Genomic DNA, 54,434 nt, shown 5'->3' on the forward strand with positions numbered 1-54,434 from the left:
ACGGGGTGACCAAGGCCTGGGCGAATATCGACGTGCTGCTGCGCCAGCGCCACGACGAATTGCCCAAGCTGGTGGAAACCTGCAAGCAGTACATGCTGCACGAGCGCTCCACCCTGGAAGCCGTCGTGCGCGGCCGCAACGCCGTGGCCAGTGCCCGGGAAAGCGGCGACATCGCTGCCCTCGGCCAGGCGGAAAGCGGCCTGCGGGCCGGCCTCGGGCAGCTGTTCGCGCTGTCCGAGAACTACCCGCAGCTGCAGGCCAACGAAAGCTTCCGCCACCTGCAGCAGCGCATCAGCGGCCTGGAGAACGGCATCGCCGACCGCCGCGAGCTGTACAACGAGGCGGTCAACCTGAACAACGTGCGCATCGAGCAATTCCCCGACGTGCTGATCGCCCGCCGCTACGGCTTCGGGCCGGCGCAGCCGCTGGAATTCAGCGAGGCGGAAAAGACCGATCCCGACCTGAAGGCACTGTTCAGCTGATGGACGGGCAGCAGCTGGCCTTCGGCCTGTGCGTCAGCGTGACCGCATGCCTCGGCGGCGGCTGGTGGTGCCTGCGGCGGCTGCACCAGGCACGCCTGCTGGCGGACACGCCCACCTCGAAGATTCGCTCCGCCGCCCAGGGCTACGTGGAGCTCAGCGGGCGCCTGCTGGAGCAGCCGGAAGCGGTGATCGTCGCCCCCCTCAGCGGGCGGTCGTGCCTGTGGTGGCGTTTCCGTGTCGAGAAATACAGCGGCAACGGCGAGAGCCGTCGCTACCGGGTGGTGGAAAGCGGCTGCAGCGAGGCCTGGCTGCGGCTGGCCGATGCCACCGGCGAATGCCTGATCGACCCCCGCGGCGCGGATGTACGCCCGGCCAGCCGCGATGTCTGGTACGGCGACACCCCACGCCCGCTGTGGAACCGTCGCGCGCCCACCGGCTTCTCGCTGCTGACGATGCTCGGCGGGGGCGGAAACTTCCGCTACACCGAGGAGCGTTTCCAGGCCGGTGAGTCCCTCTACGCCATCGGCGACTTCCGCACCCTCGGCGGTGGTGGCCAGGCCTTCGACCCCGCCGTCGCCCAGGGGGCGGTGATCCGCGAATGGAAGCGGGATTATCGTGGCCTGCTGCAGCGCTTCGATGCCGATCGCAACGGCGAGCTGGATACCGAGGAATGGGAGCAGGTACGCCGCGCCGCGGAGGTCGAGGCGCACCAGCGGCAGCGGCAAGCCGTGGCCTCGCCAGCGCTCAACCAGATGGGCAGGCCCCGGGAGGCCCACCCGTTCATCCTCTCCAGCCTCGGCAAGACTCACCTGATCCCGCACTTTCGCTGGCAGGCCCTGGGTGGCGCGGCGCTCTGCGTGGCGGGGGCGCTGGCGACCGCCTGGCTACTCAACGGCTACCTGCATCCCCTGGCTCGCTGAGGGCGAGTGGCGGGCCGCTTCGGCGCGTGACGAGATCCGCGCCCGCCTCACCGCCTCATAGCGCGGCGGGGTTGGCCGCGGAGTTCAGGCGCCGGGCCTGCTTGAGGAACAGGGTCAGGTCGCGGGCCGGCAGGGGCTTGCTGTAGAGGTAGCCCTGACCCTCGTTGCAGCCCTGGGTGATGATGTAGTTCTCCTGCTCGACGGTTTCCACGCCCTCGGCGATCACCTGCATGCCCAGGCTTTTGCCCAACTGGATGATGGCCCGGACGATGGTGGCGTCGTCCTCGTCTTCGAGAAGGTCCTGGACGAAGCTCTTGTCGATCTTGATCTTGTCCAGCGGCAGGCTCTTCAGGTAGCTGAGGGAGGAATAGCCGGTGCCGAAGTCGTCGATGGCGATCAGTGCGCCGGAGCGGCGCAGGCTCAGCAGGTGCTGGGCGGCGGTGCTGATGTCTTCCATCAGGCCGGTCTCGGTGACTTCCAGCTCCAGGCTGCGCGGCGGCAGGCGATAGACCTGGAGCAGGTTGTTGACCATGCGTGGCAGCTCGGCGTGGTGCAGCTGCACGGTAGACAGGTTCACCGCCATGCGCAGCTCGGTGAAGCCCTGGTCGTGCCACTCCCGCAGTTGCCGGCAGGCCTGGTCGAGAATCCATTCGCCGATGGCGATGATGCTGCCGTTCTGCTCCGCCAGGGGGATGAACAGGTCCGGCGGCACCAGGCCGTGCTGCGGGTGCTGCCAGCGCAGCAAGGCCTCGACCCCCACCACCCGGTGGTCCCGATAGGCGACCTGGGGCTGGTAGACCAGTTGCAGCTCGCCCCGGGGCAGGGCTTCCCGCAGGTCCTTCTCCAGCACCCGGCGCCGGCGCATCTCGCTGTCCACGCTGGCGATGTAGAACTGGTAGCGGTTGCGCGAGCGGCTCTTGGCCAGGGTCATGGTCTGCTCGGCCTTCTGCAGCAGCTTCTCGGTGCTGTCGCCATCCTCCGGGAATAGGGTGATGCCGATGGTGGCGCGCAGGCGCACCTCGTGCTGCTCCAGGGCGAAAGGCGCCTCCAGGTCGTCCAGCACGCTCTGGGCCAGTTCCGCCGCCTCGTAGGGCTGCTCGATGTCCGCCTGCACCAGGGCGAACTGGTCGCCACCCAGGCGCGCCAGGGCGCCGAGGCGACCGCTGTGGGCGCGCAGGCGGTCGGAGAGGGCGATCAGCAACTGGTCGCCGGTCTGGTAGCTGAACTGTTCGTTGATGCCCTTGAAGTCGTCGAGGCCGACGCACAGCACCGCCACCCGCCGTTGCAGGCGTCCGGCGCTCTCGATGATCTGGTCCAGCTGCTGCTGCAGCTGCTGACGGTTGGGCAGGCCGGTGAGGAAGTCGTACTGGGACATGCGTAGCAGGCTGTTCTCGGCCTCGCGTCGCAGGTGGGTGTTGCGCTCGATGGAGGCCAGCAGCTCGTTGGCGGTGTTGATCCACAGGCCCAGCTCGTTCTTCTCGTGGCCGGCCAGCATCGGCAGCTTGTGCTCGCTGGGGCGGTCCGGGTTGATGCTGGTGAGGTGGTCGATGATCTTCGACAGCGGCTTGGTCAGCAGCCAGTGGTAGACCAGGTACAGCACCAGGCCCATGGCCAGGGCCCGCAGCACGCCGGAGACGAAGATGATCACCGAACTGGTGACGAAGTCCTCGCCGTAGGGCGCGGTGTCCAGGGTGATGCTGAGGTCGCCGTAGTACTCGCTATAGGGGCCCTTGCCCACCAGGCGGGTACTGAACATCTGTTCCTGGCCGAGGATCGGGTCGGTGAGCCAGCGGGTGGGCAGGTTGGACAGCGGTCGTTCCTTCTCCGCCAGCATCGGCTCGTTGGGGTGGCCGATGGAGGCGACGCGCACCGACTCGTGCTGGAACAGCCCCTCGATGACCTGCATCCCCATCTCTCGGTCCAGGCTGTAAACCGCCTGGGTGGAGGGGTCGCGGAACATGCCGAGGATGCGGTGGGCATCGCTGGCCACGGCCTGGCGGGTCTTGTACACGTCGAGGACGATCTGCGCGCAGCTCAGCACCACCCCCACCGCGAAGGCGGACAGCAGCACGACGCGCAGCAGCTTGAGCGACAGGCTGTGTTTGAGTTCCAGCTTCAAGTGGAAATCCTTGTTCGATGCCGCAGGGCGCCAGACCGAGTGAGTATTGGCAAACACGCGGTGGCCGTCAAAGGGCCATTATGGCGATGGCCCTCCCGGCCGGTCCGTGACTGTGCTGAGCATACCGCGCTTCGGCGCGCTGTCATCTGTCGCTGAAAAATACGAGCCGCGTCCGGGGCAGGGAACCGGGACGGGCGCGACGGCCGTTCCTGACGGGTAGTCGGGCAGGGCGGTGCGGAGAATCGCTGCCGGAGAAACGAAAAACCCGGCGCCAGGGCCGGGTTTTTCGAGGAAGCGGGTACCAGGATCAGCCAGCGAAATTCTTCGCCACGAAGTCCCAGTTGACCAGGTTCCAGAACGCCTCGACGTACTTCGGACGCAGGTTGCGGTAGTCGATGTAGTAGGCGTGTTCCCAGACGTCGCAGGTCAGCAGCGGGGTGTCGCCGCTGGTCATCGGGTTGCCTGCGCCGATGGTGCTGGCCAGGGCCAGGGTGCCGTCGGCCTTCTTCACCAGCCAGCCCCAGCCGGAACCGAAGGTGCCGATGGAGACCTTGCTGAACTCTTCCTTGAACTTGTCGAAGGAGCCGAAGGCCTGGTTGATGGCATCGGCCAGGGCGCCGCTGGGCTGGCCACCGCCGTTGGGGGACAGGCAGTTCCAGTAGAAGGTGTGGTTCCACACCTGGGCGGCGTTGTTGAAGATGCCGCCGGAAGAGGACTTGATGATCTCTTCCAGGCTCTTGCCTTCGAATTCGGTACCCGGGATCAGGTTGTTCAGGTTCACCACGTAGGTGTTGTGGTGCTTGTCGTGGTGGTATTCCAGGGTTTCGGCGGAGAGGTGCGGCTCGAGGGCGTTCTTTTCGTAAGGCAGCGGCGGCAATTCGAAAGCCATGGTCTATCTCCTTGTCAGGTGGGGAATGTGCGCCGGGCGCACGGCCGTTCACGGGCGGCCAGGGGCGGTCGGCGGGTTTGTACCCTGCCTGACCGCGAACGCCGGATCATAACACCCGACCCAGGGCATAACCACGCGACAACTGTACGGGAAAGGCGGTTCCCAGAGCCCTCGCTGGGTCAGCCGCCGAGGTACAGCTGAACCGCCACGTAGGCCATCATCAGCGCCACCGCCAGGTCGATCAGCCGCCACGTGAAGGGGCGTGCCAGCCACGGGGCGAGGCGCGCGGCACCCACCGCCAGGGCGAAGAACCACAGCAGCGATGCGCTGGAGGCGCCGGCCGCAAAGGCCATGGGTGACGCCTGGCGGGCACCCAGGGAGCCGATCAGCAGCACGGTGTCCAGGTAGACGTGGGGGTTCAGCAGGGTGATCGCCAGGGTCGCCAGGATCACCGCGGGCCTCGAGCGACCCGCCTCGGCGCCAGCCCGCTGCAATGCTCCGGGATGCACCGCGCGCAGCAGGGCGCGGGCGCCGTATAGCAGCAGGAAAGCGATGCCCACGGCCCGCAGCAGCTCCAGCAGCAGCGGGCTGTCGGTGATCAGCCGGGTCAGGCCGAGCACTCCGGCGGTGATCAGCAGGGCGTCGCACAGGACGCAGATGCCGGCCACCAGCAGGGGGTATTCGCGGCGCAGGCTCTGCCCGAGGACGAAGGCGTTCTGGGCGCCGATGGCGATGATCAGGCTGGCGCTGAGCATCAGGCCGTTCAAGTAGCTGGGCCACATGATCAGCAGGTCTCCCGGACGGTAGCCGAAGGGTGGGGCGAACGGAGGCGATTCATGAAGGGTACTCGTGAGGGGGGAGCCATTACCCTCGCAGGTCACGAGTCATCAGAAAAACGAATCCTGTAGATTGGGCATTAGCTGAATTGATGGAGCTGGACGCGCATGTTCGATTACAAGTTACTGGCCGCACTGGCGGCAGTGGTGGAGCAGGGCGGCTTCGAGCGGGCCGCCCTGCGCCTGGGCCTGTCCCAGTCCGCGGTTTCCCAGCGCATCAAGCTGCTGGAAGCGCGGGTCGGCCAGCCGGTGCTGGTGCGCGCCAGCCCACCGGCACCCACCGACATCGGGCGGCGGCTGCTCAACCACGTGCAGCAGGTGCGCCTGCTGGAGCACGACCTGCAGGCCCAGGTCCCGGCCCTGGACGACGGCCTGCCGCCGGAGCGCCTGCGCATCGCCCTCAACGCCGACAGCTTGGCCACTTGGTGGGCCGAGGCGACGGCACCGTTCTGCGCCGAGCAGCGGGTGCTGCTGGACCTGGTGGTGGAAGACCAGGACGTGGGCCTGCGGCGGATGCGTGCCGGCGAGGTGGCCGGTTGCCTGTGCGGCGCGGAGCGCCCGGTAGCCGGCGCCCGAAGCCAGTTGCTCGGTGCCATGCGTTACCGCGGCGTGGCCAGCCCGGCCTTCGTCGCCCGGCACTTCGCCGACGGGGTGACCGCCGCCGCCCTGGCGCGTGCGCCAGGCATTGTCTTCGGCAACGACGACCTGCTGCAGCACCGCTACCTGGCGACCCTGGGCTTCGAGGAGGACTTCCGCCACCACCTGTGCCCTTCCTCGGATGGCTTCGTCCGGCTGACCCTGGCCGGCGTCGGCTGGGGCATGGTGCCGGAGCTGCAGGCCGGCCAGGCCCTGGCGGAAGGACGCCTGGTGGACCTGATGCCGGGGCGCGGGGTGGACGTGCCCCTCTACTGGCATCACTGGCGCAACGGCGGCGAGCTGCTCGCCAGCCTGACCGACCACCTGCGTCGCCGCGCGCCGGACTGGCTGGCCGTGGCGGACTGAGCGACCGCCACGGCCGCTGCATTGGCCGCCGGCGCCACATCGCCGGTCGGGGGCGGGCTGCTACAGTCGCCGCTGGCAGCCTCGGGGAGACGGCGATGACGATTCTGGTAACCGGTGCGAGCGGCTTCATCGGCGGCGAATTCGCCCGTTTCGCCTTGCAGCAGGGCCTCTCGGTGCGCATCAACGGGCGGCGCGCCGAGGCGGTGGCCGGCCTGCGCGTCCTGGGTGCGGAGTACGTGGAAGGCGACCTGGGTGACGCGGCGTTCGTGCGCGAACTCTGCCAGGGGGTGGATGCGGTGGTGCATTGCGCGGGCGCGGTGGGGGTGTGGGGGCCCTACGCCCACTTCCACCACGGCAACGTCACGGTCACCGAGCACGTGGTGGACGCCTGCCTGGCGCAGGGCGTGCGGCGCCTGCTGCACCTGTCGTCGCCCTCGGTGTACTTCGACGGGCGCAGCCATGTCGGGATTCGCGAGGACCAGTTGCCGCAGCGCTTTTCCGATCACTACGGGCGAACCAAGTACCTGGCCGAGCAGCGGGTGTTCGCCGCCCAGGCGGCCGGCCTGGAGGTGCTGGCGTTCCGTCCGCGCTTCGTCACCGGCGCCGGCGACACCAGCATCTTTCCCCGGTTGATCGACATGCAGCGGCGGGGTCGCCTGGCGATCATCGGCGAGGGGCGCAACCAGGTGGATTTCACCAGCGTGGAAAACCTCAACCAGGCGCTGTTCCTCGGCTTGCAGGCCGAGGAACAGGCCCTCGGGCGGGTCTACAACATCAGCGACGGCCAGCCGCAGCCGCTGTGGGACGTGGTGGACTACGTGATGCGCCGGCTCGACCTGCCGCCGGTCACCCGGCGCGTGCCTTATGCCCTGGCCTACGCCGCGGCGAGCCTGGGCGAGACCGTCTGCCGCTGGTTGCCCGGTCAGCCGGAGCCACCGCTGCTGCGCCTGGGGGTGGCGGTGATGGCGCGCTCCTTCAGCCTAGACATCAGCCAGGCGCGGCTCCGTCTCGGCTACCAGCCGCGGGACGCCCTGCGGGATTCCCTGGACGCGTTCTGCGCGGCCTGGCGTGCCCGCGGCGACGCCTGATTAGCCCCGCAGCGGCCCGGCGTACTGGGTGTAGCGGCGGATCAGCTCCTCCTCACTGGGCACCGGGGCCGGCAGGCGCTCCCCGCTGAGTTCCGCGAGCCGTTCGCCCAACTGGCGGATCTCCGGGTGCTCCGCGGCATGGCTGGCCTGCAGCAAGGCCTGCACCGCGTCCGGCTGGCTCAGGCGGATATCCAGCGCCTGTTCGTCCCGCAACAGGCGTCGCAGCCGTTGCATGCAATCCAGTACCGCCTTGTTCAGTTCCATGGGCATGGTTCCTCGGGCTGGAAGGGAAGCCGGCGCATCGCGCGGCCCGGCTCGCTGGAAAAGCAAGCGGCGTACCAGTCCGTTACGCGGCAGACCGGCGCGGCTGGACGAACGAGTCGGATGTGACGGGGCCGGCGGCTGCCGGAACGGCCGACGGCCCCGGCGTGCGCTGCCTCCCGGCTTCTGCCGGGTGCCACCTCCACGGCCTGGCGCGTGAGCGCCTCGGCGCGGCGCAGGCAGCCATGAAGGCCGGCGCGCGGGGCCGAACGGTGCATCGTCGGAGCCGGGCGCACCGCGCTGGCGCGACGTGAGCGCCGCGACGCGACCCGGTATACTCCCGCCCCACCGCGGTTCCGGACCTCCGAAGGTTTCCCCAATGCGCAACGATGCTCTCGACGAAGTGGACGACGTGCCCAGCCTGACCACCGACGTTCACGACCATGACTACGGGCCTGTCCGGGACGGCCGCGAGCCCTACGCGCCGGCGGCGCGCCCGGCCAAGGCTCGCCGCTCCGGCGGCCTCGGCACCGGCCCGCTGTGGGCGCTGGTGGGTGCCCTGGTGATCGCCCTGGGCGGCCTGGGCGCGTGGAGCTTCCAGCAGATCTCGCTGATGGAGCAGCAACTGGTGGCGACCCAGGAGAGCTTCGCCCGTATCAGCGAAGAAGCGGCCGGGCGCATCCAGGCCATCAGCGGCAAGGTGGTGGCCACCGAGTCCAGCGTCACCAGCGGCAGTGAGGCCCTGCGGTTGCGGGTCAAGCAGCTGGAAACCCGCCTGGCCGAGCTGGACAAGCAGCAACAGGGGGCCACTGGCGCCCAGGACGGCCTGGACAAGCGCCTCGCCCAGCTCGGTACGGACCTCAAGGCCCTGCAGGACGCCGGCGTGTCCCTGGCGGAGCGACTGAAGGCGGTGGACGAGCTGCAGGCCAAGGTCCAGGCCGACCAGGCGGCCCAGGCCCAGCTGGACACCCAGCTCAAGGCCCTGGCGAACGACGTCGCGGCGCTGAAGAAGCAGGGCGACCCGACCCCGAACATCGCCCGCCTGGAACAGGACCTGCTGGTCCTGCGCAGCGAACTGGACGCCCGCGCCGCCGCGGCCACCAGCAACGCCGGGAACACTGCGGAATTCGATGCCTTCCGTGGCCAGGTCACGCGCAACATCAGCGCGCTGCAGAGCCAGGTGCAGAACCTGCAGCACCAGTTGAACGCCCGCTGAACGCCCGGCCGCCCATAAAAAAACCCGCCGAAGCGGGTTTTTTTTGGGGCCGGTTACAGCCGGGGGTAGTCGATGTAGCCGACCGGGCCGTGGCTGTAGAAGGTGTCCGGGTGGGCTTCGTTGAGCGCCGCGTCCTGGGCCAGCCGGGCCGGCAGGTCCGGGTTGGCGATGAACGGCACGCCGAAGGCCACCGCATCCGCCTTGCCGTTGGCCAGCCACTGGTTGGCGCTGTCCTTGGTGAAGCCCTCGTTGGCGATGAACACGCCGCCGAAAGCGTCCTTCAGAGCCGGGGTCAGGCTGTCGTCGGCGGCATGCTCGCGGGCGCAGATGAACGCCACGCCGCGCTTGCCCAGTTCCCGGGCCACGTAGCCGAAGGTTTCCGCCCGGTTGGAGTCGCCCATGTCATGGGCATCGGCCCGCGGCGCCAGGTGCACGCCGACCCGGCCGGCGCCCCACACGCCGATTACTGCATCGGTCACTTCCAGCAGCAGACGCGCCCGGTTCTCCAGGGAGCCGCCGTAGCCGTCGGTGCGTGTGTTGGTGGTGTCCTGGAGGAACTGGTCCAGCAGGTAGCCGTTGGCGCCGTGGATCTCCACGCCATCGAAGCCGGCGCGCTTGGCGTTCTCCGCCCCTGCGCGGTAGGCCTCGACGATGGCCGGGATCTCTTCGCTGTCCAGGGCCCGCGGGGTGACGAAGTCACGCTTGGGGCGGACCAGGCTGACGTGGCCCTTGGCGGCGATGGCGCTGGGCGCCACCGGCAGCTCGCCGTCCAGGTACAGCGGGTCGGAGATGCGGCCCACGTGCCAGAGCTGCAGGAAGATGCGCCCGCCGTTGGCGTGTACGGCCTTGGTCACCTGGGTCCAGCCCTGCACCTGATCGTCCGACCAGATGCCGGGGGTGTCCGGGTAGCCGACGCCCATGGGCGTGACCGAGGTGGCCTCGCTGATGATCAGGCCGGCGGACGCGCGCTGGGTGTAGTACTCGCTCATCAGCGCGTTGGGCACGCGGCCCTCGTCGGCGCGGCAGCGGGTCAGGGGCGCCATGATGATGCGGTTGGGCAGTTCCAGGTCGCCGATCGTGATCGGGTCGAAAAGCGTGGGCATGGTGCGGTCTCCGTGGATTAGTCGAGAGCCGGGGCCGGCTCGGGCTTGCGTTGGCTGAAGGTCGCCAGGGTGGCGATGAGGGCGAGCAGGGCCAGGGAAGCGGCGGCCAGCGGGACTCGGGTGAGGCCGAGGCCTTCACTGAGGACCAGCCCGCCGACCCAGGCGCCGAGGGCGTTGCCGACGTTGAAGGCGCCGATGTTCAGGGTCGATACCAGGTTCGGGGCGGCGTGGCCGTAGGCGACCACGTTGACCTGCAGGGCCGGCACTGCGGCGAAGGCGGCGATTGCCCAGAGGAACAGGGTGACCTCGGTGGCCACGAGGCCGTGGCTGGTCCAGCTCAGGACGGCCGATACCAGGGCCATGGCGATGAAGACCCCCACCAGGGTGTGCATCAGGCTGCGATCGGCCAGGCGCCCGCCGATCACGTTGCCCAGGGTCAGGCCCAGGCCGATCAGCAGCAGGGTCCAGGTCACGCCGCGGGGCGATACGCCGGTGACGTCTCCCAGCAGCGGGGCGACGTAGGTGAACAGGCAGAACATCGCCGCCGAGAACAGGACCGTGGTGGTCAGCGCCAGCCACAGGCCGGCGCCCCCCAGGGCCGCCAGTTCGCTGCGCAGGTCGGTGGTTTCCGCCTCGCGGGCCTTGGGCAGGACGCGCCAGAGACCGATCAGGGCCACCACTCCCAGCACGGTCACCGCCCAGAAGGTGGAACGCCAGCCGGCGGCCTGGCCGAGGGCGGTGCCCAGGGGCACGCCGAGCACGTTGGCAAGGGTCAGGCCGGTGAACATCAGGGCCACCGCCGAGGCGCGCCGATTGGGGGCGACCACGCTGGCGGCGACTACCGAGCCGATGCCGAAGAATGCCCCGTGGCAGAGGGCAGTAACCACCCGGGCGGCCATCAGCAGGCCGTAGTCCGCGGCCAGGGCGCAGAACAGGTTGCCGCCGATGAAAATCGTCATCAGCGTCAGCAGCGAGGTCTTGCGGGACAGGCGGGCAGTGGCCATGGCCATGAACGGGGCGCCGATGGCTACCCCCAGGGCATAGCCGGTGACCAGCCAGCCGGCGCCGGGAATCGACACGCCGAGGTCGGTGGCGACGTCGGGCAGCAGGCCCATGATGACGAATTCCGTGGTGCCGATGGCGAACGCGGACAGAGCGAGAACGAGAAGCGAGGAAGGCATGTGCCGGCTCCTGTGACTGCGGGAGGGTTCGGATCGCTGCATGCGGCCGGCGCTAGAGTTCTTCGCCCAGGCGACGGACGAGTTCATCGATCGCCGCCTGATTGCGCTTGAAGAAATTCCATTGCCCGACCCGCCGGCTGGTGACCAGGCAGGCCCGCTGGAGCGTGGCCAGGTGGGCCGAGACCGTGGACTGCGACAACCCGGTGCGCTGGTCGAACTGGCCGGCGCACACACCGATTTCCAGGGGGTGCTCCTGGTCGGGGAAATGGCGCTGCGGGTCTTTCAGCCAACTCAGCATGTCGCGGCGCACGGGGTGGGCGATGGCTTTGAGGGCTTCGTCGAGGTCGATGGGCATGGCGGCTGGGCTCTGCATATCGCGATGGGGCGAACCTTATATCGGACGTTGACGATATGCAGATCGTTCCGCCCGATAGTCGTCATCGACCCTGCTGATGCGACGCGCTAAGCTCCCGCCATGAATTACCTCGCACACCTCCATCTGGGCGGCCCGGCGCCGGCGCAACTGCTCGGCAGCCTGTATGGCGACTTCGTCAAGGGGCCGCTGGACGGCCGCTACCCCGCCGATGTCGAAGCCGCGATCCTGCTGCACCGGCGCATCGACATCTTCACCGACAGCCATCCGGTCACCGCCCGCGCCCGGGCGCGCTTCCCCGCGGAGCGACGGCGAATCGCCGGCATCCTGCTGGACCTGTTCTTCGATCATCGCCTGGCGCTGAACTGGCACGACTACGCCAGCGAACCCCTGGAGCGCTTCACATCCCGGGTCTATGGCGTATTGCAGACCGAGCCGGCGCTGCCGGAGCGGCTGGGCCTCATCGTGCCGCACATGGCGGCCCAAGACTGGCTGGGGGGCTACCGGGCGTTCGAGGCCCTGGACCGGGTGATCGTCGGCATGCGCACGCGGCTGTCACGGCCGAGCCTGATGGACGGTGCCTACGAGGAGGTGGCCGAGCGCTACGACCGGCTCAGCGAGGACTTCGACGCGTTCTACCCGGAGCTGATGGCCTTCGCCCAGCGCGCCCTGGAGGACGCGTTGAGAACGGTGCGGCGCTGAGGGTCACCCACGGCGTGGCGGCAACAGGCGGCTCAGGCGGGCCTCCAGGCGACGCTTGAGCTCGGCCTCGATCTGCGGCACGAAATCGTCGATCACGTCCTGCAGGATCAGCTGCGCGGCGGCGCGCAACTCGCTGTCCAGGCTTGCCGGGTCGGTGTTGCGCAAGGGTGCCTCGGGCGTCGGCGCTTCCGGCGCCGCGTGAGCCTGGGGCGAACGCAGCGGCTCCGGGGCATGCAGCGGGCGGGCGTCCGACGGCGGCGGGGCGACCACTTCCGACAGCAGCGGAATGGCATCCGGGTCGAAGGTATCGGTGAGCAGTGGAGGCTCGAGACCGTCTTCCAAGAGTTCGCGGATCGATTCGAGATCGTTCAGCAGGTGGGCGGGCGGCGGTGGGGTATGGGAATTGTCCATCGTACGGATCGGCAGCGTTAGAGGCGCGGCAGGCGGTGGTCCTGCAGAGGATAGCCGCGCTCGCGGTAGAAACGGAAATTCTCCCGACCGGCCTGGCGGATCGCGGGGTCCTCCACCACCAGCTCGGCGATCCGCGCGAAGCGCTCGTGGAAGGCCGGGACCGCCAGGGCCAGGTTGATCAACAGCTCGCGGTGGCTGCCGGGGTCGTCGCCCAGGCCCAGGGCCACCGGTGCGTCGTCATCCGATTCCGCGTCGCCATGGGGGATGAAGGCTTCGCCCTTGAAACGCCACAGCCGCTCGTCCAGACGCTCGCGCTGGGCGCCGTCCTGGCAGTGCAGGTAGACCCGCAGTCCCTGGCGCCAGGCCTTTTCGGCCAGGCGGCAGGCGACCGTCAGGCGAGCGTCGGGGTCGTCGGTAGGCAGGATGTAGAAATCGATACGGGGCATGGGTCCGGCTCGTGGTTCGGCAGGGTGCCTGGCCGCCTCCGGCAGGTGCGCGGGGGCGGCGTAGCCGTCAGGCCTGTTGCAGGCGGTCCAGCAGGTACTGGGTCAGCAGGGGAACCGGACGCCCGGTGGCGCCTTTCTCCTTGCCGCCGCTGACCCAGGCGGTGCCGGCCACGTCCAGGTGCGCCCACTGGAACTGCTTGGCAAAACGCGAAAGGAAGCAGGCCGCGGTGATGGTGCCGGCCTTCGGCCCGCCGATGTTGGCGATGTCGGCGAAGGGGCTGTCCAGCTGCTCTTGGTACTCGTCGAACAGCGGCAGTTGCCAGGCGCGGTCGTCGGCCGCGACGCCGGCGTCCAGCAACTGGCGGATCAGCGTGTCGTCGTTGCCCAGCAGGCCCGAGGTGTGGCTGCCCAGGGCCACCAGGCAGGCGCCGGTAAGGGTGGCGATGTCGATCACCGCGCGGGGCTTGAAGCGCTCGGCGTAGGTGAGGGTGTCGCACAGCACCAGGCGGCCCTCGGCATCGGTGTTGAGGATCTCCACCGTCTGCCCGCTCATGGTGGTGACGATGTCGCCCGGGCGGGTGGCGTGGCCGCTGGGCATGTTCTCGGCACAAGCCAGCAGGCCCACCAGGTTGATCGGCAGGCGCATCTCCAGCACCGCACGGAAGGTCCCCAGCACACTGGCGGCGCCGCACATGTCGTACTTCATCTCGTCCATGCTCAGGCCGGGCTTGATGCTGATGCCGCCGCTGTCGAAGGTGATGCCCTTGCCCACCAGCACGTAAGGCTGCTCGCCCTTGCCGCCGCCCTGGTAGTTCATTACCACCAGGCGCGGGGGTTCTTCGCTGCCACGGCCCACGGCGAGGAACGAACCCATGCCCAGCTCGCGGAGCTTCTTGTCGTCATGCACTTCGACCGTGAGGTTGTCGTGGGCCTTGGCCATGGCCTGGGCCTGTTCGCCCAGGTAGGTAGGGGTGCAGACGTTGGGCGGCAGGTTGCCCAGGTCGCGGGTCAGGGCCATGCCGGCGGTGATGGCGCGGGCATGGGTCGCGGCGCGCTCCACCTCGGCCTGCTCGGTCTTGGCGGTGACCAGGGTGATCTTCTTCAGGGCATACGGTTCGGCTTTCTTGCTCTTGTACTGATCGAACTGGTAGACGCCATCGGCCAGGCTTTCCAGGAGCAGGCGGGCCACGCCGTAGACGTCGCGGTTCTTCACCGGGACATCGAAGAGGGCCAGGGCCGCGTCGCCGCCGCCGAGGCCCTTGAGGGTGCCGAAGGCACTGGCGGCCATCTTGCGGAACTGCCGGTCGGAGAGGGTTTCCTTGCCGCGGCCCACCAGCAGCACGCGTTCCGCCTTGAGGCCCGACAGGCCGTGGAGCAGCAGGCTCTGGCCGAGCTTGCCAGCCAGGTCGCCACGTTTCAGCGCGGCGCCGATCGCACCGCCGCTGGCGGCGTCCACCGCCTGGGCGAGGCTGCCGAGCTGGCGGTCTTCGCCGACGGCGACCACCAGGGTGGCGGTCTTCAGGGTTTCCGGGCGGGCGCTTTTGACGAGGAATTCCATGGGTGAGGTGTCCTTCAGCGGGCGGGGCCGGGGTGTCGGCTCCCGAAAGTGATCGGTCGTGTGGTTCGTTCGGTCTCCGCGGCGGTGGCCGAGAGTACGCGGTGGGCGCGAGTGGGCGCCTCGTCGCTCCGACCCGAATGCGTCCGGCACGGTCGCCGAAGGGCGGCCGCCGTCTGGGTGGCGCGGTTGCATCGCCAGGCAGACGGTCGGACCGCCTGCGCGTGTCGCGTATCCTACTGCCGGTAGCGGCGGATGCCCAGCGTCCGGCGCACCGCGAACGCCGGCCCTTCCGCGCGGTCTACGAGCTCCACGGCACAGCCAATTCCGTGACACACACTTCGAATCGCTGGATAATGCGGCCTATTTTTCCAGGCGCCGCCCATTGCCGGGCGGGCGCGGATGCGGTCGGACACGACCGGCCAGCGAGCCTGACAACCCCTGGAGTGTTTCTGGTTTGATCGTCTTCCGTTACCTCTGCCGCGAGGTTCTGCTGACCCTCAGCGCGGTCACGGCCGTGCTGCTGGTGATCATCATGAGCGGCCGCTTCATCAAGTACCTGGCCCAGGCCGCCCAGGGCGCCCTCGATCCGGGTGTGCTGCTGCTGATCATGGGCTACCGGATTCCCGGCTTCCTGCAGCTGATCCTGCCCCTCGGGCTGTTCCTCGGTATCCTCCTGGCCTATGGCCGGCTCTACCTGGACAGCGAGATCACCGTCCTCACCGCCACCGGCATGAGCCAGCAGCGGCTGATGGCCTACACCCTGGCGCCGGCGACCCTGATCGCGCTGCTGGTGGCCTGGCTGGCGTTCGGCCTGGCGCCCCAGGGGGTCACCAGCGTGGCGCGCATCCTCAACCAGCAGGATGCCCTGACTGAATTCGATACCCTGGTGCCGGGTCGCTTCCAGACCATGAAGAACGGCGTGCGGGTGACCTACACCGAGACCCTTTCCGAAGACCGCAGTCAGTTGGGCGGGGTGTTCATCTCCGAGAAGCGGGTGTCCGGTGATGGCAAGGACCGCGGCATCGGCGTCTTGCTGGCCGAGCGCGGCCGGCAGGTGATCCAGCCGGACGGCAGCCGCTACCTGATCCTGGAGAACGGCTTCCGTTACGACGGCAACCCCGGCAGCGCCGACTACCGCGCCGTGCAGTACGACACCTACGGCCTGCTGCTGCCCAAGCCCGAGGTCAGCTCGGAGATCGGCGAGCGCGAGGCGGTGCCGACCCACGAACTCATCGGCAGCGATAACCCGCGCTACCAGGCCGAGCTGCAGTGGCGCATGTCGATTCCGCTGCTGGTCTTCATCGTCACCCTGCTGGCGGTTCCCCTGGCCCGGGTCAATCCGCGCCAGGGTCGTTTCCTCAAGCTGCTGCCGGCGGTGCTGCTGTACATGGGCTATCTCGCCCTGTTGATCGCCGCCCGCGGCCAGCTGGACAAGGGCAAGCTGCCCATGGCCCTCGGCCTGTGGTGGGTGCACGTGCTGTTCCTGCTGATCGGCCTGCTGTTGCTCTACTGGGAGCCCTTGCGGCTGAAATGGGCGGCTCGCCGCGCGCGGGAGGTGGCCCATGGCTAAGCTCGACCGATACATCGGCACCAACGTCTTCTTCAGCATCCTCGCCGTGCTGGGGGTGATCCTCGGCCTTGCGCTGCTGTTCGCCTTCATCGACGAACTGGGCGACATCTCCGAATCCTATGGCCTGAAACAGGTGATTTGGTACGTAGTGCTCACTGCGCCGCGCCGCGCCTACGACATGTTGCCGATGGCGGCTCTCATCGGCGCCCTGATCGGCCTCGGCAGCCTGGCCAGCAGCAGCGAACTCACCGTCATGCGCGCTGCCGGCGTGTCTGTCGGGCGGATCGTCTGGGCGGTGATGAAGCCCCTGCTGGTATTGATGCTGGCCGGCGTGATGGTGGGCGAGTACCTGGCGCCTTGGAGCGAGAACATCGCCCAGGCCGACCGCGCCCTGGCCCAAGGTAGCGGCGACGCCCAGAGCTCCAAGCATGGCCTCTGGCACCGCCAGGGCCACGAGTACGTGCACATCAATGCCGTGCAGCCCAGCGGGCTGTTGTTCGGCGTCACCCGCTACACCTTCGACGATCAGCGCCACATGCTGTCCGCCAGTTTCGCCCGCAAGGCCACTTACCAGGCCGATCACTGGCAACTGGACGACGTCACCACGACCTTCTTCCGCGAGCGCCGTACCGAAGTGGTCAACGCGCCCAGCGAGCGCTGGGACATCGAGCTGCAGCCGCAGCTGCTCAGCACCGTGGTAATGGAGCCCGAGGCCCTATCCATCACTGGACTGTGGCGCTATATCCACTACCTCGCCGACCAGGGCCTGCACAACGGCCGCTATTGGCTGGCGTTCTGGGCGAAGCTGCTGCAGCCGCTGGTCACCGGGGCCCTGGTGCTGATGGCGATTTCCTTCATCTTCGGGCCGCTGCGCTCGGTGACCCTGGGGCAGCGGGTCTTCACCGGCGTGGTGATCGGCTTCGTGGTGCGCATCAGCCAGGACCTGCTGGGCCCCTCCAGCCTGGTGTTCGGCTTCTCGCCCCTGCTGGCGGTGCTGATCCCTGCGACGGTCTGCGCGCTGGCCGGCGTCTGGCTGCTACGACGCGCCGGCTGAGATGAAAAAGCCGTCCCGAAGGACGGCTTTTTTCATTTCTTGTGGATGTTCTTCGGCAACTGCACCACGACGCTGTCCGAATAGCGATCGTGCCAGGTGCGTCGATGGCGATCCCATAGCATCCAGAGTAATCCCAGCCCCAGGCAGGCCCAGGACGCCATGGCCACCAGGAAGCGCAGCAGCGCCTGCCAGAGATCGATGGCCGTGCCGTCGGCGTTCTGGAGACGGATGCCCCACACCTGCATGCCCAGGGTCTGGCCGTTCTTGGTCCAGAACAGAGTGAAGAAGCCAAACACGCTGAACAGCAGCAGGCTGGCGAGCAGCGGGTCGTGGTCCAGCGCGCCGGCGTCCGCCAGCGCCTTGAGCTGGTCGCTGCCATAGATCAGGCGCAGCAGGAACTGCTGGTAGAACAGGGTGACCACCATCATCAGGGCGACGCACAACAGGCCGTCGTAGAACATCGCCGCCAGGCGACGGGGGAGAAGGGCGGGGGGAAATTCGCCCTGGGGGTGCAACCGGTACTTCGACATGGCGGGCTCGCAGCCGGGAAAGGCGCATTCTACGAAAACGCGGGCAAAAAAAAGCCCCTGATGTCGCCATCAGGGGCTTTCGTGGCAGAGGCTATTAGCCCAGGATTTGAACCTGGTCAGCCTGCATGCCTTTTTGACCTTGCACTGCAACGAAGCTAACGCGCTGGCCTTCTTTCAGGCTCTTGAAGCCGTTACCTTCGATAGCGCGGAAGTGCACGAACAGATCCGGACCGCTCTCAGGGGTAATGAAACCAAAACCCTTCTCGTCGTTAAACCATTTAACGGTGCCGTTTTGACGATTCGACATGTCTTATTTCCTTGAAACTAGAGTTGATGACAGCCTCTGTGACGCAACGCATAGAGGGCTGGAACTGGTTGCAGAGAGTAAGAGAAGTCGAGCGGGATGTAGCGGATCTGTAGGATCTACTGCACCAGGTCACGATTCAACAGCGACCCATGCAAACACAGTGGGCACACTCTACGCTAACTCTCTGGCAAATGCCAACCCCCGAAAAGCGACGCTTGACAGGGGGTGCGGGGAAGAAAATACACCCGAATGTGTTGCGTTTGTATGGGGTCGACGAGGTTTGTTCGACAGGGTGTGTGCCGAACCCGCGCCTGCTTTGCGCAAAGGTGCGTGCTAGAGCCGTTTCCGGGCTGACCCGAACAGGAGCAACCGCTCGATTCGAAGGCGAAAAATCAGGGGGCGCCGGCCCGGTATTCGGTCATTTGCCGGACACTTCCAGAGGCAAGGCCCGACGAGCGTCCACAATACGATGGAATCTTTCCCTGAAAGCGCGTGGTCCATTGGTCAGGTAACTGACAATGGAGAGCCCCATGGCCCGTAAGCATTTCAAAGAATTCGAGGCGATTTCTTCGGCCTATCCCGACGGAGTCGGTTTCAGGGCCGTGATCGGCGTGAAGCGGCGTGATGCGGATGAAAAGCCGCAATTCCACCGGGTGGCCAACGACCAGTCCTACGCGCTGGCCAGCGAGGCGGACGAAGCGGCCGAGGCGGCGTTGACCAAGGTGGTAGAAATCTCGCCGGAAGGCGGGCTGATCTGGGAAGAGCACGCCGTCTGACCGGGCCGATTCGTCAATAGGCGATTCAGGGTCGAATGCTGCGTCGTAGGCATGAATCGATGTGTCGAGACATTGCCAGCCCGTGGCCAGGATCCAGCCAATAAAAAAACCGGCCTTTCAGCCGGTTTTTTATTGCTCGATGCATGGAGCATCGAGTGTTCGTATCGTGGTGCCCCGGGGGAGACTCGAACTCCCACTCCTTTCGAAAACGGATTTTGAATCCGCCGCGTCTACCGATTCCGCCACCGGGGCACGATGGCGGCGAAGTATAGGGAGGCGCCCGAGGCAGGTCAATCCGCCCTGCGTGGCCAGGGGCAGTGGTTTCCGGTAAGATTCGCGACCCTGCGAAACGACCTGCCCGCCATGCGTGTTGCCGACTTCCATTTCGACCTGCCCGACGACCTGATTGCCCGCCACCCTCTGGCGCAGCGCAGTGCCAGTCGTCTGCTGGTGCTGGACGGGCCGAGCGGCGAACTGGCGCACCGGCAATTTTCCGACCTGTTGGAATACCTCCGGCCTGGTGACCTGATGGTGTTCAACAACACCCGGGTGATCCCGGCCCGGTTGTTTGGCCAGAAGGCTTCTGGCGGAAAGCTGGAAATCTTGGTGGAGCGGGTGCTGGACACCCATCGGGTACTGGCCCATGTGCGCTCCAGCAAGTCACCGAAGCCGGGCACGACCTTGCTGCTGGATGGCGGCGGTGAAGCGGAGATGCTCGCCCGCCACGATGGGTTGTTCGAACTGCGTTTCGCCGAACCGGTGCTGCCGCTGCTGGAGCGCATCGGCCACATGCCGTTGCCTCCTTATATAGACAGGGCGGACGAGGCGGACGACCGCGAGCGCTACCAGACGGTCTATGCCCGGCATGCCGGGGCGGTCGCTGCGCCCACCGCGGGCCTGCATTTCGATGAGTCGCTGCTGGAGGCGATCCGCGCCAAGGGCGTGGAGATGGCGTTCGTCACGCTCCATGTGGGGGCGGGGACCTTCCAGCCGGTGCGCGTGGAGCGGATCGAGGACCACCACATGCACCGTGAATGGCTGGAGGTCGGCGCCGACGTGGTGGACGCCGTGGCGGCCTGTCGCGCGCGGGACGGCCGGGTGATCGCCGTGGGCACTACCAGCGTGCGCTCCCTGGAGAGCGCGGCCCGGGACGGGACCCTTCGCCCGTTCAGCGGCGACACCGACATCTTTCTCTACCCGGGCAAGCCGTTCCACGTGGTGGATGCCCTGGTCACCAACTTCCACCTTCCCGAATCCACCCTGCTGATGCTGGTGTCCGCCTTCGCTGGCTATGCGCAGACCCTGCAGGCCTATGCCGTCGCGGTGGAGCAGCGCTATCGCTTCTTCAGCTACGGTGACGCCATGTTCGTCACCCGCAACCCCGCCGCGCGCGGCCCCGAGGTTTCCCCATGACGCGCACCTGTCGCATGTCCTTCGAATTGCTGGCCACCGACGGCAAGGCCCGTCGGGGTCGGCTGACCTTCCCGCGTGGCGTGGTGGAAACGCCGGCCTTCATGCCGGTGGGCACCTACGGCACGGTGAAGGGCATGCTGCCCCGGGACATCGAGGCCATCGGCGCGCAGATCATCCTGGGCAACACCTTTCACCTGTGGCTGCGTCCGGGTACCGAGGTAATCAAGCGCCACGGCGACCTGCATGACTTCATGCAGTGGCAGGGGCCGATCCTCACCGACTCCGGCGGTTTCCAGGTGTTCAGCCTGGGGGCCATGCGCAAGATCAAGGAGGAGGGCGTCACCTTCGCCTCGCCGGTGGACGGCGCCAAGGTATTCATGGGGCCGGAGGAATCCATGCAGGTCCAGCGCGACCTGGGCTCCGACATCGTGATGATCTTCGACGAATGCACGCCATACCCCGCCGACCACGACGTGGCCCGCCGTTCCATGGAGCTGTCGTTGCGCTGGGCCCAGCGCTCGAAAAATGCCCACGGCGACAGCAGCGCGGCGCTGTTCGGCATCGTCCAGGGAGGCATGCACGAGGACCTGCGCATGCGGTCCCTGGATGCCCTCAGCGAGATCGGCTTCGACGGCCTGGCCATCGGCGGTCTGTCGGTGGGCGAGCCGAAGGACGAGATGATCCGCGTCCTGGACTTCCTGCCGCCCCGCATGCCTGCGGACAAGCCGCGCTACCTGATGGGCGTCGGCAAGCCCGAGGACCTGGTGGAGGGCGTGCGTCGCGGTGTGGACATGTTCGATTGCGTGATGCCCACCCGCAATGCCCGCAACGGTCACCTGTTCATCGACAGCGGGGTGTTGAAGTTGCGCAATGCCACCCACCGGCACGACGACTCGCCCCTCGACCCGAACTGCGACTGCTACACCTGCCAACACTTTTCCCGCTCCTACCTGCACCACTTGGACAAATGCGGCGAAATGCTGGGCAGCATGCTCAATACCATTCACAACTTGCGTCATTACCAGCGCCTGATGGCTGGTTTGCGCGAGGCAATTCAACAGGGTAAATTGGCCGCCTTTGTCGATGCCTTCTATGCCCGGCGCGGTCTGTCAACACCGCCGCTGGACTGAAAAAAACACGTGATTTCGAGAACTTATCAACAGGAGTGATCCATGAGCTTTCTGATTCCCGCCGCCTTCGCTGATGCAGCCGCACCAGCGGCGGCCGGTCCCGCCGGTACCGGCTTCGAGTGGGTCTTCCTGGTCGGCTTCCTGGTCATCTTCTACCTGATGATCTGGCGCCCGCAGGCCAAGCGCTCCAAGGAGCACAAGAACCTGCTCGGCGGGTTGCAGAAGGGTGACGAAGTCGTCACCTCCGGCGGCATCGCCGGCAAGGTGGTGAAGGTGACCGACGACTTCGTGGTCATCGAAGTCTCCTCCACCGTCGAGCTGAAGATTCAGAAAGCGGCGATCGCCGCGACGCTGCCCAAAGGCACGCTGAAAGCCATCTAACGAATCGTTCTTCACCCATGACGGGGCGCCACTAGGCGCCCCGCGTCATAACGGGCGGTGTCATGCTCAACAAATATCCTCTGTGGAAGTACCTGCTGATCCTGGTGGTTCTCGCCGTCGGCTTCATCTATTCCGCGCCCAACCTCTACCCGGACGACCCGGCCATCCAGATCAGTGGCGCCAGCACGGCGCTGAAGGTCGACCAGGGCACCCTGGACCGCGCCAGCCAGGCGTTGTCCCAGGCCGGCATCACCGTGAAGGCCTCGAGCCTGAGCGCCCAGGGCGGGCTGCTGCGGCTGACCTCGCTGGGTGACCAGCTGCCGGCCAAGGATGCCATCGGTCGCGCCCTCGGCGACGACTACGTGGTCGCCCTGAACCTGGCGCCCACCACGCCCGGTTGGCTGCGCAGCCTCGGTGCCTCGCCGATGAAGCTGGGCCTCGACCTGTCCGGTGGCGTGCACTTCCTGCTGGCCGTGGACATGGAAAAGGCCGTCAGCGCCCGGATGAAGGTTTACGAAGGCGACGTGAAGAGCACCCTGCGCAAGGAGCGCGTGCGCTACCGCAGCCTGCCGCCCCAGGATGCCGCGATCCAGCTCGGCTTCGCCGACGAGGAAAGCCTGGAGAAAGCCCAGGCCCTGGTACGCAAGAGCTTCAACGATTTCGAGATCACCACCAGCGAACGCAACGGCCAGCGCATCCTGCGCCTCGCTCTGACTCAGGCGAAGCTGGCGGAAATCCGCGAGTACTCCATCAAGCAGAACCTCACCACCGTCCGCAACCGGGTGAACGAGCTGGGCGTGGCCGAGCCCCTGGTTCAGCGCCAGGGCGCCAACCGCATCGTGGTGGAACTGCCGGGCGTGCAGGACACCGCTGAAGCCAAGCGCGTGCTGGGCAAGACGGCCAACCTCGAGTTCCGCCTGGCCGCCGAGGCCGGTGCCAGCAAGGCCACCAGCGAGACCTTCGAGTTCCGTGAGCCGGGCCGCCCGCCCGTGCAGCTGGAGCGCGGCCTGATCCTCACCGGCGACCAGGTTACCGATGCCAAGGCCAGCTATGACGAGAACGGTCGCCCGCAGGTGAACATCCACTTGGACGGCCATGGCGGCGAACTGATGAGCCGCGCCACCCGCAACAACGTCGGTCGTAGCATGGCGGTGATCTTCATCGAGCAGAAGCCGGTGACCCGCTACGAGAAGCAGGTCGTGGACGGCGTCGAGAAGGACCAGCCGGTCACCACTTTCCAGGAAGAGAAGAAGGTCATCAGCCTGGCGACCATCCAATCGCCCCTGGGCAGCCAGTTCCGCATCACCGGCCTGAACGGCCAGGGCGAGTCCTCCGAGCTGGCGCTGCTGCTGCGCGCCGGCGCCCTGGCGGCCCCGATGTACTTCGCCGAAGAACGCACCATCGGCCCGAGCCTCGGCGCGGACAACATCGCCAAGGGCGTTAATGCCTCCCTGTGGGGCATGCTCTTCGTGTCGCTGTTCATCATCGCCATCTACCGTTTCTTCGGGGTGCTGGCGACCGTGGCCCTGGCCTTCAACATGGTCCTGCTGCTGGCGCTGATGTCGGTGCTGCACGCGACCCTGACCCTGCCGGGCATCGCCGGTATCGTGCTGACCATGGGCATGGCGGTGGACGCCAACGTGCTGATCTTCTCGCGGATCCGCGAGGAGATCGCCAACGGTCTGTCGGTGCAGCGCGCCATCCACGAGGGCTTCGACCGCGCCTTCACCGCGATCCTCGACGCCAACCTCACTAGCCTGCTGGTGGGCGGCATCCTGTTCGCCATGGGGACCGGCCCGGTGAAAGGCTTTGCCGTCACCATGTCGCTGGGTATCTTCACCTCCATGTTCACCGCGATCATCGTGACCCGCAGTATGGTCAACCTGATTTTCGGCGGCCGTGACTTCAAGAAGCTGTGGATCTGAGGGGCGCCCCATGAAACTGAATACCATCAACTTCATGGGCGTGCGCAATGTCGCGTTCGCCCTGACCATGCTGCTGACCCTGCTGGCCCTGTTCAGCTGGTTCTACAAAGGCATCAATTTCGGCCTGGACTTCACCGGGGGCACCCAGATCGAGCTGGCCTACGATCGTCCGGCCCAACTGGACAAGGTCCGCGAGGACCTGGCCGCCGCCGGCTACGGCGAGGCGGTGGTGCAGAGCTTCGGCGAAGCCACCGACGTGATGGTCCGCCTGCAGGGCGACGACCCGCAGCTGGGCAACAAGGTGGCGGCGGCGCTGCGTGAGAAGGGCGGCGACAACCCGGTGCAGGTCAAGCGCGTCGAGTACGTCGGCCCGCAGGTGGGCGAGGAACTGCGTGACCAGGGTGGCCTGGGCATGCTGCTGGCCTTGGGCGGCATCCTGGTGTACGTGGCCTTCCGCTTCCAGTGGAAGTTTGCGGTCGGAGCCATCGTTTCGCTGGTCCACGACGTGGTGGTCACCATGGGTATCCTGTCGTTCTTCCAGATACCGTTCGACCTGACCGTGCTCGCCGCGGTCCTGGCGATCATCGGCTACTCGCTGAACGACACCATCGTGGTCTTCGACCGCGTCCGGGAGAACTTCCGGGTGCTGCGCAAGGCCAGCCTGATCGAGAACATCAACGTGTCCACCACGCAGACCCTGCTGCGTACCCTGGCCACCTCGATCTCCACGCTGCTGGCCATCGTCGCGCTGCTGTTCTTCGCTGGCGACAACCTGTTCGGCTTCTCCATCGCGCTGTTCGTCGGGGTGCTGGCGGGGACCTACTCGTCCATCTACATCGCCAACGTAGTGCTGATCTGGCTGAACCTCACCAGCGAAGACCTGATCCCCACGACGACCACCGAAGCGGTGGACGAGCGTCCCTGAGCTGTGACGCGTCTCTCGGCCTGAATGGCCGAAGGGTGCCACGCTGGAACTTGACCTGACATCCGCTTTCCAAGGCATGGAACAAGGGCGGTTTCGCCCGGTACGTGGAAGTCAGGAGGTTAGCGTGAACAAGTCGTTGCTGGTCGGCGCCGTGCTGGGCGCCGTCGGTGTAACCGCTGGAGGGGCCGTGGCCACCTACAGTCTGGTGGGAGGCGGCCCGGATTACGCTGAAGTACTCGCGGTGCAGCCGGTCAATGAAACCATCAAGACGCCCCGGCAGGAATGCAAGGACGTCGCCGTCACCCGGCAACGGCCGGTGCAGGACCAGCACCGGGTAGTGGGCACCGCCATCGGAGCCATCGCCGGCGGCCTGCTTGGCAACCAAGTGGGCGGCGGTAGCGGCAAGAAGATCGCCACGGTCGCCGGTGCGGTCGGCGGCGGTTACGCCGGCAACCAGGTCCAGGGCAGCATGCAGTCCCGCGACACCTACACCACCACCGAAACCCGCTGCAAGACCGTGCAGGACGCCAGCGAGAAGCTGGTGGGGTACGACGTGAAGTACCAGCTCAATGGCAAGGTGGATCAGGTCCGCATGGATCACGACCCGGGTAGCCGGATCCCCTTGAACAAGCAGGGCCAGCTGATCCTGGTGAAGCAGGATACCGTCGCCCAGTAATCAAAAAAGCGCCCCGCGGGGCGCTTTTTTCATGGGTGTCGATCAGCGCTTCAGCGAAGCCGGCAGGTGCGGCTGGATCGCCGTCAGCACGCCCTTGAAGCACTTGGTATTGCCCGCCACGATGTGACCCTTCTCGAGGAAGTCATGGCCACCGGTAAAGTCACTCACCAGGCCGCCGGCTTCCTGGATCAGCAGCGCGCCCGCGGCCATGTCCCACTCCGACAGGCCGAATTCCCAGAATGCATCGAAGCGCCCGGCCGCCACGTAGGCCAGGTCCAGGCTGGCGGCACCGGCGCGGCGGATGCCGGCAGTCTGGCCCACCAGGCTGCGGAACATGCCCAGGTAGTTATCGAGGTTGTCCAGTTGGCTGTCGCGGAACGGGAAGCCGGTGCCCAGCAGGGCGCCGTCCAGGCTCTTGCGCGCACTGACCCGCAGGCGGCGGCCATTCAGCGCGGCGCCGCGGCCGCGGCTGGCAGTGAATTCTTCCTGGCGGATCGGATCGAGCACCACGGCGTGCTCCAGGCGGCCGCGGTATTTGCACGCGATGCTCACCGCGTAGTGGGGTACGCCACGCACGAAGTTGGTGGTGCCATCCAGCGGGTCGATGATCCACAGGTAGTCGGCGCCTTCGCCGCTGCCCTCGCTCAAGCCGGTCTCCTCGCCGAGGATGCCGTGGTTCGGGTAGGCCTTGCGCAGCGCCTGGATGATGGTCTGTTCGGCGCTGCGGTCCACCTCGGACACATAGTCCTTGGCGTCCTTTTCGTTTACCGAGATGACATCCAGGCGTTCGATCGAGCGGAAAATCAGTTCACCGGCGCTGCGGGCGGCGCGCAGGGCGATATTCAGCATAGGCTGCATGGGGCGGGTACCTGGGCGTGTTAAAGAGAGCCGGGCATTCTACCAGAAAAGCCCTGCGCATCCAGTTCGGCGGTACCTGCCGCGTGGCACTCGTCCCGGGGCTTCGGTAAGATTCCGCTCCCTCTTGGCTAGTGAGAGCGTTCGCCTTGCTGCAGAACATACGCGTGGTCCTGGTGAATACCAGCCATCCCGGCAACATCGGTGGCGCGGCGCGGGCCATGAAGAACATGGGGTTGTCGCGGCTGGTGCTGGTGGATCCCGAAGTCTTCCCCAGCGAGGAAGCGGTGGCCCGAGCGTCGGGGGCCAGCGACGTGCTTGCCGCCGCCCAGGTGGTGGCGACCCTGGAAGAGGCCCTGGCGGGCTGCACCGTGGCCCTGGGCACCAGCGCCCGGGACCGGCAGATTCCCTGGCCGCTGCTGGACCCTCGGGAATCCGCAGCGGTGTGCCTGGAGCAGGCCGAGGCGGGGGGCGAAGTCGCCCTGGTCTTCGGGCGCGAGTACGCCGGGCTCACCAACGACGAGCTGCAACGCTGCCACTACCACGTGCACATCCCGTCCGACCCGGCCTTCGCGTCCCTCAACCTGGCCACCGCGGTCCAGGTGCTGACCTACGAGGTGCGCATGGCCTGGCTCGCGGCCCAGGGCCGGCCGACCAAGATGGAGAAGCAGGAGGCCGCTGCCGAGGAGAACGGCCAACCGGTCACTCTGGACGAACTGGAGTCGTTCTATGCCCACCTGGAACAGACCCTGGTGGAAGTGGGCTTCCTCGATCCGGAGCGGCCGCGCCACCTCATGGCCCGCCTGCGCCGCCTGTATGGGCGCAGCGCCATCAGCAAGCTGGAGATGAACATTCTCCGCGGCATCCTCACCGAAACCCAGAAAGCCGCTCGCGGCGAGCCGCATAAACGGAGGGATCGCTGATGTTCGCGCGCATCCGAGAAGACATTCAGAGCGTGTTCCATCGGGACCCGGCGGCGCGCAGCGCCTTCGAGGTACTGACCTGCTACCCGGGACTGCATGCCATCTGGCTGCACCGGCTGGCCAACGTCTTCTGGCGCAATGGCTGCCCCTGGCTGGCGCGCCTGGTGTCCAACTTCGGGCGGTGGCTGACCGGCATCGAGATTCATCCCGGGGCGAAGATCGGCCGGCGCTTCTTTATCGACCACGGGCTGGGCGTGGTGATCGGCGAGACGGCCGAGATCGGTGACGACGTGACTCTTTACCAGGGCGTGACCCTGGGCGGCACTACCTGGAACAAGGGCAAGCGTCACCCGACCCTGGAAGACGGCGTGGTGGTGGGGGCGGGCGCCAAGGTGCTCGGCCCGTTCGTGGTGGGAGCCGGGGCGAAGATCGGCTCCAATGCGGTGGTCACCAAGGCCGTGCCAGCCGGCGCCACGGCGGTGGGTATTCCGGGGCGGGTGATCGTCAAGCCCAGCGGCGAGGACGAACTGCGCCGGCAGAAGATCGCCGAGCGGTTCGGCTTCGACGCCTATGGCGTCAGCCAGGACATGCCGGACCCGGTGGCGCGGGCCATCGGTCAATTGCTGGATCACGTGCAGGCGATGGACGAGCGCCTGGATGGCATGTGCAAGGCCCTGACGGCCCTGGGCAGCGACTACTGCGCCAACGCATTGCCCGAGTTGCGGGAAGAGGACTTCGCCGGCGTCAAGGAAGAAAGTCCGCCGCCGGTCTGATGCCAGGCGGTGCGCATTCTGCTATCATGCGGCGCCTCGTCTGGGGTAATCCCGAGTAAATCAGTAGGTCTTATAGTTGACTCAAATACTCGGGAATTGCATAATCGCTGCAACCCAGCGATTCCGTGGTAATCCTCCATGCGATTGACTACCAAAGGCCGTTACGCCGTTACCGCCATGCTCGACCTGGCGTTGCACGCGCAGAGCGGGCCCGTCTCCCTGGCCGATATTTCCGAGCGCCAGGGCATCTCCCTGTCGTACCTCGAACAGCTGTTCGCCAAGTTGCGCCGTGGCAACCTGGTGACCAGCGTGCGCGGCCCCGGCGGCGGCTATCAGCTGTCCCGGGACATGCGTGGCATCCACGTGGCCCAGGTCATCGACGCCGTCAACGAATCCGTCGATGCCACCCGCTGCCAGGGGTTGGGCGACTGCCACTCCGGCGATACCTGCCTGACCCACCACCTCTGGTGCGACCTCAGCCTGCAGATCCACGAATTCCTCAGTGGCATCAGCCTGGCCGACCTGGTCACCCGGCGCGAAGTCCAGGAAGTCGCGCAGCGCCAGGACCAGCGTCGGTGCAGCAGTGGCCGTTCGCCGCGCCTGGATACCCCCCGCCTGGATAAGATCGAAGCGTCCGCCGTTGAATGAGCAGGGCGCCTGCCTGATACCTGATTAGGAGAGCACCGATGAAATTGCCGATTTACCTCGATTACTCCGCCACCACGCCGGTGGACCCGCGCGTCGCGCAGAAGATGAGCGAGTGTCTGCTGGTGGATGGCAATTTCGGCAACCCGGCCTCGCGTTCCCACGCCTTCGGCTGGAAGGCCGAGGAAGCGGTCGAGAACGCCCGTCGCCAGGTGGCCGAGCTGGTCAACGCTGATCCCCGCGAGATCGTCTGGACCTCCGGCGCCACCGAGTCCGACAACCTGGCCATCAAGGGCGTCGCGCACTTCTACTCGTCCAAGGGCAAGCACATCGTTACCTCGAAGATCGAGCACAAGGCTGTCCTGGACACCACCCGCCAGCTGGAGCGCGAAGGCTTCGACGTCACCTACATCGAGCCGGGCGAAGACGGCCTGATCACCCCAGCCCTGGTGGAAGCCGCACTGCGCGACGACACCATCCTGGTTTCTGTGATGCACGTGAACAACGAGATCGGTACCGTCAATGACATCGCCGCCATCGGCGAGCTGACCCGCGCCCGCGGCATCCTGTTCCACGTCGACGCGGCCCAGTCCACCGGCAAGGTGGAAATCGACCTGGAGGCCATGAAGGTCGACCTGATGTCGTTTTCCGCCCACAAGACCTATGGCCCCAAGGGGATCGGCGCGCTTTATGTCCGCCGCAAGCCCCGCGTGCGCCTGGAGGCCCAGACCCATGGTGGCGGCCATGAGCGCGGCATGCGCTCCGGCACCCTGGCGACCCACCAGATCGTCGGCATGGGCGAAGCGTTCCGGATCGCCAAGGAAGAGATGGCCAGCGAGCGGGTTCGCATCCAGGCGCTGCGCGATCGTTTCTGGAACACCATCCAGGGGATGGAGGAACTGTACCTGAACGGCAGCGCCATCGCCCGCGTCCCGCACAACCTCAACGTCAGCTTCAACTACGTCGAGGGCGAGTCGCTGATCATGGCGCTCAAGGACCTCGCGGTGTCGTCCGGTTCGGCCTGCACCTCGGCGTCCCTGGAGCCGTCCTACGTCCTGCGTGCCCTCGGCCGCAACGACGAGTTGGCCCACAGCTCCATCCGCTTCACCTTCGGGCGCTTCACCACCGAGGAAGAAGTCGATTACGCCGCGAGCAAGATCCGCGAGTCGGTGGATAAGCTGCGCGAACTGTCTCCCCTGTGGGATATGTATAAAGAGGGCGTCGACCTCTCCAAGGTCGAATGGCAAGCACACTGATGCGGCCCCTGATGAGTGAGGAGTGAAACACCATGGCTTACAGTGAAAAGGTTATCGACCACTACGAGAACCCGCGCAACGTCGGCAAGATGGATGCGGCGGACCCCGATGTCGGCACCGGCATGGTGGGCGCCCCCGCCTGCGGCGACGTGATGCGCCTGCAGATCAAGGTGAACGAGCAGGGCGTCATCGAAGACGCCAAGTTCAAGACCTATGGCTGCGGCTCCGCCATCGCCTCCAGTTCCCTCGCCACCGAGTGGATGAAGGGCAAGACGCTGGACGAGGCGGAAACCATCAAGAACACCACCATCGCCGAAGAGCTGGCCCTGCCGCCGGTGAAGATCCACTGCTCGGTGCTCGCCGAGGACGCCATCAAGGCGGCCGTGCGCGACTACAAGCAGAAGAAGGGCCTGCTCTGATCCACAGGAGGCATCCATGGCTATCAGCATGACCGAAGCGGCAGCCCGTCACGTCCAGCGTTCCCTCGACGGGCGCGGCAAGGGCGAGGGCATCCGCCTGGGCGTCCGTACCACCGGTTGCTCGGGCCTGGCCTACGTCCTCGAGTTTGTGGACGAGGTGACCACCGAGGACGAGGTGTTCGAGAGTCACGGCGTCAAAGTGATCATCGACCCCAAGAGCCTGGCTTACCTTGACGGCACCGAGCTGGACTTCGTCCGCGAGGGGTTGAACGAAGGCTTCAAGTTCAACAACCCCAACGTGCGGGGCGAGTGCGGCTGCGGCGAGAGCTTCAATGTCTGAGGCCCGTCGTGGGTAAACCCTGTCACTTCGCGCTGTTCGACCTGCAGCCTGCGTTTCGCCTGGACCTTGACCAGCTTGCCGCCCGCTATCGCGAGCGGGTGCGGGACGTCCATCCCGATCGCTTCGCCGATGCGCCGCAGGCCGAGCAACGGCGTGCCCTGGAGCAGGCCGCCCAGCTCAACGATGCCTACCAGACGCTCAAGAGCGCGCCGCGCCGGGCGTTGTACCTGCTGGCGCTGCAAGGGGGCGAACTGCCCCTGGAGACCACGGTCCAGGATCCGGATTTCCTGTTGCAGCAGATGCAATGGCGAGAAGAGTTGGAAGAATTACAGGACCAGGCCGACCTGGAGGGCGTGGCGGTATTCAAACGCCGCCTGAAGGATGCGCAGGGCGAAGTGGAAACCCGCTTCGCCGCCTGCTGGGACCTCCCCGGGCAGCGTGATGAGGCCGAGCGCCTGGTGCGCCGCCTGCAGTTCCTCGACAAGTTGTCCCAGGAAGTGCGCCAGTTGGAAGAGCGTCTCGACGATTAATCCGCGCAGGCCGCCTCGCGCCGCGCCCAATTCCATAGACCAGCATGCCTCTATTGCAGATCGCCGAGCCCGGACAGAGCCCCCAGCCGCACCAGCGTCGGCTGGCCGTGGGCATCGATCTGGGCACCACCAATTCCCTCGTGGCCGCCGTTCGCAGCGGTCTCGCCGAGCCCCTTGCGGACAGCGCCGGGCAGGTGATCCTGCCGTCCGCGGTGCGCTATCGCGATGGCCGCGTCGACGTCGGCCAGGCGGCCCGCGACGCCGCCTCCAGCGACCCCTTCAATACCGTCATCTCGGTCAAGCGCCTGATGGGGCGCGGCCTTGCCGATATTAAGCAACTGGGCGAGCAACTGCCGTACCGCTTCGTCGAGGGCGAGTCCCACATGCCGTTCATCGAGACGGTGCAGGGCGCCAAGAGCCCGGTGGAGGTGTCGGCGGATATCCTCAGGTCCCTGCGCCAGCGTGCCGAAGGCGTGCTGGGGGGCGAGCTGGTGGGGGCAGTGATCACCGTGCCCGCCTATTTCGACGACGCCCAGCGCCAGGCCACCAAGGATGCTGCCCGACTCGCCGGGCTCAGTGTCCTGCGCCTGCTCAACGAGCCCACCGCTGCCGCGGTCGCCTACGGCCTCGACCAGCGCGCCGAAGGCGTCGTGGCGATCTACGACCTGGGCGGCGGTACCTTCGACATTTCGATCCTGCGCCTCACCGCAGGGGTCTTCGAGGTGCTGGCCACCGGAGGCGACAGCGCCCTGGGCGGTGATGACTTCGACCATGCCATCGCCGGCTGGATCGTCGAGCAGGCCGGGCTGTCCGCCGACCTCGATCCGGGCACCCAGCGCCGCCTGCTGGAGGCTGCCTGCGCCGCCAAGGAAGCCCTGAGCCAGGCCGACGACGTTCCCCTGAGTCATGGCGACTGGAAAGGCCGCCTCAGCCGCTCCCATTTCGATTCGCTCATCGAGCCCCTGCTGGCCCGTAGCCTGAAGGCCTGCCGGCGGGCGGTGCGGGACGCCGGCGTCGAGTTCGAGGACATCGGTGCGGTGGTCATGGTGGGCGGCTCGACCCGCGTGCCGCGGGTGCGCGAGGCGGTGGGCGAGCTGTTCGGCCGGCCGCCCATGACCGACATCGACCCCGATCAGGTGGTGGCCATCGGCGCCGCGATCCAGGCCGATACCCTGGCGGGCAACCGCCGAGGCGGCGAGGAATTGCTGCTGCTGGACGTCAACCCGCTGTCCCTGGGGCTGGAAACCATGGGCGGGCTGATGGAAAAGGTGATCCCGCGCAACACCACCATCCCGGTGGCCCGCGCCCAGGACTTCACCACCTACAAGGATGGCCAGACGGCCATGATGATCCACGTCCTGCAGGGCGAACGCGAACTGGTGCGGGACTGCCGCTCCCTGGCGCGCTTCGAGCTGCGCGGGATTCCGCCCATGGTGGCCGGCGCGGCGAAGATCCGCGTGACCTTCCAGGTGGATGCCGACGGCCTGCTGGGCGTCTCCGCCCGGGAGCTGGGCTCGGGCGTCGAGGCGAGCATCCAGGTCAAGCCGTCCTACGGCCTGACCGACGGCGAAATCGCCCGCATGCTGCAGGATTCCTTCCGCCACGCCGGCGACGACAAGGCCGCCCGCGCCCTGCGGGAGTTGCAGGTGGATGCGCAGCGCCTGCTGGAATCGGTGGAGGCAGCCTTGGAGGTGGACGGTGCGCGGCTGCTGAGTCGCGAAGAGCGGGCGGCCATCGACGAACACATGCAGGCCTTGCGCGCCCTGCTGGACGGCGACGACGGCTCTGCCATCGAGCGCCAGACCAAGCGCCTGACCCAGGTCACCGATGCCTTTGCGGCGCGGCGGATGGACGCCAGCGTCAAGGCGGCCCTGGCCGGGCGCCGACTGAACGAACTTGAGGAGTGAAGATGCCGCAGATCGTGTTTCTGCCCAACGCCGAGCATTGCCCCGAGGGCATGGTGGTCGAGGCCCAGCCGGGTGAGACGATCATTGCCGCGGCCCTGCGCAATGGCCTGGAGATCGAGCATGCGTGCGAGATGTCCTGTGCTTGCACCACCTGCCACGTGGTGGTGCGCGAGGGCTTCGCTTCCCTGGAGGCCTCCGACGAACTGGAGGACGACATGCTGGACAAGGCTTGGGGGCTGGAGCCGCAGTCGCGGCTGTCGTGCCAGGCACTGGTAGGGGAGACGGACCTGGTGGTCGAGATTCCCCGCTATACCCTCAACCAGGTTTCCGAGAAGCACTAGGAGGCGCTATGGGCCTGAAATGGAGCGATGTGCTGGATATCGCCATCGAACTGGCGGAGACCAAGCCGGACGTCGACCCCCGCTACGTGAACTTCGTGCAACTGCACCGCTGGGTCGTCGGCCTGCCCGGCTTCGAGGACGATCCGAGTCGCGGTGGGGAAAAGGTGCTCGAGGCGATCCAGGCCGCGTGGATCGAAGAACGCGACTGAGCCAAGGTGCCACCCTACGCATTTCACCGGAACCCGCGTATAATTCGCGGGTTTAATTTTTCGCTTTAAATCCCTGTTTCTGGAGTTTTCCATGGCTGTCGAACGTACCCTTTCCATCATCAAGCCCGACGCGGTTGCCAAGAACGTCGTGGGCGAGATCATCACCCGTTTCGAGAAGGCCGGCCTGCGCGTCGTTGCCGCCAAGATGGTCCAGCTGTCCGAGCGCGAAGCCGGCGGTTTCTACGCCGAACACAAAGAGCGTCCCTTCTTCAAGGACCTGGTGTCCTTCATGACCTCCGGCCCGGTCGTCGTACAGGTGCTGGAAGGCGAAGGCGCCATCGCCAAGAACCGCGAGCTGATGGGCGCGACCGATCCGAAGAAAGCCGACGCCGGTACCATCCGCGCCGACTTCGCGGTCTCCATCGACGAGAACGCCGTCCACGGTTCCGACTCCGAGGCCTCCGCTGCCCGCGAGATCGCCTACTTCTTCGCCGCCACCGAGGTGTGCGCGCGCATTCGCTGAGCGAAGCGCGAGGGGTGATGCCATGACCGAGTCCGCCGGAAAAGTGAACCTGCTGGGGCTGACCCAGCCGCAACTGGAGCAGTTCTTCGAGTCCATCGGAGAAAAGCGTTTCCGCGCGGGCCAGGTAATGAAGTGGATCCACCACTTCGGTGTCGATGACTTCGACGCCATGAGCAACATCGGCAAGGCCTTGCGCGACAAGCTCAAGGCCCGCGCCGAGGTACGCGGTCCGGAAATCGTCAGCGAGGACATCTCCAGCGACGGCACCCGCAAGTGGGTGGTGCGCGTGGCGTCCGGCAGCTGCGTCGAGACCGTGTACATTCCCCAGGGCGGACGCGGCACCCTCTGCGTCTCGTCCCAGGCCGGCTGTGCCCTGGACTGCAGTTTCTGCTCCACCGGCAAGCAGGGCTTCAACAGCGACCTGACCGCCGCCGAGGTGATCGGCCAGGTGTGGATCGCCAACAAATCCTTCGGCACCGTCCCGGCCAAGATCGACCGCGCCGTCACCAACGTGGTGATGATGGGCATGGGCGAGCCGTTGCTGAATTTCGACAACGTGGTCGCCGCCATGCACATCATGATGGACGACCTCGGCTACGGCATTTCCAAGCGCAAGGTGACGTTGTCCACCTCTGGCGTGGTGCCGATGATCGACAAGCTGGCCCAGGAGATCGACGTCTCCCTGGCGCTGTCGCTGCACGCACCCAACGACGAGCTGCGCAACCAGTTGGTGCCGATCAACAAGAAGTATCCGCTGGCCGTCCTGTTGCCGGCCTGCCGCCGCTACATCGAAGGACTGGGCGAGAAGCGCTTCCTGACCATCGAGTACACCCTGCTCAAGGACGTCAACGACCAGCCCGAGCATGCCGCGCAAATGATCGAGCTGCTGCGCGACGTGCCCTGCAAGATCAACCTGATCCCGTTCAATCCTTTCCCCTTCTCCGGTTACGAGCGGCCGAGCAACAACGCGATTCGGCGTTTCCAAGACCTGCTGCACAAGGCGGGGCACAATGTCACCGTGCGCACCACCCGGGGCGACGACATCGATGCCGCGTGTGGGCAACTGGTCGGCCAGGTGATGGACCGCACCCGCCGCAGCGAGCGCTACATCGCCGTGCGGCAACTGAACGGCGACAGCGATGTGCCGCGCAGCGCCAACCGAACTTGAAGGGAGGAACCCGATGTTTGCACGCGCTACCCTATCCCTGCTCCTCGCCACCCTGCTCGCCGGTTGCGTGACCACCGGCGCCGTCGACCCGATGAAGTCTTCCAAGGGGCGCGACGAAGCCCGGGATGCCTACATCCAGCTGGGCATCGGCTACCTGCAGCAGGGCGATACCGAACGCGCCAAGGTGCCGTTGAAGCAGGCGCTGGAACTGGACCCTGCCAACGCCGATGCCCATGCCGCGCTGGCCCTGGTGTTCCAGAGCGAACTGGAGCCCGAGCTGGCCGACCAGGAGTATCACAAGGCGATGTCGGCACGTGCCAACGACGCCCGCATCCTCAACAACTACGGTGGTTTCCTCTACGAGCAGAAACGCTACAAGGAAGCCTACGCGCGCTTCGAGGAAGCCGCAGCCGACAACCTTTATCCCGAGCGTTCCCGGGTCTTCGAGAACCTCGGCCTGACGGCCCTGGCGCTGAACCAGCGCGCCCTGGCCAAGCAGCATTTCGAGAAGTCCCTGCGCCTGAATCGCCAGCAGCCCCGTGCCCTGCTGGCCATGGCTCAGTTGTCCTACGACGACAAACAGTACGTGCCGGCCCGCGACTACTACGGCCTCTACAGCGCCATGGCCGAGCAGAGCGCCGCCAGCCTGCTGCTGGGCGCACGCCTGGCCAGGGTGTTCGAAGACCGTAACCAGGCGGCCAGCCTCGGCCTGCAGCTCAAGCGTCTCTATCCCGGCTCGCCGGAATACCAGCAATACCAGGCGGAGCAACGATGAACGCGTCGAATCCCGACGTCCTGGGGACGGCATCCCGCGGCAACCCGGGCGAGACGCTGCGCCTAGCGCGTGAAGAGAGGGGCTTGAACCTGGGGGAGGTGGCGCGCCAGCTCAACCTCACCGAGTACGCCCTGCGCCAGCTGGAAGCTGGCGCCTTCGACCAGTTGCCCGGGCATACCTTCGCCCGGGGCTACATCCGCGCCTATGCCAAGCTGCTGGGCCTCGACCAGGCCGTGCTGGTGGCGGAGTTCGACCGCTATACCGGGACCAACGCCAAGGGCAGCGACGTGCACAGCCTGGGGCGCATTGAGGAGCCGGTGCGGCTGTCCCAGAGCGTGCTGCGCTTCGTCAGCTTCTTCATCCTCCTGGCCCTGATCGGCGCCGGCTTCTTCTGGTGGCAGGAGCAGTCCCAGCATCGCTCCGGCGACTCCGCCAACGCCGGCATCGAGCACGTGGAAGTGGAAAGCGCCGACGGCACCACCCAGATCCATCCCCTGGACGAGCCGGAGGACCAGGCCGTGGCGGACGCCGAGGGCGAAGCCGCCACGCCGTCTACCGACCTTCCCCTGGAAGGCGTGACGACGGAAACCCCGTCGACGCCCACCTCGCCCTCGGCTACGCCGATGCCCCAGCCGAACGCACCGCAGCCCCAGACCCCAGCAGTCCAGGCCCCGGCGGCCCAAGCCCAGACTCCGGTCCCGACGGTTCCCCCCACGCCGACCCCGGCGCCGGCTCCTACGCCGCAGCCGAACGCGGCGCCCGCATCGACGCCCGTCGAAGTGGCGGCCGGCCAGGGCCAGGTCGACATCCGTTTCACCAGCGACTGCTGGACCCAGGTCAGCGATGCCTCCGGCAAGGTGCTGTTCAGCGGCCTCAAGCGTGCCGGCGATTCCGTACAGGTGGCCGGCAAGGCACCGCTGGAACTGCGCCTGGGCTACGCCCGCGGCGCCCAGGTCAGCTACAACGGCCAGGCCGTGGACCTGGGCGCGAATACCCATGGCGAGACCGCTCGCCTGAAGTTGGGGCAATAGCCATGCATTGCGAGTCACCCATCAAGCGCCGCGTCTCGCGCCAGATTCACGTTGGCAACGTGCCGGTGGGGGGCGATGCGCCCATCGCCGTGCAGAGCATGACCAACACCGACACCTGCGACGTGGCGGCCACCGTGGCGCAGATTCGTCGCCTGGAAGACGCCGGTGCCGACATCGTGCGGGTCTCGGTGCCGGACATGGACGCCGCCGAGGCGTTCGGCCGGATCAAGCAGCAGGTTCGCGTGCCGCTGGTAGCGGATATCCACTTCGACTACACCATCGCCCTGCGGGTGGCCGAGCTGGGGGTGGACTGCCTGCGCATCAACCCCGGCAACATCGGTCGCGAGGACCGGGTCAAGGCGGTGGTGGACGCCGCACGTGACCGGGGCATCCCGATCCGCATCGGCGTCAACGCCGGCTCCCTGGAGAAGGACCTGCAGAAGAAGTACGGCGAACCGACCCCCGAGGCCCTGGTGGAGTCGGCGCTGCGCCACGTCGAGCACCTCGACCGGCTGAACTTCCCCGACTTCAAGGTGAGCGTGAAGGCCTCCGATGTGTTCATGGCGGTGGAGGCCTACCGGCTCCTCTCCCGGCAGATCGAGCAACCCCTGCACCTGGGCATCACCGAGGCCGGTGGCCTGCGGTCCGGCACGGTGAAGTCGGCGGTCGGCCTGGGCATGCTGCTGGCCGAGGGCATCGGTGACACCATCCGCATCTCCCTCGCCGCCGACCCGGTGGAAGAGATCAAGGTCGGCTACGACATCCTCAAGTCCCTGCGCCTGCGTTCCCGCGGCATCAACTTCATCGCCTGCCCCAGCTGCTCCCGGCAGAACTTCGACGTGGTGAAGACCATGAACGAGCTGGAAGGGCGCCTGGAGGACCTGCTGGTACCCATGGACGTGGCGGTGATCGGTTGCGTGGTGAACGGCCCTGGCGAAGCCAAGGAGGCCCACGTCGGCCTCACCGGCGGCACGCCCAACAACCTGATCTACATCGACGGCAAGCCGGCGCAGAAGCTGACCAACGACAACCTGGTGGAGGAGCTGGAACGGCTCATCCGCCGCAAAGCGGCCGAGAAGGCCGAGGCCGACGCGGCCCTCATCGCCCGCGGCTGACAACAAGGATTCCGAGTGAGCAAGTCCCTGCAAGCCATCCGTGGCATGAACGACATCCTGCCGGAGCAGACGCCGGTCTGGCGGTATCTGGAGAACACCCTGGCGGCGCTGCTGGAAGGCTACGGCTATCGGGAGATCCGCCTGCCGATCCTCGAGTTCACCGAGCTGTTCGCCCGCGGCATCGGCGAAGGCACCGACGTGGTGGACAAGGAGATGTACACCTTCCTCGACCGTAACGAGGAATCCCTCACCCTGCGCCCGGAAGGCACCGCCGGCTGCGTGCGGGCGATGCTCGAGCACGGCCTGACCGGCGGCGGCCAGGTGCAGAAGCTCTGGTACGCGGGGCCGATGTTCCGCTACGAGAAACCGCAGAAAGGCCGTTATCGCCAGTTCCACCAGATCGGCGTGGAAGCCTTCAACCAGCCGGGCCCGGACATCGACGCCGAACTGATCGTGCTCACCTGGCGCCTGTGGCAACGCCTCGGTCTGGCCGACGCGGTCACCCTGCAGCTCAACAGCCTGGGGTCTAGCGAGGCGCGCGCCGCCTACCGGGACGCCCTGGTGACCTACCTGCAGGCCCGCTTCGAGCAGCTCGACGAGGACAGCCAGCGCCGCCTGACCACAAACCCGCTGCGAGTGCTGGACAGCAAGGTGGCCACCACCCAGGCCCTGCTGGCCGATGCCCCGACCCTGCACGACTACCTGGACGACGAGTCCCGTGCCCACTTCGAAGGCGTCAAGGCGCGCCTGGACGCGGTGGGCATCCGCTACGAGATCAACAACAAGCTGGTCCGTGGCCTCGATTACTACAACCGCACCGTGTTCGAGTGGGTCACCGACAAGCTCGGTTCCCAAGGCACGGTCTGTGGCGGCGGTCGCTACGACGGCCTGGTGACCCAGTTCGGCGGCAAGCCGACCCCGGGTGTGGGCTTCGCCATGGGCGTGGAGCGCCTGGTGCTGCTGCTGGAGACCCTGGACCTTGTGCCGGCCTCCCTCAACGCGCCCGCCGACCTCTACCTGTGCGCCTTCGGCGAGCCGGCCGAGCTGGCTGCACTGGCCCTGGCCGAGCGCCTGCGCGATGCCTTGCCGACGCTGCGCCTGCTGGTGAATGCCGGCGGTGGCAGCTTCAAGAGCCAGTTCAAGAAGGCCGACAAGAGCGGCGCCCGCTTCGCCTTGATCCTCGGTGAGGACGAACTGGCGAGCCGCGTGGTAGGTTGCAAACCCCTGCGGGATGACAGCGAACAACAGAACATTGCCTGGGATGCTCTATCCGAGCACCTGGCGGCCCGCCTCGGCGCGGGTTCGAGCCTTTAGCGGATTAAGGAGTATTGGGGTGACCTCGCGTACCGAAGATGAAGAACTGGCGCTGATCAAGGATTGGTGGCAGCGCAACGGCAAGCCTCTGCTCGCCGGTGGCGTGCTGGCGCTGGTGGTGGTGTTCGGCTGGCAGGCCTGGCAGAAGTACCAGCTCAACCAGAAACAGAATGCCTCGGTGCTCTACCAGGAGTTGCTGCAAAGCAGCCTGACGCCGGAAGGCCAGCCGGATTCGGCGAAGATCGCCGACCTGTCGGGCAAGCTGAAGAGCGAATACCCGGGCAGCGCCTACACCCAGTTCGGCGGCCTGTTCGTCGCCAAGGTGGCGGTGGAAGCCGGTCGCCTGGACGACGCTGCCGCCGAGCTCAAGGCCATCGTCGACAAGCCGGCCAACCCGACCCTGGGCGAAGTGGCCCGTCAGCGCCTGGCGCGCGTCCTGGCCGCCCAGAACAAGACCGAGGACGCCCTCAAGCTGATCGATGGCGACAGCGACAAGGCCTTCCTGGCCAGCCGTGAAGAGCTACGGGGCGACCTGCTGGTGCAGCTGGGTCGCGCCGACGACGCCCGCGGTGCCTACGAGAAGGCCCGCAATGCCATGTCCGAGGACAACGGCATGGGCACCCTGCAGATGAAGATCGACGACCTGGCGAAAGGGGACGCGTGATGGCCTGGAGATATGCCGCAGTGCTGGCCCTGGCCGCCGTGGCGGCGGGTTGCAGCAGCAACAGCACCAAAGAATTGCCTCCAGCCGAACTGCCGAAGATCACCGAGGAAGTGCGCCTGGACACCCAGTGGAGTCACTCGGTGGGCGACGGCCAGGGCGAGACCTACAACCTGCTGGTGCCCGCCGTGGACGGCGACCGCATCTTCGCCTCGGACATCAACGGCGACGTGGTGGCCCTGGATCGCTTCACCGGCAAGACCCTCTGGGAGAAGGACCTGGACCGCCCGGTATCCGGCGCGGTGGGGGTCGGTTCCGGCATGGTCCTGGTGGGCACCCTGAAGGGCGAAGTGATCGCCCTCGACGCCGACAGCGGCGACGAGAAATGGCGCGCCCGGGTGACCAGCGAAGTACTGGCGCCGCCCGCCACCAACGGCGACGTGGTGGTGGTGCAGACCCAGGACGACCGCCTGATCGCCCTGGAAGCCTCCAGCGGCAGCCAGCGCTGGATCTACGAGAACACCCCGGCCGTACTGACCCTGCGGGGCACCGGTGCGCCCATCGTCACCAACAACCTGGCGGTCGCCGGGCTGTCCACCGGCAAGGTCATCGCCCTTGACGTGCAGCGCGGGCTGCCGGTGTGGGAACAGCGGGTCGCGGTGCCCCAGGGCCGTTCCGAACTGGACCGCGTGGTGGACATCGACGGTGGCCTGCTGCTGGCCGGCGACACCCTCTACGTCGCCACCTATCAGGGCCGGGCCGCGGGCCTCGACCTGGAGAGCGGGCGCATCCTCTGGCAGCGCGAGGCGTCCAGCTACGTCGGCGTCGCCCAGGGCTTCGGCAACGTCTACGTGAGCCTGGCCAACGGCACCGTGGAGAGCATCGACGAGCGGTCCGCCACTGCCCTGTGGAGCAACGACAGCCTGGCTCGGCGCCAGCTGTCCGCCCCGGAAGTGTTCTCCAGCTACGTGGCATTCGGCGATTTCGAAGGCTACCTGCACCTGGTCAGCCAGGTGGACGGTCGCTTCGTCGGGCGCGAGCGCATCGACAGCGATGGCCTGCGGGCCCGCCCGCTGGTGGTGGGCGACATGCTTTACGCCTACGGCAACAGCGGCAAGCTGGTGGCGTTGAAAATCCGCTAGACCTGATCGCTTCGCGTCATCGCGGAGCCCCTGGCGGGATGTATCTGCCGGCCGCTGCACATGCAGCGGCCGTTGTGTTTTCTGGATTTAGCGCTGGAGGAGCCCAATGGTTCCGGTAATCGCCCTGGTGGGCCGCCCCAACGTCGGCAAGTCGACCCTGTTCAACCGCCTGACCAAGACCCGCGACGCCATCGTCGCCGAGTACGCCGGCCTGACCCGTGACCGTCAGTACGGCGAGGCCAAGTGGCAGGGCCGCACCTACATCGTGATCGACACCGGCGGCATCTCCGGCGACGAGGAGGGCATCGACGCGAAGATGGCCGAGCAGTCCCTGCAGGCCATCGAGGAAGCCGACGCCGTGCTGTTCATGGTGGACTCCCGTGCCGGCATGACCGCCGCCGACCAGATGATCGCCGAGCACCTGCGCAAGCGGAACAAGCGCAGCTTCCTGATCGCCAACAAGGTGGACACCGTCGACCCGGACATCGCCCGGGCGGAATTCAGCCCCCTGGGCCTGGGCGATGCACTGCCCATCGCCGCCGCCCATGGCCGGGGCATCACCGCCATGCTGGAGCAGGCGCTGGGGACCTTCCCCAAGGACAACGCGGACGAGGGGGAAGGCGAGGGCGACGACGGTGAGGAAGTCGCCGAGGGCCAGGAAGCTACGCGCATCCCCGGCCCAAGCGAGAAGGACGGCATCAAGATCGCCATCATCGGCCGTCCCAACGTCGGCAAGTCGACCCTGGTCAACCGCATGCTCGGCGAGGAGCGGGTGATCGTCTACGACCAGGCCGGAACCACCCGTGACAGCATTTACATCCCCTTCGAGCGGGACGAGGAGAAGTACACCCTCATCGACACCGCCGGGGTGCGCCGCCGCGGCAAGATCTTCGAGGCGGTGGAAAAGTTCTCGGTGGTGAAGACCCTGCAGGCCATCCAGGACGCCAACGTGGTGGTCTTCGTGATGGACGCCCGGGAAGGGGTGGTGGAACACGACCTCAACCTGCTGGGCTTCGTGCTGGAAAGCGGCCGCGCCCTGGTCATCGCCCTGAACAAGTGGGACGGCATGGAGCCTTCGGAACGGGACTACGTGAAGACCGAGCTGGAGCGGCGACTGATGTTCGCCGACTGGGCGGACATTCACTTCATCTCGGCCAAGCACGGCACCGGCGTCGGCCACCTGTACAAGTCCGTGCAGCAGGCGTTCAAGTCGGCGGTCACCCGCTGGCCCACCAACCGCCTCACGCAGATCCTCGAGGACGCGGTGCAGGAACACCAGCCGCCCACCGTTAACGGCCGCCGCATCAAGCTGCGCTACGCCCACCTGGGCGGTGCCAACCCGCCGCTGATCGTGATCCACGGCAACCAGGTGGACCAGGTGCCGAAGTCCTACAGCCGCTACCTGGAGAACACCTACCGGCGCGTGCTGCGGCTGGTGGGTACGCCGATCCGCATCGAGTACAAGGGCGGCGACAACCCCTACGAGGGCAAGCAGAACAAGCTCACCGACCGCCAGGTGAACCGCAAGCGTCGGCTGATGAGCCACCACAAGAAAGCCGAGAAGAAACGCCGCGACAAGAAGCGCTGACGGGGAGGGCACGGGTCGCGCCCGTGTCCGGGGGCCTGGCACTGTTTGACTGATCGGACCGGTCACCCCGTCTCGGATGGCCCGCCCGGATCGATACGGCCAGAGCGGTTCGGATGGATAGATTCCGCCAGGCAGGTTCTGCCGGACAGGTGTAGCCGGGTAGGTCCAGCCAGGCAGGTCCGACCGGACAGGTTCCGCCGGACAGGCTCGACCCGATCTACTCTGTAGGCCCGGCTACCAGGGGTTCCACGACGGATGCATCGGGCCGGGCGGATCGGCTATCCTGCGGTTCCGCGCCTGCCGCGCCCTGCGGCTTCGTTGTGGCGCGCCGCAGCCCCGGGAACGCTCATGATCGCCAGCAAACTGCCCAACGTCGGTACCACCATCTTTTCCCGCATGTCCCAGCTCGCCGCGGAAACCGGCGCGCTGAACCTGTCCCAGGGATTCCCCGATTTCGACGGCCCGGCCGCCCTGCGCGAGGCGGTCGCCCGGCACATCGCCGAGGGCCATAACCAGTACGCGCCCATGACCGGCCTGCCGGCGCTGCGCCAGCAGATCGCGAGCAAGGTGCGTGCCCTCTACGGGCGGGCGGTGGACGCGGACGCCGAGATCACCGTGACGCCCGGGGCCACCGAGGCGATCTTCTGCGCGGTGCAGGCGCTGATCCGGCCCGGTGACGAGGCCATCGTCCTCGACCCCTGCTACGACAGCTACGAGCCCGCGGTGGAGCTGGCCGGCGGGCGTTGCGTCCACGTGCCCCTGGCCCTGCCGGACTTCGCCGTCGACTGGCAGCGCCTGGCTGACGCCATCACCCCGCGCACCCGCCTGCTGTTCCTCAATTCCCCTCACAACCCCAGCGGGGCGCTGCTGGGGCGCGACGACCTGGACCGCCTGGCGCAGCTGCTGCGGGACCGGGACATCCACGTGATCAGCGACGAGGTGTACGAGCACCTGGTGTTCGACGGCGCGCGCCACGCCAGCGTGCTGGCCCACGACGAACTCTACGCCCGGGCCTTCGTGGTCAGCTCGTTCGGCAAGACCTACCACGTGACCGGCTGGAAGACCGGCTACGTGGTGGCGCCGCCGGCGCTGTCGGCCGAGCTGCGCAAGATCCACCAGTACGTGACCTTCTGCGGCGTGACCCCGCTGCAGCACGCCCTGGCCGACTTCATGGCCAGCCATCCCCAGCACCTCGCCGAGCTACCGGCCTTCTACCAGGCCAAGCGCGACCTGTTCTGCGACCTGCTGGCAGATTCCGCCTTCCGCTTCACCCGCGCCGCCGGCACCTACTTCCAGGTGGTGGACTACTCGGCCATCCGCGACGACCTGGACGACGTGCGCATGGCCGAGTGGCTGACCCGCGAGCACGGCGTGGCGAGCATCCCGGTGTCGGTGTTCTACCGGGAGCCGCCGGCGGGCGCGCGGCTGGTGCGCTTCTGTTTCGCCAAGCGCGAGGACACCCTGCGCCAGGCCGCCGAGCGCCTCTGCGCGGTACGCTGACCCGTTCCCGTCACCCCGCGGGCCTTGCCCGCGCAACCGAGGAGACCGCCATGCTTCCGCTGGACGACCTGCGCGTGGCCCTGGTGCAGACTACCCTGGCCTGGCACGACCCCCAGGCCAACCGCGACCGTTTCGAGGGCCTGCTGGAGCAGGCGAGGGGCGCCGACCTGGCGATCCTGCCGGAGATGTTCACCACCGGCTTCTCCATGGACTCCGAGGCCCTGGCGGAGCCGGAGGACGGCCCGACTCTGGCCTGGATGCGCGAGCAGGCCCGGCGCCTCGACCTGGTGCTGACCGGCAGCCTGATCGTCCGCGCCGCCGATGGCAGCCACCGTAACCGACTGCTCTGGGTGCGCCCGGACGGCGAGGTTCTGCACTACGACAAGCGCCACCTGTTCCGCATGGCCGGCGAGCACGCGCATTACAGCCCCGGCGAGTGCCAGGTGCTGCTGGACCTGAAGGGCTGGCGGGTGCGCCCGTTGATCTGCTACGACCTGCGCTTCCCGGTGTGGAGCCGCGACGCCACGGACACCCACTTGCTGCTCTACACCGCCAACTGGCCGGCGGCCCGCCGCGCCCACTGGAACCGCCTGCTGCCGGCTCGGGCCATCGAGAACCTCTGTTACGTGGCGGCGGTCAACCGCACCGGCGAGGACGGCAAGGGCTATCCCTACAGCGGCGACAGTCAGGTGCTGGACTTCCAGGGCGAGACGCTGCTGGACGCCGGTGCGGAGGAGGGCGTACGCCAGGTGACGCTGTCCGCCCAGGCCCTGGCCGCCTACCGCGAGCGCTTCCCCGCCCACCTGGATGCGGACCGCTTCGACCTGCAGCCCTGAGGCTGGCGCGGCGGCTTTGTAGCGCTTCGTATCCGCGTCGTTACCCGATCGCGATCAAGTCCGGCGCGGATGCGCCGATGCTGGGAATGTACGAAAACCGCGCCGCCGGCGATTCAGGGCCGGCGGCGTCTTCGTACCGCACCCGCATCCACGACGCTCGAGGAGCACCGTCATGATCAGCAGCAGTATCGGCAGCCTCGCCGCCAGCTACGTCGCCCGCAACACCGGGACCGGAACCCCTACCAGCGACAGCGCTGCCAGCGAGACCAGCGGTGACACCGACACCCAGGGCGGCACCACCGCGTCCGCCACCGCAGGCGGGGCCGCAAACGGGGCCGCCGCCGGCGGTGCGCCGGTCGGTGGTGCCAAGGCCGGGGGTGGCGCATCGGACTCGGATTCCGACAGCGACGACGACACCTCCGACACCATCAAGGAAATCAAGCAGACCATCGAGCAACTGAAGAAGGAACTGCAAGAGCAGCAGCAACAGCTCAAGCAACTCCAGGCGAGCGACCAGAGCGACGACGTCAAGCGCACCCAGGCCCAGGCGGTGCAGGCGCAGATCGCCACCACCAACGCGTCCCTTCAGCAGGCCTACGCCTCCCTGACCGAGGCCAACGCCGAATCCTCGGACAGCAGCAGCGGGCAACTGGTGAACACCAGCGCCTGATCCGGGCCGGGCGCGTCGTCCCCCGCCGTTGCGGGCTCGTCCGGCGGGGGGAGCGCCCAGGCGCCGCGCCGTGAGCGGCCGCGGCGGCCTCCACGGCGGCCAGCCGTGGGCCAGGGCAGAACCGTACCCCCTCGCGAGGGTCAGGCGAGCCCTTCCGTGCGCAACGCGTCCTGGACCGCCGGTCGCGCCCGCACCCGCTCGTACCAGGCCCGAAGGTGAGGAAGCGCGTCGAAATGAATGTCGGCCTGGTAGTGGCTGGTCAGCCAGGCGGCCTGGCCCCAGCCCGTCAGGGCGAACAGGTAGGCGTCCGCCACGCTGAAGGCCTCGCCCAACAGGTAGGCGCGCTGGGCCATCTGTTGGTCGATCCAGGCGAAGCGCTTTTCCAGCTTCGGCTTGGCCGTCTCCAGGTACCGGCCCGCCTGGGTCGTGTACAGCAGCGGGACGAATCCCTTGTGGATCTCGGACGACAGGAAGTTCAGCCACTCCTGCAGGCGATAGCGGTCGAGGGTGCCGGGTAGGGGCACGAGTGCGCGCTCCGGCTTCAGGTCGCCCAGGTACTGCAGGATGGCCGGCCCCTCGCGTAGGCGCGTGCCGTCGTCCAGCTCCAGGGCGGGCACGTAGCCGAGCGGGTTGATCGTGTAGTAGTCCTCGCCTGCCTCGGTGCGGTGATTCCTGTAATCGACCCTGATCAGCGTGGCGTCGAGGCCGAGTTCATTCAGCACGATGTGGGGCGAGAGGGAACAGGAACCGGGGATGTAGTACAGCTTCATGGAGGGACTCCAGGGTGGGAAGTCGGCCCCATTCTAGAGTGCAGGTATAAAACGGAAAGAAGGCACTATTGTGTGGTATAGGTACAAAAAATATACCTTCCACCCTTGAGGCTCGCCATGAAAGACACGGTGTCCGGTTGCTCGGTCGAAGAAGCCATGCGCGTGCTGGGCGGCCGCTGGCGCCTGCTCATCGCCTCCTACCTGCTCGACGGGCCCAAGCGCTTCAATGCCCTGAGGCGGGACATCCCCGCCATTTCGCAACGCATGCTGACCCTGGACCTGCGCGCGCTGGAAGAGGCGGGCCTGGTGACGCGCACGGTGTTCCCGACGGTGCCGGTCACGGTGGAATACGCGCTGACCGAAGACGGGCGGCGATTGGAACCCGTCGTCGCGGTGATGAAAACGTTCGGCCTGTGGCTCAAGAGCCGCTAACCCTTCGGGCAGCCCACTTCGTATAGCGCCATAGGCGCGGACGGTTGGCCGACTCTTAGCGTTGGCGCGCGTCCTGATTTCCCAACCAATTGGGCGAAACCGCCACGGACTCATGACGATCACGGGCGCCCCTTGCAGAAGCGGACACAGCCCTGACCCGTGGGGGCCTGGCCCGGAGGCGCGCGACGCGTCTCCGGACCGCGGCTTCGGCCTTCCCTGGCGCTAGGCGTCCGCCAGCCGCAGCAGGGCTTCGGCCAGCACCTGGGTGCCGGCCGCCAGGTGCTCCGGCGTGGCGTTTTCCAGCTGGTTGTGGCTGATGCCCTTTTCGCAGGGCACGAAGAGCATGCCGGTGGTGGTCACCCCGTGGAGCAGCTTGGCGTCGTGGGTGGCACCGGATACGAGGGCCATCCGCGGGAACGCCCAGAGGTCGGCGCATTGGTCCAGCAGGTCGCGAATGCCCTCCGGGAAGACGATGGGCGCCGAACCGCTCAGCCGCTCCACCGCCACCGTGCAGGGACCCGCATGGGTCTCGCAGAGCTGGCGGATCGCCTCTTCGCCGTCCGCCAGCGCCGCTTCCCGGGGGTGCCGCAGGTCGATGGTGAAGCGCACCCGGCCGGGCACGGTGTTGGGCGAGCCCGGCTCGACCCGCCAGCGCCCGAGGGTGAAGCGCACGCTGTCGCCGAGGGCGTCGAAATGGGCGAACAGCGCCCGGGCCATCTGCACCGCCTGGCGCAGGGCGTCCCGGCGCACGCTGCCCGGCGTGGTGCCGGCGTGGGCCTCCTGCCCGCGCACGTCCACCTCCAGCCAGCGCAGGCCCTGGATGCCGGTGACGATGCCCAGGGGCAGGCCGGCCGCTTCCAGCACCGGTCCCTGCTCGATATGGGCCTCCAGAAACGCGTGCAGGGGCGGGGCGGTGTCCTGCCGGGGCACCTCGGGGTGGGCCGCGAGGAACGCCGGCAGGGCGTCCTCCAGCCGGCCGCCGTCGGGGGCCTGGGCGGCCAGGGCCTCCGCCAGGGGCAACTGGCCGCTGAACACCGCCGAGCCCATGGTGGTGGGGGCGAAGTGGGAACCTTCCTCGTTGGCCCAGACCACCAGCAGCAGGTCGCGCTCGGTCTGCAGCCCGGCCTCGTGCAGGCTGGCCAGCGCCTCCAGCCCGGCCAGCACGCCATAGGCGCCGTCGAACTTGCCGCCGGTGGGCTGGGTGTCCAGGTGCGAGCCGGTGGCCACTGCCGGCAGTTCGGGGCGCCGTCCCGTCCGGCGCAGGAACAGGTTGCCGATGGCGTCCATGGACGGGACCAGGCCGATCGCCCGGCCCCAGTCGACCAGTTGCCGACGGGCCTGGGCATCGATGGCGGAGAACGCCGGGCGGTCGACACCGCCCGCCGACAACGCGCCGTGGCGGGCGAGCTCCAGGTGGCGGCGCCAGAGGCGCTCGCCGTCGATGCGCGGCGCCCGCGGGCCGCCGTGGGGGGCGCTGGCCATCATCCTTGCCGTCCCTCGGCACCCCGGGCGATCTTGCCCAGGGCCACGCCGGCCATGAAATAGGTCAGGACGTAGACGATCACCCGGTACATCACCGCCGAGCCCGGCGGGATGCACAGGAAGGACAGCCCGGCGCAGCCACGCTTGCCCACCTCGTGGGCGATGCGGATCGCCTCGTAGTCGGTCATGCCGATGGGCTCGGCCAGTTCCCCCAGCAGGTCGCCGTCGCTGGGGCCGGCGCCGCCCAGCACGTCCATGTCGAAGTGCGCGTAGACCCCGTCGGTGCCTTGGTAGGCCTGGTCCAGGTTGCGCACCACGCCGTCGATGCCCAGCTCGGTGCGGATCTTCCACATAGGCATGAAGCAGGCGCCGTTGCGCAGGTAGTGGCGGACCACGTTGGGGTCTTCGAGCATGCCGCGCTCGCCGATCTCCACCAGGTTGCGGATGGCGTAGTTGGGGCAGTCGCGGAACAGCTTGTCCTTCCAGTTGGTGGAGCCGGCGATGTGCTCGTTCATCGTCGCCCAGTCGTAGGGCCAGCAGTCCCAGTGGGTGTCCAGGCTGACCATGCCGACCGGCCCGCCGATGTGCTCGGCCACCGGGCGGCCCACGGCGTAGGAGGCCACCGGCGAGTTCTGCCCGATGACCACCGGGATGGCACCGGCCGCCAGCACCTGCTTCACCTTGCGCTCGACGCTGGCCTGGGCCTCGAGGATGCGCTCGACGGTGCCTTCGTAGCTGGCCTCCAGGGGGATGTCGATGTCGCCGTAGTCCACCACTTTCAGGTGCTCGAAGATGTCCAGGTCGAAGTCCTGGACGTAGCCGCCGCGGTAGCGGATCGACTGCTGGCGCACCCGGGTGGTGGCGGCTAGCCATTCGGCCTTGTCCACGCCGCTGTATTTCTTGCCCCAGCCGGCGGCGAAGGGCGCGCCGATGATGACGATGTCGGCGCCCTGCAGGTCTTCCTCACGGATGGCGTAGGGCACCCCCAGGAAGGTCGGGGTGTCTTCGCGGATGCGCGGGAAGTGCACGTTGCGCCAGTGCTTGCCGGCGAGGGTCTCGGGCCAGGTCGGGTAATGAGGCATGAGCGTTCTCCGTCGAAATCATTCGGCCGCGCGGGGGAAGGCGCGCAGGTTGGGCTGGTTCACGTAGCGGCCGCCGTCGATGTACTTGGCGGCGATGGCGTCCCAGCGGCCGGACACCAGCAGGTTGGAGAGGCCGATGTTGAGCACCGACAGCAGCTCGCTGTTGCCTTTGTTCACGGTCCAGGAGATGGGCAGGAAATTCACCGGCTTGTCGGCGAAGATCACCTTCACCCCCGGCTGCTGCTTGGCGAACTGGGTGGCGGTGAACAGGTCCTCGAAGCTGACGTCGGCGCGCCCGGCCGCCACTTCCATGAAGCCCGCGGTGAGGTTGCCGGTGTTCAGGGCGGTGATTCGCGCCTGGGGCATGTTGGCGCGCACGTAGGTTTCGGCGGCAGTGCCCTGGACCACGGCGACGCGCACCTCTGGCTTGTTCATATCGGCGATGCTGGCGAAGCGCGTGTCGTCGCGGCCCACCACGGCGACACTGCCCAGGTAGAAGATCGGCGTGGTGAAGTCCACCGCCATGGCCCGCTTGACCGTGGCGAAGGTGGCGCCGATGGACATGTCGAACTGCCCGGACTGCAGCCCGGCGACGAAGTTGGCCCAGGTGGTCTCGATGAACACCGGTTTCACCCCCATGTCCTCGGCGATGGCCTTGGCGGCATCGACGTAGAAGCCGGTCAGCTCGCCGCTGCGGGGGTCCTTGGCGGTGCCGGGGGGCGAGGGGATGTAGCCGATCTTCAACTGCCCGGATTCGGCGATCCGGCGCAGTTCGCCCGCGGCGTGGGCCGGGAGGCTGGCGATCAGGGCGAGGGTGGTGCACAGGGACAGCAGCAGGCGCATCAGGGGTTTCATGGGTGGAACCTCTCGTGGAGTACGCGGGACAGGAATTGTTGGGTACGGGGGTTGCTGGGGTGGCTGAAGATCACCGACGGCGGGCCTTCCTCCACCACTTCGCCGCCTTCCATGAAGATCACCCGGTCGGCGACGTCCCGGGCGAAGCTCATCTCGTGGGTGACGATGACCATGGGCATGCCCTCGGCCGCCAGTTGGCCGATGGTGGCCAGCACCTCGCCCACCAGCTCCGGGTCGAGGGCCGAGGTGGGCTCGTCGAACAGCATCAGCTTCGGCCGCATGGCCAGGGCGCGGGCGATGGCCGCGCGTTGCTGCTGGCCGCCGGACAGGGTCGAGGGGCGGGCGTCGCGTTTTTCCAGCAGGCCCACCTTGGTGAGCAGGCCGAGGGCCCGCTCGGTGACCTCGGCGCGGGGCTCGCCCAGCACCTGCACCGGCCCTTCGAGGAGGTTCTCCAGCACGCTCATGTGGGGAAACAGGTTGAAGTTCTGGAACACCATGCCCATCCGCGCCCGTTGCCGGTTGGTCTGGCGCTCCCGGGCCGGGCGGCGCCCACGCGGGCTGTCCTCGTAGCCCACCAGCTCGCCCTCGAAGCGCACTTCGCCGCCGTCGTAGGGTTCGAGGAAGTTCAGGCACTTGAGCAGGGTGCTCTTGCCCGAGCCGCTGGGGCCGATGATCGCCACCACTTCGTTGGCGCTGATCTCGAGGCTGATGTCCTTGAGGACCGTCAGGTCGCCGTAGGCCTTGCTCAGGTGGGTGATGGTCAGCATGGGCCGTCCTCCGTCGTGGGGGTTCATGCGCGCCTCCGCAGGCGAGCCTCGTAGCGCTGGGAGAGCCAGATCCAGGGGTAGGTGATGCAGAAGAAGACCACCGCCAGGAAGGTGTACACCTCCAGGGGCCGGTAGACGGTGGCGATGAGGTTGTTGGATTCCTGCAGCAGCTCGTAGACGGCGATGGTCGAGGCCAGCGTCGAGAGCTTCATGATGTTGGCGAACTCATTGATGAAGGGCGGGATCATCTTCTGCCCGGCCTGGGGCAGGATGATCCGCCGCAGGGTCTTGGCGCCGCTCATGCCGATGGACTTCGCGGCCATGAACTGGCCGGCGTCCACCGCGTTGATCCCGGCGCGGACGATTTCCGCCACGTAGGCCCCGGTGTGGATGCCGAGGGCGATGACGATGGTGGTCTCGGCGCCCATCTGCAGCCCGAAGAGGATCGGGAAGCAGTAGTAGATCCAGACGATCTGCACCAGCGCCGGGGTGGCGCGGATGACCTCCACGTACAGCGAGACCGGCGCCCGCAGCCAGCGGATCTTGGACTGCCGCAGGATGCCGGCGGGCAGGCCGATCACCAACCCCAGCAGGGTGGAGGCGAAGGTCAGCTTGAGGGTGGTCCAGGCGCCACGGACGAAGATGGGCCAGTAGTCCAGGATGATGTGGAATTGCCATTCGTAGCCGCTCACGCGTTCTCTCCTCCAGGCTGGGTACGTCAGTTGCTTGCTTGCCGGGGGCAAGGAAAGCGACTGACCTGTTATTCAAATGCAATCTTAAAATTCAAGTGCTTGAATTATGGTTTAAAGCTAGAATCGTGCCACTCCTGCGCGAGTGGCGCGAAGACCGAGGAAGGGATATGGATGTGAAGGGTCGGCCCGGGGCCGTTGCGGAAGCCGAACTGGGCTCGCGATTGAGGATGCTGCGGTTGAACCGCGGCCTGCGGATGCGCCAGCTGGCGGACCTGGCGGGCTGCTCGGAGAGCATGATCTCCAAGATAGAGAAGGGAAACGCCGCGCCATCGGTGCGCGCCCTGCACGCCATTTCGGCGGCTCTGGGCACCACCATCGGTGCGTTGTTCGAGACCCAGCAGAACGAAGGATTGGTCAAGCGGGTGGGTGAGCGGCCGGTGATCCGCCTGCGCAGCGAGGACGACGAAACCCCCGCCGTTGCACTGGAACGTATCGCTCCGACCCAAATGGGTGCGTTACTTGAGGTGAATATACACATCGTCGAGCCGGGCGCTCAGAGCGACGGTGCCATCAGCCACGAGGGGGAAGAGCTGGGCTACGTCCTCGACGGCTGCCTGGAACTCACCGTGGACGACGAGACCTATTTCCTGCAGACGGGCGACTCGTTCTGGTTCCCGTCGACCCAGCGCCACCACTACCACAACCCGGGGCGGACCCTGGCCCGGGTGCTCTGGGTCAACACCCCGCCCACCTTCTGAGCCGGTTCAAGGCCGCCGGCGAAGGGCGCCGTTTCGATCGCATCGGGACAACAGGCGGAGCGGGTGCCGGGCCATTACCGCCTCGCCCGTCGTTGATCCACCGGTTCCGATGACGCCCTGCCCGATACTTCCCAGGCCGACCGTTCGCGGGCCCCAAACGAAAACGCCCGATGCCAAGGCATCGGGCGTCATGGGCCAGAAGCGGGTCGCGGCTCAGGCGGCCTGGGCCTCGGCCTGCACCAGGGCGCGGTTCAGCGCGCTGAACAGGGCGCGGAAGCTGGCGGTGGTCAGGTTCTCGTCGATGCCGATCCCGTGCAGGGCGCGGCCGCCCTCCATCCGCAGTTCGATGTAGGCCGCGGCCTGGGCGTTGGTGCCGGCGCCGATGGCATGCTCGGAATAGTCCATGATCTCCACCGCGACCGGCAGGCCGGCCACCAGGGCTTCCAGGGGGCCTTTGCCGATGCCGCGCCAGTGCTGCGGCTCGCCGTTGGCCACCACTTCCACGTCCACGGCGCTGGTGCCGTTCTCTTCCTGCAGGCGATGGCTCTTCAGGGCGTAAGGCGTCTTGGCCTGCAGGTATTCCCGGTCCAGCAAGGCGTAGATCTGCTGGGCGGTCATCTCCAGGCCGAGGCGATCGGTCTCCTTCTGCACCACCTGGCTGAACTCGATCTGCATGCGGCGCGGCAGGCTGATGCCGTATTCCTGCTCCAGCAGGAAGGTGATGCCCCCCTTGCCGGACTGGCTGTTCACCCGGATCACCGCCTCGTAGTCGCGGCCGATGTCGGCCGGGTCGATGGGCAGGTACGGCACTTCCCACAACGCGTCCGGTTTCTGCTGGGCGAAGCCCTTGCGGATCGCGTCCTGGTGGGAGCCGGAGAAGGCGGTGTGCACCAGGTCGCCGACATAGGCGTGGCGCGGGTGCACCGGCAACTGGTTGCATTCCTCCACCACCTTGCGCACGGCATCGATGTCGGAGAAATCCAGCTCGGGGTCGACGCCCTGGGTGTAGAGGTTCAGCGCCAGGGTCACCAGGCAGACGTTGCCGGTGCGCTCGCCATTGCCGAACAGGCAGCCTTCCACCCGGTCCGCACCCGCCATCAGCGCCAGCTCGGAGGCGGCCACGCCGGTGCCCCGGTCATTGTGGGTGTGCACGCTGATGATGACGCTGTCGCGGCGGTCGACATGGCGGCCGAACCACTCGATCTGGTCGGCGTAGTTGTTGGGAGTGGCGCACTCGATGGTGGCCGGCAGATTGAGGATCAACCGGTTGGCCGGGGTCGGCTGGAACACCCCGATCACCGCGTTGCACACCTCCACGGCGAAGTCGGTCTCGGTGGAGCTGAACACCTCGGGCGAGTACTCGAAGCCCCACTGGGTCTCCGGGTGGGCATCGGCCAGGCGCTTGATGGTGGTCGCGGCGGCCACGGCAATGGCCTTGACGCCGGCCTTGTCCTGGTTGAAGACGATCTTGCGGAAGCTCGGCGCGCAGGCGTTGTAGACGTGGACGATGGCCTTCTTGGCGCCCTTGAGGGACTCGAAGGTGCGCTCGATGAGGTCGTCGCGGGCCTGGGTCAGCACCTGGATGGTGACGTCGTCCGGGATGTGGCCTTCCTCGATCAGCGCGCGGATGAAGTCGAAGTCGGTCTGGGAGGCAGAGGGGAAGCCCACCTCGATCTCCTTCAGGCCCACGCCCACCAGGCATTTGAAGAAGCGCATCTTCTTCTCGGCATCCATCGGCTCGATCAGCGACTGGTTGCCGTCGCGCAGGTCGGTGGACAGCCAGATGGGCGCCTTGTCGATC

At 67.2% G+C, this 54,434-nt stretch carries 59 protein-coding genes and 1 tRNA gene (2 of these 60 only partly in view); 39 read left to right on the plus strand and 21 right to left on the minus strand.

What is annotated here, in order from left to right:
* Together FM069_RS03830 and FM069_RS03835 are read left to right on the plus strand one after the other, a co-directional pair.
* On the plus strand, positions 1–482 hold the 3' portion of the coding sequence (locus FM069_RS03830; RefSeq protein ID WP_143486955.1) for a LemA family protein. The gene continues 100 nt to the left of window position 1, outside the view; 482 of the gene's 582 nt are visible here — the last part of the coding sequence; its start codon lies off the left edge, out of view; its stop codon occupies positions 480–482.
* On the plus strand, positions 482–1,402 hold the full coding sequence (locus FM069_RS03835; protein WP_143486956.1) for a hypothetical protein: 921 nt from the start codon (positions 482–484) through the stop codon (positions 1,400–1,402). The genes FM069_RS03830 and FM069_RS03835 overlap by 1 nt, the downstream gene beginning before the upstream one ends.
* Before the next feature lie 55 nt (positions 1,403–1,457).
* Here FM069_RS03835 and FM069_RS03840 read toward each other — a convergent pair whose 3' ends face one another.
* The 3 genes from FM069_RS03840 to FM069_RS03850 all read right to left on the minus strand — a co-directional run bounded on the left by FM069_RS03840 (position 1,458) and on the right by FM069_RS03850 (position 5,192).
* Positions 1,458–3,521, minus strand: a complete 2,064-nt coding sequence (locus tag FM069_RS03840; protein ID WP_143486957.1) for a putative bifunctional diguanylate cyclase/phosphodiesterase — start codon at positions 3,519–3,521, stop codon at positions 1,458–1,460.
* A gap of 307 nt (positions 3,522–3,828) precedes the next feature.
* Entirely contained in the window at positions 3,829–4,410 is a 582-nt protein-coding gene (locus FM069_RS03845; RefSeq protein WP_143486958.1) for a superoxide dismutase, read from the minus strand.
* A gap of 179 nt (positions 4,411–4,589) precedes the next feature.
* Positions 4,590–5,192 (minus strand): LysE/ArgO family amino acid transporter, encoded by a 603-nt coding sequence (locus FM069_RS03850; protein WP_143486959.1) that lies wholly within the window; start codon positions 5,190–5,192, stop codon positions 4,590–4,592.
* Between the two features lie 162 nt (positions 5,193–5,354).
* Here FM069_RS03850 and FM069_RS03855 point away from each other — a divergent pair, with 162 nt between their 5' ends.
* Entirely contained in the window at positions 5,355–6,248 is an 894-nt protein-coding gene (locus FM069_RS03855; protein WP_143486960.1) for a LysR family transcriptional regulator ArgP, read from the plus strand.
* A 95-nt stretch (positions 6,249–6,343) separates the two neighbouring features.
* Positions 6,344–7,336 carry an NAD-dependent epimerase/dehydratase family protein gene (locus FM069_RS03860; protein WP_143486961.1) on the plus strand — a complete coding sequence of 331 codons (993 nt, stop codon included), beginning with the start codon at positions 6,344–6,346 and terminating at the stop codon, positions 7,334–7,336.
* Here FM069_RS03860 and FM069_RS03865 read toward each other — a convergent pair whose 3' ends face one another.
* On the minus strand, positions 7,337–7,600 hold the full coding sequence (locus FM069_RS03865) for a hypothetical protein (protein WP_143486962.1): 264 nt from the start codon (positions 7,598–7,600) through the stop codon (positions 7,337–7,339). It abuts the gene before it with no gap.
* 376 nt (positions 7,601–7,976) lie between these two features.
* Between FM069_RS03865 and FM069_RS03870 the strand changes: the two genes are divergently transcribed.
* Positions 7,977–8,813, plus strand: a complete 837-nt coding sequence (locus FM069_RS03870; RefSeq protein WP_143486963.1) for an ATPase — start codon at positions 7,977–7,979, stop codon at positions 8,811–8,813.
* A gap of 53 nt (positions 8,814–8,866) precedes the next feature.
* Here FM069_RS03870 and FM069_RS03875 read toward each other — a convergent pair whose 3' ends face one another.
* From FM069_RS03875 to FM069_RS03885, 3 genes are read right to left on the minus strand one after another with little or no spacing between them, the layout of a single operon-like run.
* Positions 8,867–9,916, minus strand: coding sequence for an alkene reductase (locus FM069_RS03875; RefSeq protein ID WP_143486964.1), 1,050 nt, complete (start codon positions 9,914–9,916; stop codon positions 8,867–8,869).
* A 17-nt stretch (positions 9,917–9,933) separates the two neighbouring features.
* On the minus strand, positions 9,934–11,097 hold the full coding sequence (locus tag FM069_RS03880) for an MFS transporter (RefSeq protein WP_143486965.1): 1,164 nt from the start codon (positions 11,095–11,097) through the stop codon (positions 9,934–9,936).
* A gap of 52 nt (positions 11,098–11,149) precedes the next feature.
* On the minus strand, positions 11,150–11,452 hold the full coding sequence (locus FM069_RS03885) for an ArsR/SmtB family transcription factor (RefSeq protein ID WP_143486966.1): 303 nt from the start codon (positions 11,450–11,452) through the stop codon (positions 11,150–11,152).
* Positions 11,453–11,572: 120 nt separating this feature from the next.
* Here FM069_RS03885 and FM069_RS03890 point away from each other — a divergent pair, with 120 nt between their 5' ends.
* Positions 11,573–12,172 (plus strand): acyl carrier protein phosphodiesterase, encoded by a 600-nt coding sequence (locus tag FM069_RS03890; protein ID WP_143486967.1) that lies wholly within the window; start codon positions 11,573–11,575, stop codon positions 12,170–12,172.
* A 3-nt stretch (positions 12,173–12,175) separates the two neighbouring features.
* Here the strand turns inward: FM069_RS03890 and FM069_RS03895 are convergent, their stop codons facing one another.
* The 3 genes from FM069_RS03895 to FM069_RS03905 form a co-directional block, all read right to left on the minus strand.
* Entirely contained in the window at positions 12,176–12,583 is a 408-nt protein-coding gene (locus FM069_RS03895) for a DNA polymerase III subunit chi (RefSeq protein WP_143486968.1), read from the minus strand.
* Between the two features lie 17 nt (positions 12,584–12,600).
* On the minus strand, positions 12,601–13,029 hold the full coding sequence (locus FM069_RS03900) for a DNA polymerase III subunit chi (RefSeq protein ID WP_143486969.1): 429 nt from the start codon (positions 13,027–13,029) through the stop codon (positions 12,601–12,603).
* 67 nt (positions 13,030–13,096) lie between these two features.
* Positions 13,097–14,587 (minus strand): leucyl aminopeptidase, encoded by a 1,491-nt coding sequence (locus FM069_RS03905; protein WP_143486970.1) that lies wholly within the window; start codon positions 14,585–14,587, stop codon positions 13,097–13,099.
* 454 nt (positions 14,588–15,041) lie between these two features.
* On the opposite strand from FM069_RS03905, the gene lptF reads away from it, so the two are divergent.
* Entirely contained in the window at positions 15,042–16,157 is a 1,116-nt protein-coding gene (gene lptF / locus FM069_RS03910; RefSeq protein ID WP_143486971.1) for an LPS export ABC transporter permease LptF, read from the plus strand.
* Entirely contained in the window at positions 16,150–17,211 is a 1,062-nt protein-coding gene (gene lptG / locus FM069_RS03915; protein WP_143486972.1) for an LPS export ABC transporter permease LptG, read from the plus strand. Before lptF ends, lptG begins: the two co-directional genes overlap by 8 nt.
* A 32-nt stretch (positions 17,212–17,243) precedes the next feature.
* Here the strand turns inward: lptG and FM069_RS03920 are convergent, their stop codons facing one another.
* On the minus strand, positions 17,244–17,741 hold the full coding sequence (locus FM069_RS03920) for an RDD family protein (protein ID WP_143486973.1): 498 nt from the start codon (positions 17,739–17,741) through the stop codon (positions 17,244–17,246).
* A gap of 94 nt (positions 17,742–17,835) precedes the next feature.
* Positions 17,836–18,048: a cold-shock protein gene (locus tag FM069_RS03925; protein ID WP_143486974.1), complete on the minus strand. Its 213-nt coding sequence runs from the start codon at positions 18,046–18,048 to the stop codon at positions 17,836–17,838.
* 530 nt (positions 18,049–18,578) lie between these two features.
* Here FM069_RS03925 and FM069_RS03930 point away from each other — a divergent pair.
* Positions 18,579–18,824, plus strand: a complete 246-nt coding sequence (locus FM069_RS03930) for a hypothetical protein (RefSeq protein ID WP_143486975.1) — start codon at positions 18,579–18,581, stop codon at positions 18,822–18,824.
* Positions 18,825–18,991: 167 nt separating this feature from the next.
* On the opposite strand, the gene FM069_RS03935 is transcribed toward FM069_RS03930, so the two are convergent.
* Positions 18,992–19,076 (minus strand) — tRNA-Leu (locus FM069_RS03935).
* Between the two features lie 111 nt (positions 19,077–19,187).
* Here FM069_RS03935 and queA point away from each other — a divergent pair.
* The 6 genes from queA to FM069_RS03965 all read left to right on the plus strand — a co-directional run bounded on the left by queA (position 19,188) and on the right by FM069_RS03965 (position 25,274).
* Entirely contained in the window at positions 19,188–20,237 is a 1,050-nt protein-coding gene (queA, locus tag FM069_RS03940; protein ID WP_143486976.1) for a tRNA preQ1(34) S-adenosylmethionine ribosyltransferase-isomerase QueA, read from the plus strand.
* A 14-nt stretch (positions 20,238–20,251) separates the two neighbouring features.
* Entirely contained in the window at positions 20,252–21,367 is a 1,116-nt protein-coding gene (gene tgt, locus FM069_RS03945) for a tRNA guanosine(34) transglycosylase Tgt (protein ID WP_178106661.1), read from the plus strand.
* Between the two features lie 42 nt (positions 21,368–21,409).
* Positions 21,410–21,748, plus strand: a complete 339-nt coding sequence (yajC, locus tag FM069_RS03950) for a preprotein translocase subunit YajC (protein ID WP_143486978.1) — start codon at positions 21,410–21,412, stop codon at positions 21,746–21,748.
* Positions 21,749–21,810: 62 nt separating this feature from the next.
* On the plus strand, positions 21,811–23,673 hold the full coding sequence (secD, locus tag FM069_RS03955; RefSeq protein WP_143486979.1) for a protein translocase subunit SecD: 1,863 nt from the start codon (positions 21,811–21,813) through the stop codon (positions 23,671–23,673).
* Between the two features lie 10 nt (positions 23,674–23,683).
* Positions 23,684–24,598 carry a protein translocase subunit SecF gene (gene secF / locus FM069_RS03960; RefSeq protein WP_143486980.1) on the plus strand — a complete coding sequence of 305 codons (915 nt, stop codon included), beginning with the start codon at positions 23,684–23,686 and terminating at the stop codon, positions 24,596–24,598.
* Positions 24,599–24,722: 124 nt separating this feature from the next.
* Complete coding sequence (locus tag FM069_RS03965) at positions 24,723–25,274, plus strand: glycine zipper 2TM domain-containing protein (protein ID WP_143486981.1); 552 nt, start codon at positions 24,723–24,725, stop codon at positions 25,272–25,274.
* A 42-nt stretch (positions 25,275–25,316) separates the two neighbouring features.
* Here FM069_RS03965 and suhB read toward each other — a convergent pair whose 3' ends face one another.
* Positions 25,317–26,132, minus strand: a complete 816-nt coding sequence (gene suhB, locus FM069_RS03970) for a type III secretion system regulator SuhB (protein WP_143486982.1) — start codon at positions 26,130–26,132, stop codon at positions 25,317–25,319.
* A gap of 146 nt (positions 26,133–26,278) precedes the next feature.
* Between suhB and trmJ the strand changes: the two genes are divergently transcribed.
* The 22 genes from trmJ (at position 26,279) to FM069_RS04080 (ending at position 45,795) form a co-directional block, all read left to right on the plus strand.
* Positions 26,279–27,052, plus strand: a complete 774-nt coding sequence (gene trmJ, locus FM069_RS03975; protein ID WP_143486983.1) for a tRNA (cytosine(32)/uridine(32)-2'-O)-methyltransferase TrmJ — start codon at positions 26,279–26,281, stop codon at positions 27,050–27,052.
* Complete coding sequence (gene cysE, locus FM069_RS03980; protein WP_143486984.1) at positions 27,052–27,825, plus strand: serine O-acetyltransferase; 774 nt, start codon at positions 27,052–27,054, stop codon at positions 27,823–27,825. The genes trmJ and cysE overlap by 1 nt, the downstream gene beginning before the upstream one ends.
* 138 nt (positions 27,826–27,963) lie before the next feature.
* Positions 27,964–28,473: a Fe-S cluster assembly transcriptional regulator IscR gene (gene iscR / locus FM069_RS03985; RefSeq protein ID WP_143486985.1), complete on the plus strand. Its 510-nt coding sequence runs from the start codon at positions 27,964–27,966 to the stop codon at positions 28,471–28,473.
* Between the two features lie 38 nt (positions 28,474–28,511).
* The gene (locus tag FM069_RS03990; RefSeq protein ID WP_143486986.1) at positions 28,512–29,726 is read left to right on the plus strand and encodes an IscS subfamily cysteine desulfurase; all 1,215 of its coding nucleotides are present in this window, start codon (positions 28,512–28,514) and stop codon (positions 29,724–29,726) included.
* A gap of 32 nt (positions 29,727–29,758) precedes the next feature.
* Entirely contained in the window at positions 29,759–30,145 is a 387-nt protein-coding gene (gene iscU / locus FM069_RS03995) for a Fe-S cluster assembly scaffold IscU (protein WP_143486987.1), read from the plus strand.
* Positions 30,146–30,161: 16 nt separating this feature from the next.
* Positions 30,162–30,485, plus strand: a complete 324-nt coding sequence (gene iscA / locus FM069_RS04000) for an iron-sulfur cluster assembly protein IscA (protein ID WP_143486988.1) — start codon at positions 30,162–30,164, stop codon at positions 30,483–30,485.
* Between the two features lie 8 nt (positions 30,486–30,493).
* The gene (hscB, locus tag FM069_RS04005; protein ID WP_143486989.1) at positions 30,494–31,015 is read left to right on the plus strand and encodes a co-chaperone HscB; all 522 of its coding nucleotides are present in this window, start codon (positions 30,494–30,496) and stop codon (positions 31,013–31,015) included.
* Between the two features lie 44 nt (positions 31,016–31,059).
* Positions 31,060–32,922, plus strand: a complete 1,863-nt coding sequence (hscA, locus tag FM069_RS04010) for a Fe-S protein assembly chaperone HscA (RefSeq protein ID WP_143486990.1) — start codon at positions 31,060–31,062, stop codon at positions 32,920–32,922.
* 2 nt (positions 32,923–32,924) lie between these two features.
* Positions 32,925–33,263 carry an ISC system 2Fe-2S type ferredoxin gene (gene fdx, locus FM069_RS04015; protein WP_143486991.1) on the plus strand — a complete coding sequence of 113 codons (339 nt, stop codon included), beginning with the start codon at positions 32,925–32,927 and terminating at the stop codon, positions 33,261–33,263.
* An 8-nt stretch (positions 33,264–33,271) separates the two neighbouring features.
* Positions 33,272–33,472 (plus strand): Fe-S cluster assembly protein IscX, encoded by a 201-nt coding sequence (gene iscX / locus FM069_RS04020; protein WP_143486992.1) that lies wholly within the window; start codon positions 33,272–33,274, stop codon positions 33,470–33,472.
* Positions 33,473–33,563: 91 nt separating this feature from the next.
* Complete coding sequence (gene ndk, locus FM069_RS04025) at positions 33,564–33,995, plus strand: nucleoside-diphosphate kinase (protein ID WP_143486993.1); 432 nt, start codon at positions 33,564–33,566, stop codon at positions 33,993–33,995.
* Between the two features lie 22 nt (positions 33,996–34,017).
* Complete coding sequence (rlmN, locus tag FM069_RS04030) at positions 34,018–35,163, plus strand: 23S rRNA (adenine(2503)-C(2))-methyltransferase RlmN (RefSeq protein ID WP_143486994.1); 1,146 nt, start codon at positions 34,018–34,020, stop codon at positions 35,161–35,163.
* A gap of 13 nt (positions 35,164–35,176) precedes the next feature.
* Positions 35,177–35,938: a type IV pilus biogenesis/stability protein PilW gene (gene pilW, locus FM069_RS04035; RefSeq protein WP_143486995.1), complete on the plus strand. Its 762-nt coding sequence runs from the start codon at positions 35,177–35,179 to the stop codon at positions 35,936–35,938.
* The gene (locus tag FM069_RS04040; RefSeq protein ID WP_143486996.1) at positions 35,935–36,969 is read left to right on the plus strand and encodes a RodZ domain-containing protein; all 1,035 of its coding nucleotides are present in this window, start codon (positions 35,935–35,937) and stop codon (positions 36,967–36,969) included. Before pilW ends, FM069_RS04040 begins: the two co-directional genes overlap by 4 nt.
* 2 nt (positions 36,970–36,971) lie before the next feature.
* A complete protein-coding gene (ispG, locus tag FM069_RS04045; RefSeq protein WP_143486997.1) occupies positions 36,972–38,084 on the plus strand; it encodes a flavodoxin-dependent (E)-4-hydroxy-3-methylbut-2-enyl-diphosphate synthase in 1,113 nt (370 codons plus the stop codon).
* Between the two features lie 15 nt (positions 38,085–38,099).
* The gene (hisS, locus tag FM069_RS04050; RefSeq protein WP_143486998.1) at positions 38,100–39,398 is read left to right on the plus strand and encodes a histidine--tRNA ligase; all 1,299 of its coding nucleotides are present in this window, start codon (positions 38,100–38,102) and stop codon (positions 39,396–39,398) included.
* Positions 39,399–39,417: 19 nt separating this feature from the next.
* Complete coding sequence (locus tag FM069_RS04055; protein WP_233281972.1) at positions 39,418–40,062, plus strand: YfgM family protein; 645 nt, start codon at positions 39,418–39,420, stop codon at positions 40,060–40,062.
* The gene (gene bamB / locus FM069_RS04060; protein ID WP_407681553.1) at positions 40,062–41,201 is read left to right on the plus strand and encodes an outer membrane protein assembly factor BamB; all 1,140 of its coding nucleotides are present in this window, start codon (positions 40,062–40,064) and stop codon (positions 41,199–41,201) included. The genes FM069_RS04055 and bamB overlap by 1 nt, the downstream gene beginning before the upstream one ends.
* A gap of 106 nt (positions 41,202–41,307) precedes the next feature.
* Positions 41,308–42,789 carry a ribosome biogenesis GTPase Der gene (gene der, locus FM069_RS04065; RefSeq protein WP_143487001.1) on the plus strand — a complete coding sequence of 494 codons (1,482 nt, stop codon included), beginning with the start codon at positions 41,308–41,310 and terminating at the stop codon, positions 42,787–42,789.
* A gap of 348 nt (positions 42,790–43,137) precedes the next feature.
* Positions 43,138–44,289 (plus strand): pyridoxal phosphate-dependent aminotransferase, encoded by a 1,152-nt coding sequence (locus FM069_RS04070; RefSeq protein WP_143487002.1) that lies wholly within the window; start codon positions 43,138–43,140, stop codon positions 44,287–44,289.
* Between the two features lie 50 nt (positions 44,290–44,339).
* Positions 44,340–45,125 (plus strand): amidohydrolase, encoded by a 786-nt coding sequence (locus FM069_RS04075; RefSeq protein WP_143487003.1) that lies wholly within the window; start codon positions 44,340–44,342, stop codon positions 45,123–45,125.
* A gap of 172 nt (positions 45,126–45,297) precedes the next feature.
* Positions 45,298–45,795 (plus strand): hypothetical protein, encoded by a 498-nt coding sequence (locus FM069_RS04080; protein ID WP_143487004.1) that lies wholly within the window; start codon positions 45,298–45,300, stop codon positions 45,793–45,795.
* A 140-nt stretch (positions 45,796–45,935) separates the two neighbouring features.
* On the opposite strand, the gene gstA is transcribed toward FM069_RS04080, so the two are convergent.
* Positions 45,936–46,565 carry a glutathione transferase GstA gene (gstA, locus tag FM069_RS04085; protein ID WP_143487005.1) on the minus strand — a complete coding sequence of 210 codons (630 nt, stop codon included), beginning with the start codon at positions 46,563–46,565 and terminating at the stop codon, positions 45,936–45,938.
* A 117-nt stretch (positions 46,566–46,682) separates the two neighbouring features.
* Here gstA and FM069_RS04090 point away from each other — a divergent pair, with 117 nt between their 5' ends.
* Complete coding sequence (locus FM069_RS04090; RefSeq protein WP_143487006.1) at positions 46,683–46,997, plus strand: winged helix-turn-helix transcriptional regulator; 315 nt, start codon at positions 46,683–46,685, stop codon at positions 46,995–46,997.
* A 222-nt stretch (positions 46,998–47,219) separates the two neighbouring features.
* Here FM069_RS04090 and FM069_RS04095 read toward each other — a convergent pair whose 3' ends face one another.
* From FM069_RS04095 to FM069_RS04115, 5 genes are read right to left on the minus strand one after another with little or no spacing between them, the layout of a single operon-like run.
* A complete protein-coding gene (locus FM069_RS04095) occupies positions 47,220–48,482 on the minus strand; it encodes a hydantoinase/carbamoylase family amidase (protein WP_143487007.1) in 1,263 nt (420 codons plus the stop codon).
* Positions 48,479–49,561 (minus strand): arginase family protein, encoded by a 1,083-nt coding sequence (locus FM069_RS04100; RefSeq protein ID WP_143487008.1) that lies wholly within the window; start codon positions 49,559–49,561, stop codon positions 48,479–48,481. The genes FM069_RS04095 and FM069_RS04100 overlap by 4 nt, the downstream gene beginning before the upstream one ends.
* Before the next feature lie 18 nt (positions 49,562–49,579).
* On the minus strand, positions 49,580–50,416 hold the full coding sequence (locus tag FM069_RS04105; protein ID WP_218570279.1) for a substrate-binding periplasmic protein: 837 nt from the start codon (positions 50,414–50,416) through the stop codon (positions 49,580–49,582).
* Positions 50,413–51,183 (minus strand): amino acid ABC transporter ATP-binding protein, encoded by a 771-nt coding sequence (locus FM069_RS04110; RefSeq protein ID WP_143487009.1) that lies wholly within the window; start codon positions 51,181–51,183, stop codon positions 50,413–50,415. The genes FM069_RS04105 and FM069_RS04110 overlap by 4 nt, the downstream gene beginning before the upstream one ends.
* Before the next feature lie 23 nt (positions 51,184–51,206).
* Positions 51,207–51,875, minus strand: a complete 669-nt coding sequence (locus tag FM069_RS04115; protein ID WP_178106655.1) for an amino acid ABC transporter permease — start codon at positions 51,873–51,875, stop codon at positions 51,207–51,209.
* 167 nt (positions 51,876–52,042) lie between these two features.
* Between FM069_RS04115 and FM069_RS04120 the strand changes: the two genes are divergently transcribed.
* Positions 52,043–52,633, plus strand: coding sequence for a cupin domain-containing protein (locus tag FM069_RS04120; protein WP_143487011.1), 591 nt, complete (start codon positions 52,043–52,045; stop codon positions 52,631–52,633).
* Between the two features lie 213 nt (positions 52,634–52,846).
* Here the strand turns inward: FM069_RS04120 and leuA are convergent, their stop codons facing one another.
* On the minus strand, positions 52,847–54,434 hold the 3' portion of the coding sequence (leuA, locus tag FM069_RS04125; RefSeq protein WP_143487012.1) for a 2-isopropylmalate synthase. It continues 83 nt past the right edge of the window; only the last 1,588 of its 1,671 coding nucleotides appear in the window; the start codon falls outside the window, past its right edge — the gene reads right to left on this strand; its stop codon occupies positions 52,847–52,849.

Origin of the sequence: Pseudomonas mangiferae, from assembly GCF_007109405.1 — a bacterium.
GTDB classification, from domain to species: domain Bacteria; phylum Pseudomonadota; class Gammaproteobacteria; order Pseudomonadales; family Pseudomonadaceae; genus Pseudomonas_T; species Pseudomonas_T mangiferae.

What these genes read in the sequence shown, in the direction of transcription:
- FM069_RS03835 (WP_143486956.1), top strand. Translation starts at nt 482, where the DNA reads ATGGACGGGCAGCAGCTGGCCTTCGGCCTGTGCGTCAGCGTGACCGCA.
- FM069_RS03845 (WP_143486958.1), bottom strand. Translation starts at nt 4,410, where the DNA reads ATGGCTTTCGAATTGCCGCCGCTGCCTTACGAAAAGAACGCCCTCGAG.
- FM069_RS03850 (WP_143486959.1), bottom strand. Translation starts at nt 5,192, where the DNA reads ATGTGGCCCAGCTACTTGAACGGCCTGATGCTCAGCGCCAGCCTGATC.
- FM069_RS03855 (WP_143486960.1), top strand. Translation starts at nt 5,355, where the DNA reads ATGTTCGATTACAAGTTACTGGCCGCACTGGCGGCAGTGGTGGAGCAG.
- FM069_RS03860 (WP_143486961.1), top strand. Translation starts at nt 6,344, where the DNA reads ATGACGATTCTGGTAACCGGTGCGAGCGGCTTCATCGGCGGCGAATTC.
- FM069_RS03865 (WP_143486962.1), bottom strand. Translation starts at nt 7,600, where the DNA reads ATGGAACTGAACAAGGCGGTACTGGATTGCATGCAACGGCTGCGACGC.
- FM069_RS03870 (WP_143486963.1), top strand. Translation starts at nt 7,977, where the DNA reads ATGCGCAACGATGCTCTCGACGAAGTGGACGACGTGCCCAGCCTGACC.
- FM069_RS03875 (WP_143486964.1), bottom strand. Translation starts at nt 9,916, where the DNA reads ATGCCCACGCTTTTCGACCCGATCACGATCGGCGACCTGGAACTGCCC.
- FM069_RS03880 (WP_143486965.1), bottom strand. Translation starts at nt 11,097, where the DNA reads ATGCCTTCCTCGCTTCTCGTTCTCGCTCTGTCCGCGTTCGCCATCGGC.
- FM069_RS03885 (WP_143486966.1), bottom strand. Translation starts at nt 11,452, where the DNA reads ATGCCCATCGACCTCGACGAAGCCCTCAAAGCCATCGCCCACCCCGTG.
- FM069_RS03890 (WP_143486967.1), top strand. Translation starts at nt 11,573, where the DNA reads ATGAATTACCTCGCACACCTCCATCTGGGCGGCCCGGCGCCGGCGCAA.
- FM069_RS03895 (WP_143486968.1), bottom strand. Translation starts at nt 12,583, where the DNA reads ATGGACAATTCCCATACCCCACCGCCGCCCGCCCACCTGCTGAACGAT.
- FM069_RS03900 (WP_143486969.1), bottom strand. Translation starts at nt 13,029, where the DNA reads ATGCCCCGTATCGATTTCTACATCCTGCCTACCGACGACCCCGACGCT.
- FM069_RS03905 (WP_143486970.1), bottom strand. Translation starts at nt 14,587, where the DNA reads ATGGAATTCCTCGTCAAAAGCGCCCGCCCGGAAACCCTGAAGACCGCC.
- lptG (WP_143486972.1), top strand. Translation starts at nt 16,150, where the DNA reads ATGGCTAAGCTCGACCGATACATCGGCACCAACGTCTTCTTCAGCATC.
- FM069_RS03920 (WP_143486973.1), bottom strand. Translation starts at nt 17,741, where the DNA reads ATGTCGAAGTACCGGTTGCACCCCCAGGGCGAATTTCCCCCCGCCCTT.
- FM069_RS03925 (WP_143486974.1), bottom strand. Translation starts at nt 18,048, where the DNA reads ATGTCGAATCGTCAAAACGGCACCGTTAAATGGTTTAACGACGAGAAG.
- FM069_RS03930 (WP_143486975.1), top strand. Translation starts at nt 18,579, where the DNA reads ATGGCCCGTAAGCATTTCAAAGAATTCGAGGCGATTTCTTCGGCCTAT.
- queA (WP_143486976.1), top strand. Translation starts at nt 19,188, where the DNA reads ATGCGTGTTGCCGACTTCCATTTCGACCTGCCCGACGACCTGATTGCC.
- tgt (WP_178106661.1), top strand. Translation starts at nt 20,252, where the DNA reads ATGTCCTTCGAATTGCTGGCCACCGACGGCAAGGCCCGTCGGGGTCGG.
- yajC (WP_143486978.1), top strand. Translation starts at nt 21,410, where the DNA reads ATGAGCTTTCTGATTCCCGCCGCCTTCGCTGATGCAGCCGCACCAGCG.
- secD (WP_143486979.1), top strand. Translation starts at nt 21,811, where the DNA reads ATGCTCAACAAATATCCTCTGTGGAAGTACCTGCTGATCCTGGTGGTT.
- secF (WP_143486980.1), top strand. Translation starts at nt 23,684, where the DNA reads ATGAAACTGAATACCATCAACTTCATGGGCGTGCGCAATGTCGCGTTC.
- suhB (WP_143486982.1), bottom strand. Translation starts at nt 26,132, where the DNA reads ATGCAGCCTATGCTGAATATCGCCCTGCGCGCCGCCCGCAGCGCCGGT.
- cysE (WP_143486984.1), top strand. Translation starts at nt 27,052, where the DNA reads ATGTTCGCGCGCATCCGAGAAGACATTCAGAGCGTGTTCCATCGGGAC.
- iscR (WP_143486985.1), top strand. Translation starts at nt 27,964, where the DNA reads ATGCGATTGACTACCAAAGGCCGTTACGCCGTTACCGCCATGCTCGAC.
- FM069_RS03990 (WP_143486986.1), top strand. Translation starts at nt 28,512, where the DNA reads ATGAAATTGCCGATTTACCTCGATTACTCCGCCACCACGCCGGTGGAC.
- iscU (WP_143486987.1), top strand. Translation starts at nt 29,759, where the DNA reads ATGGCTTACAGTGAAAAGGTTATCGACCACTACGAGAACCCGCGCAAC.
- iscA (WP_143486988.1), top strand. Translation starts at nt 30,162, where the DNA reads ATGGCTATCAGCATGACCGAAGCGGCAGCCCGTCACGTCCAGCGTTCC.
- hscA (WP_143486990.1), top strand. Translation starts at nt 31,060, where the DNA reads ATGCCTCTATTGCAGATCGCCGAGCCCGGACAGAGCCCCCAGCCGCAC.
- fdx (WP_143486991.1), top strand. Translation starts at nt 32,925, where the DNA reads ATGCCGCAGATCGTGTTTCTGCCCAACGCCGAGCATTGCCCCGAGGGC.
- iscX (WP_143486992.1), top strand. Translation starts at nt 33,272, where the DNA reads ATGGGCCTGAAATGGAGCGATGTGCTGGATATCGCCATCGAACTGGCG.
- ndk (WP_143486993.1), top strand. Translation starts at nt 33,564, where the DNA reads ATGGCTGTCGAACGTACCCTTTCCATCATCAAGCCCGACGCGGTTGCC.
- rlmN (WP_143486994.1), top strand. Translation starts at nt 34,018, where the DNA reads ATGACCGAGTCCGCCGGAAAAGTGAACCTGCTGGGGCTGACCCAGCCG.
- pilW (WP_143486995.1), top strand. Translation starts at nt 35,177, where the DNA reads ATGTTTGCACGCGCTACCCTATCCCTGCTCCTCGCCACCCTGCTCGCC.
- FM069_RS04040 (WP_143486996.1), top strand. Translation starts at nt 35,935, where the DNA reads ATGAACGCGTCGAATCCCGACGTCCTGGGGACGGCATCCCGCGGCAAC.
- ispG (WP_143486997.1), top strand. Translation starts at nt 36,972, where the DNA reads ATGCATTGCGAGTCACCCATCAAGCGCCGCGTCTCGCGCCAGATTCAC.
- bamB (WP_407681553.1), top strand. Translation starts at nt 40,062, where the DNA reads ATGGCCTGGAGATATGCCGCAGTGCTGGCCCTGGCCGCCGTGGCGGCG.
- der (WP_143487001.1), top strand. Translation starts at nt 41,308, where the DNA reads ATGGTTCCGGTAATCGCCCTGGTGGGCCGCCCCAACGTCGGCAAGTCG.
- FM069_RS04070 (WP_143487002.1), top strand. Translation starts at nt 43,138, where the DNA reads ATGATCGCCAGCAAACTGCCCAACGTCGGTACCACCATCTTTTCCCGC.
- FM069_RS04075 (WP_143487003.1), top strand. Translation starts at nt 44,340, where the DNA reads ATGCTTCCGCTGGACGACCTGCGCGTGGCCCTGGTGCAGACTACCCTG.
- FM069_RS04080 (WP_143487004.1), top strand. Translation starts at nt 45,298, where the DNA reads ATGATCAGCAGCAGTATCGGCAGCCTCGCCGCCAGCTACGTCGCCCGC.
- gstA (WP_143487005.1), bottom strand. Translation starts at nt 46,565, where the DNA reads ATGAAGCTGTACTACATCCCCGGTTCCTGTTCCCTCTCGCCCCACATC.
- FM069_RS04090 (WP_143487006.1), top strand. Translation starts at nt 46,683, where the DNA reads ATGAAAGACACGGTGTCCGGTTGCTCGGTCGAAGAAGCCATGCGCGTG.
- FM069_RS04095 (WP_143487007.1), bottom strand. Translation starts at nt 48,482, where the DNA reads ATGATGGCCAGCGCCCCCCACGGCGGCCCGCGGGCGCCGCGCATCGAC.
- FM069_RS04100 (WP_143487008.1), bottom strand. Translation starts at nt 49,561, where the DNA reads ATGCCTCATTACCCGACCTGGCCCGAGACCCTCGCCGGCAAGCACTGG.
- FM069_RS04105 (WP_218570279.1), bottom strand. Translation starts at nt 50,416, where the DNA reads ATGAAACCCCTGATGCGCCTGCTGCTGTCCCTGTGCACCACCCTCGCC.
- FM069_RS04110 (WP_143487009.1), bottom strand. Translation starts at nt 51,183, where the DNA reads ATGCTGACCATCACCCACCTGAGCAAGGCCTACGGCGACCTGACGGTC.
- FM069_RS04120 (WP_143487011.1), top strand. Translation starts at nt 52,043, where the DNA reads ATGGATGTGAAGGGTCGGCCCGGGGCCGTTGCGGAAGCCGAACTGGGC.